Source organism: Lederbergia panacisoli, from assembly GCF_024626525.1.
Lineage (GTDB): Bacteria > Bacillota > Bacilli > Bacillales > Bacillaceae_C > Lederbergia > Lederbergia panacisoli.
Window position 1 is genome coordinate 1 of the sequence record NZ_JANJGU010000020.1, and the last position, 57,671, is coordinate 57,671.

56 protein-coding genes, 2 pseudogenes and 1 riboswitch are annotated in these 57,671 nt (G+C 36.8%); of the genes and pseudogenes, 9 read left to right on the forward strand and 49 right to left on the reverse strand.

Annotated elements, in window-relative coordinates:
- Positions 1–178: 178 nt before the first annotated feature.
- The 14 genes and pseudogenes from NQ185_RS18050 to NQ185_RS18115 form a co-directional block, all read right to left on the reverse strand.
- Complete coding sequence (locus NQ185_RS18050; protein WP_257583432.1) at positions 179–817, reverse strand: DUF1700 domain-containing protein; 639 nt, start codon at positions 815–817, stop codon at positions 179–181.
- Entirely contained in the window at positions 798–1,145 is a 348-nt protein-coding gene (locus NQ185_RS18055) for a PadR family transcriptional regulator (RefSeq protein ID WP_257583433.1), read from the reverse strand. Before NQ185_RS18055 ends, NQ185_RS18050 begins: the two co-directional genes overlap by 20 nt.
- A 144-nt stretch (positions 1,146–1,289) precedes the next feature.
- Positions 1,290–2,165 carry a pirin family protein gene (locus NQ185_RS18060; RefSeq protein WP_373370831.1) on the reverse strand — a complete coding sequence of 292 codons (876 nt, stop codon included), beginning with the start codon at positions 2,163–2,165 and terminating at the stop codon, positions 1,290–1,292.
- 75 nt (positions 2,166–2,240) lie between these two features.
- Positions 2,241–3,287 (reverse strand): ADP-ribosylglycohydrolase family protein, encoded by a 1,047-nt coding sequence (locus tag NQ185_RS18065; protein ID WP_257583435.1) that lies wholly within the window; start codon positions 3,285–3,287, stop codon positions 2,241–2,243.
- Between the two features lie 42 nt (positions 3,288–3,329).
- The gene (locus NQ185_RS18070; protein ID WP_257583436.1) at positions 3,330–4,115 is read right to left on the reverse strand and encodes a metallophosphoesterase family protein; all 786 of its coding nucleotides are present in this window, start codon (positions 4,113–4,115) and stop codon (positions 3,330–3,332) included.
- Between the two features lie 7 nt (positions 4,116–4,122).
- A complete protein-coding gene (locus NQ185_RS18075; RefSeq protein WP_257583437.1) occupies positions 4,123–5,124 on the reverse strand; it encodes a LacI family DNA-binding transcriptional regulator in 1,002 nt (333 codons plus the stop codon).
- A 24-nt stretch (positions 5,125–5,148) separates the two neighbouring features.
- The gene (locus tag NQ185_RS18080; RefSeq protein ID WP_257583440.1) at positions 5,149–6,192 is read right to left on the reverse strand and encodes a Gfo/Idh/MocA family protein; all 1,044 of its coding nucleotides are present in this window, start codon (positions 6,190–6,192) and stop codon (positions 5,149–5,151) included.
- 6 nt (positions 6,193–6,198) lie between these two features.
- Positions 6,199–7,095, reverse strand: a complete 897-nt coding sequence (iolE, locus tag NQ185_RS18085) for a myo-inosose-2 dehydratase (protein WP_257583441.1) — start codon at positions 7,093–7,095, stop codon at positions 6,199–6,201.
- Positions 7,096–7,110: 15 nt separating this feature from the next.
- On the reverse strand, positions 7,111–9,039 hold the full coding sequence (iolD, locus tag NQ185_RS18090) for a 3D-(3,5/4)-trihydroxycyclohexane-1,2-dione acylhydrolase (decyclizing) (protein WP_257583442.1): 1,929 nt from the start codon (positions 9,037–9,039) through the stop codon (positions 7,111–7,113).
- Positions 9,040–9,779: 740 nt separating this feature from the next.
- Positions 9,780–11,240, reverse strand: a complete 1,461-nt coding sequence (locus tag NQ185_RS18095) for a CoA-acylating methylmalonate-semialdehyde dehydrogenase (protein ID WP_373370830.1) — start codon at positions 11,238–11,240, stop codon at positions 9,780–9,782.
- A gap of 6 nt (positions 11,241–11,246) precedes the next feature.
- Positions 11,247–12,245 carry a 5-dehydro-2-deoxygluconokinase gene (gene iolC, locus NQ185_RS18100; protein WP_257583444.1) on the reverse strand — a complete coding sequence of 333 codons (999 nt, stop codon included), beginning with the start codon at positions 12,243–12,245 and terminating at the stop codon, positions 11,247–11,249.
- A gap of 15 nt (positions 12,246–12,260) precedes the next feature.
- The gene (gene iolB, locus NQ185_RS18105; protein WP_257583445.1) at positions 12,261–13,064 is read right to left on the reverse strand and encodes a 5-deoxy-glucuronate isomerase; all 804 of its coding nucleotides are present in this window, start codon (positions 13,062–13,064) and stop codon (positions 12,261–12,263) included.
- Positions 13,057–14,085, reverse strand: coding sequence for an inositol 2-dehydrogenase (gene iolG, locus NQ185_RS18110; RefSeq protein ID WP_257583446.1), 1,029 nt, complete (start codon positions 14,083–14,085; stop codon positions 13,057–13,059). The genes iolB and iolG overlap by 8 nt, the downstream gene beginning before the upstream one ends.
- Before the next feature lie 179 nt (positions 14,086–14,264).
- Positions 14,265–14,524 (reverse strand): annotated as a pseudogene (locus tag NQ185_RS18115) (malate dehydrogenase); the annotation flags it as partial.
- An 82-nt stretch (positions 14,525–14,606) separates the two neighbouring features.
- On the opposite strand from NQ185_RS18115, the gene NQ185_RS18120 reads away from it, so the two are divergent.
- The gene (locus NQ185_RS18120) at positions 14,607–14,759 is read left to right on the forward strand and encodes a hypothetical protein (RefSeq protein ID WP_257583447.1); all 153 of its coding nucleotides are present in this window, start codon (positions 14,607–14,609) and stop codon (positions 14,757–14,759) included.
- A gap of 36 nt (positions 14,760–14,795) precedes the next feature.
- Here NQ185_RS18120 and NQ185_RS18125 read toward each other — a convergent pair whose 3' ends face one another.
- From NQ185_RS18125 to NQ185_RS18135, 3 genes are all read right to left on the reverse strand, one after another.
- Entirely contained in the window at positions 14,796–15,476 is a 681-nt protein-coding gene (locus tag NQ185_RS18125) for an alpha/beta family hydrolase (protein WP_257583448.1), read from the reverse strand.
- Entirely contained in the window at positions 15,463–16,329 is an 867-nt protein-coding gene (locus NQ185_RS18130) for a PP2C family serine/threonine-protein phosphatase (RefSeq protein ID WP_257583449.1), read from the reverse strand. Before NQ185_RS18130 ends, NQ185_RS18125 begins: the two co-directional genes overlap by 14 nt.
- Before the next feature lie 96 nt (positions 16,330–16,425).
- Complete coding sequence (locus tag NQ185_RS18135) at positions 16,426–17,301, reverse strand: aminoglycoside phosphotransferase family protein (RefSeq protein WP_257583450.1); 876 nt, start codon at positions 17,299–17,301, stop codon at positions 16,426–16,428.
- A gap of 269 nt (positions 17,302–17,570) precedes the next feature.
- Here NQ185_RS18135 and NQ185_RS18140 point away from each other — a divergent pair, with 269 nt between their 5' ends.
- From NQ185_RS18140 to NQ185_RS18150, 3 genes are all read left to right on the forward strand, one after another.
- Complete coding sequence (locus NQ185_RS18140) at positions 17,571–18,083, forward strand: RNA polymerase sigma factor (RefSeq protein ID WP_257583451.1); 513 nt, start codon at positions 17,571–17,573, stop codon at positions 18,081–18,083.
- Positions 18,070–19,287 (forward strand): hypothetical protein, encoded by a 1,218-nt coding sequence (locus tag NQ185_RS18145; RefSeq protein ID WP_257583452.1) that lies wholly within the window; start codon positions 18,070–18,072, stop codon positions 19,285–19,287. The genes NQ185_RS18140 and NQ185_RS18145 overlap by 14 nt, the downstream gene beginning before the upstream one ends.
- Before the next feature lie 249 nt (positions 19,288–19,536).
- Positions 19,537–20,046 (forward strand): hypothetical protein, encoded by a 510-nt coding sequence (locus NQ185_RS18150; protein ID WP_257583453.1) that lies wholly within the window; start codon positions 19,537–19,539, stop codon positions 20,044–20,046.
- Between the two features lie 378 nt (positions 20,047–20,424).
- Here NQ185_RS18150 and NQ185_RS18155 read toward each other — a convergent pair whose 3' ends face one another.
- The 8 genes from NQ185_RS18155 to NQ185_RS18190 form a co-directional block, all read right to left on the reverse strand.
- Positions 20,425–20,754, reverse strand: coding sequence for a hypothetical protein (locus NQ185_RS18155; RefSeq protein WP_257583454.1), 330 nt, complete (start codon positions 20,752–20,754; stop codon positions 20,425–20,427).
- Positions 20,751–21,140, reverse strand: coding sequence for a hypothetical protein (locus NQ185_RS18160; RefSeq protein ID WP_257583455.1), 390 nt, complete (start codon positions 21,138–21,140; stop codon positions 20,751–20,753). Before NQ185_RS18160 ends, NQ185_RS18155 begins: the two co-directional genes overlap by 4 nt.
- Positions 21,141–21,314: 174 nt before the next feature.
- The gene (locus NQ185_RS18165; protein WP_257583456.1) at positions 21,315–21,536 is read right to left on the reverse strand and encodes a hypothetical protein; all 222 of its coding nucleotides are present in this window, start codon (positions 21,534–21,536) and stop codon (positions 21,315–21,317) included.
- Positions 21,537–21,729: 193 nt separating this feature from the next.
- Complete coding sequence (locus tag NQ185_RS18170) at positions 21,730–23,784, reverse strand: DUF4179 domain-containing protein (protein WP_257583457.1); 2,055 nt, start codon at positions 23,782–23,784, stop codon at positions 21,730–21,732.
- A 126-nt stretch (positions 23,785–23,910) separates the two neighbouring features.
- On the reverse strand, positions 23,911–24,507 hold the full coding sequence (locus tag NQ185_RS18175) for an ATP-binding cassette domain-containing protein (RefSeq protein WP_257583458.1): 597 nt from the start codon (positions 24,505–24,507) through the stop codon (positions 23,911–23,913).
- 57 nt (positions 24,508–24,564) lie between these two features.
- Positions 24,565–25,818: an ABC-F family ATP-binding cassette domain-containing protein gene (locus NQ185_RS18180; RefSeq protein ID WP_257583460.1), complete on the reverse strand. Its 1,254-nt coding sequence runs from the start codon at positions 25,816–25,818 to the stop codon at positions 24,565–24,567.
- A gap of 518 nt (positions 25,819–26,336) precedes the next feature.
- Positions 26,337–26,732: a VOC family protein gene (locus NQ185_RS18185; protein WP_257583461.1), complete on the reverse strand. Its 396-nt coding sequence runs from the start codon at positions 26,730–26,732 to the stop codon at positions 26,337–26,339.
- 133 nt (positions 26,733–26,865) lie between these two features.
- On the reverse strand, positions 26,866–29,094 hold the full coding sequence (locus NQ185_RS18190) for an AAA domain-containing protein (protein ID WP_257583462.1): 2,229 nt from the start codon (positions 29,092–29,094) through the stop codon (positions 26,866–26,868).
- Positions 29,095–29,427: 333 nt separating this feature from the next.
- On the opposite strand from NQ185_RS18190, the gene NQ185_RS18195 reads away from it, so the two are divergent.
- Complete coding sequence (locus tag NQ185_RS18195; RefSeq protein ID WP_257583463.1) at positions 29,428–29,646, forward strand: hypothetical protein; 219 nt, start codon at positions 29,428–29,430, stop codon at positions 29,644–29,646.
- Between the two features lie 302 nt (positions 29,647–29,948).
- Here NQ185_RS18195 and NQ185_RS20230 read toward each other — a convergent pair whose 3' ends face one another.
- From NQ185_RS20230 to NQ185_RS18300, 21 genes are all read right to left on the reverse strand, one after another.
- Positions 29,949–30,080: a hypothetical protein gene (locus NQ185_RS20230; RefSeq protein WP_307001549.1), complete on the reverse strand. Its 132-nt coding sequence runs from the start codon at positions 30,078–30,080 to the stop codon at positions 29,949–29,951.
- Between the two features lie 287 nt (positions 30,081–30,367).
- A complete protein-coding gene (locus tag NQ185_RS18205) occupies positions 30,368–31,672 on the reverse strand; it encodes a nucleobase:cation symporter-2 family protein (protein WP_257583464.1) in 1,305 nt (434 codons plus the stop codon).
- Positions 31,672–32,256: a xanthine phosphoribosyltransferase gene (locus NQ185_RS18210; RefSeq protein WP_257583465.1), complete on the reverse strand. Its 585-nt coding sequence runs from the start codon at positions 32,254–32,256 to the stop codon at positions 31,672–31,674. The genes NQ185_RS18205 and NQ185_RS18210 overlap by 1 nt, the downstream gene beginning before the upstream one ends.
- A 139-nt stretch (positions 32,257–32,395) precedes the next feature.
- Positions 32,396–32,497, reverse strand: a riboswitch (purine riboswitch).
- A gap of 130 nt (positions 32,498–32,627) precedes the next feature.
- A complete protein-coding gene (locus tag NQ185_RS18215; protein WP_257583466.1) occupies positions 32,628–33,182 on the reverse strand; it encodes a hypothetical protein in 555 nt (184 codons plus the stop codon).
- A gap of 483 nt (positions 33,183–33,665) precedes the next feature.
- Positions 33,666–34,373 carry a M48 family metallopeptidase gene (locus NQ185_RS18220; protein ID WP_257583467.1) on the reverse strand — a complete coding sequence of 236 codons (708 nt, stop codon included), beginning with the start codon at positions 34,371–34,373 and terminating at the stop codon, positions 33,666–33,668.
- Between the two features lie 20 nt (positions 34,374–34,393).
- Positions 34,394–34,891 carry a YehS family protein gene (locus NQ185_RS18225; RefSeq protein WP_257583468.1) on the reverse strand — a complete coding sequence of 166 codons (498 nt, stop codon included), beginning with the start codon at positions 34,889–34,891 and terminating at the stop codon, positions 34,394–34,396.
- Positions 34,892–35,139: 248 nt separating this feature from the next.
- Positions 35,140–35,433 carry a hypothetical protein gene (locus NQ185_RS18230; protein WP_257583469.1) on the reverse strand — a complete coding sequence of 98 codons (294 nt, stop codon included), beginning with the start codon at positions 35,431–35,433 and terminating at the stop codon, positions 35,140–35,142.
- A 36-nt stretch (positions 35,434–35,469) separates the two neighbouring features.
- A complete protein-coding gene (locus tag NQ185_RS18235; RefSeq protein ID WP_257583470.1) occupies positions 35,470–35,634 on the reverse strand; it encodes an IS200/IS605 family accessory protein TnpB-related protein in 165 nt (54 codons plus the stop codon).
- 20 nt (positions 35,635–35,654) lie between these two features.
- Positions 35,655–36,083 carry a transposase gene (locus tag NQ185_RS20235; protein WP_308784624.1) on the reverse strand — a complete coding sequence of 143 codons (429 nt, stop codon included), beginning with the start codon at positions 36,081–36,083 and terminating at the stop codon, positions 35,655–35,657.
- Positions 36,068–36,397 carry a hypothetical protein gene (locus NQ185_RS18245; RefSeq protein WP_257583471.1) on the reverse strand — a complete coding sequence of 110 codons (330 nt, stop codon included), beginning with the start codon at positions 36,395–36,397 and terminating at the stop codon, positions 36,068–36,070. Before NQ185_RS18245 ends, NQ185_RS20235 begins: the two co-directional genes overlap by 16 nt.
- 203 nt (positions 36,398–36,600) lie before the next feature.
- Entirely contained in the window at positions 36,601–37,245 is a 645-nt protein-coding gene (locus tag NQ185_RS18250; RefSeq protein ID WP_257583492.1) for an HAD family hydrolase, read from the reverse strand.
- 164 nt (positions 37,246–37,409) lie between these two features.
- Positions 37,410–37,895, reverse strand: a complete 486-nt coding sequence (locus tag NQ185_RS18255) for a glutathione peroxidase (protein WP_257583472.1) — start codon at positions 37,893–37,895, stop codon at positions 37,410–37,412.
- A gap of 421 nt (positions 37,896–38,316) precedes the next feature.
- Complete coding sequence (locus NQ185_RS18260) at positions 38,317–38,865, reverse strand: GNAT family N-acetyltransferase (RefSeq protein ID WP_257583473.1); 549 nt, start codon at positions 38,863–38,865, stop codon at positions 38,317–38,319.
- A 136-nt stretch (positions 38,866–39,001) separates the two neighbouring features.
- Positions 39,002–41,056: a DUF4179 domain-containing protein gene (locus NQ185_RS18265; protein WP_257583475.1), complete on the reverse strand. Its 2,055-nt coding sequence runs from the start codon at positions 41,054–41,056 to the stop codon at positions 39,002–39,004.
- Positions 41,057–41,175: 119 nt separating this feature from the next.
- The gene (locus NQ185_RS18270; RefSeq protein WP_257583476.1) at positions 41,176–41,565 is read right to left on the reverse strand and encodes a hypothetical protein; all 390 of its coding nucleotides are present in this window, start codon (positions 41,563–41,565) and stop codon (positions 41,176–41,178) included.
- A gap of 289 nt (positions 41,566–41,854) precedes the next feature.
- The gene (locus NQ185_RS18275; protein WP_257583477.1) at positions 41,855–42,070 is read right to left on the reverse strand and encodes a YdbC family protein; all 216 of its coding nucleotides are present in this window, start codon (positions 42,068–42,070) and stop codon (positions 41,855–41,857) included.
- Between the two features lie 110 nt (positions 42,071–42,180).
- Positions 42,181–42,744 carry a DUF4256 domain-containing protein gene (locus NQ185_RS18280; protein WP_257583478.1) on the reverse strand — a complete coding sequence of 188 codons (564 nt, stop codon included), beginning with the start codon at positions 42,742–42,744 and terminating at the stop codon, positions 42,181–42,183.
- A gap of 425 nt (positions 42,745–43,169) precedes the next feature.
- Positions 43,170–44,603 (reverse strand): coiled-coil domain-containing protein, encoded by a 1,434-nt coding sequence (locus NQ185_RS18285; RefSeq protein WP_257583479.1) that lies wholly within the window; start codon positions 44,601–44,603, stop codon positions 43,170–43,172.
- Between the two features lie 6 nt (positions 44,604–44,609).
- Positions 44,610–46,109: a hypothetical protein gene (locus NQ185_RS18290; RefSeq protein WP_257583480.1), complete on the reverse strand. Its 1,500-nt coding sequence runs from the start codon at positions 46,107–46,109 to the stop codon at positions 44,610–44,612.
- Positions 46,110–46,482: 373 nt separating this feature from the next.
- Positions 46,483–47,436, reverse strand: coding sequence for a tRNA dihydrouridine synthase (locus NQ185_RS18295; protein ID WP_257583482.1), 954 nt, complete (start codon positions 47,434–47,436; stop codon positions 46,483–46,485).
- Between the two features lie 277 nt (positions 47,437–47,713).
- Positions 47,714–49,891, reverse strand: coding sequence for a DUF4832 domain-containing protein (locus tag NQ185_RS18300; protein WP_257583483.1), 2,178 nt, complete (start codon positions 49,889–49,891; stop codon positions 47,714–47,716).
- Between the two features lie 1,088 nt (positions 49,892–50,979).
- Between NQ185_RS18300 and NQ185_RS18305 the strand changes: the two genes are divergently transcribed.
- Positions 50,980–52,533: an ABC-F family ATP-binding cassette domain-containing protein gene (locus NQ185_RS18305; RefSeq protein ID WP_257583484.1), complete on the forward strand. Its 1,554-nt coding sequence runs from the start codon at positions 50,980–50,982 to the stop codon at positions 52,531–52,533.
- Positions 52,534–52,716: 183 nt separating this feature from the next.
- Here NQ185_RS18305 and NQ185_RS18310 read toward each other — a convergent pair whose 3' ends face one another.
- Positions 52,717–52,953, reverse strand: coding sequence for a hypothetical protein (locus NQ185_RS18310; RefSeq protein WP_257583485.1), 237 nt, complete (start codon positions 52,951–52,953; stop codon positions 52,717–52,719).
- Positions 52,954–53,213: 260 nt separating this feature from the next.
- A complete protein-coding gene (locus NQ185_RS18315; protein ID WP_257583487.1) occupies positions 53,214–53,357 on the reverse strand; it encodes a hypothetical protein in 144 nt (47 codons plus the stop codon).
- A gap of 485 nt (positions 53,358–53,842) precedes the next feature.
- Here NQ185_RS18315 and NQ185_RS18320 point away from each other — a divergent pair, with 485 nt between their 5' ends.
- Positions 53,843–55,540: a M3 family oligoendopeptidase gene (locus NQ185_RS18320; RefSeq protein ID WP_257583488.1), complete on the forward strand. Its 1,698-nt coding sequence runs from the start codon at positions 53,843–53,845 to the stop codon at positions 55,538–55,540.
- A 130-nt stretch (positions 55,541–55,670) separates the two neighbouring features.
- On the opposite strand, the gene NQ185_RS18325 is transcribed toward NQ185_RS18320, so the two are convergent.
- Entirely contained in the window at positions 55,671–56,045 is a 375-nt protein-coding gene (locus tag NQ185_RS18325) for a hypothetical protein (RefSeq protein WP_257583489.1), read from the reverse strand.
- Positions 56,046–56,200: 155 nt separating this feature from the next.
- Here NQ185_RS18325 and NQ185_RS18330 point away from each other — a divergent pair, with 155 nt between their 5' ends.
- On the forward strand, positions 56,201–56,617 hold the full coding sequence (locus NQ185_RS18330; protein ID WP_257583490.1) for a MerR family transcriptional regulator: 417 nt from the start codon (positions 56,201–56,203) through the stop codon (positions 56,615–56,617).
- Positions 56,614–57,550: pseudogene (locus NQ185_RS18335) on the forward strand (DMT family transporter). Before NQ185_RS18330 ends, NQ185_RS18335 begins: the two are co-directional and overlap by 4 nt.
- The last annotated feature ends 121 nt before the right edge of the window (positions 57,551–57,671 follow it).

The following is a 57,671-nucleotide window of genomic DNA, read 5'->3' on the forward strand; positions in this document are numbered from 1 at the left end:
TTCGCCCTTGTTACCCTGAATTCAAACCATTGGCGTGTTTGTCAAGGGCGATTGCGGAGTCATTCCACTAATAACTGGAAAGGGAACTGAGTATCTATTGAGTTTTCATAGAACTTTTGACACTACCTATCGTTATACTGCATACATAGAATATCTATGTATGTGGTTAAAAAAAAGCTTAAATAGAAGCTTTTTTCCCCCATTTAAAGCTTATTAGACATACTGGGTATAAAAGAAGCGTGAACAGAATGCAAAGACCGATAAAAGTTTCAGTCAACAATGGGTAAAACCATTTATGAGGAATGATTTTAAAAACAGTTAAAACCATGAGTGTAAGATTCGGAATCAATGCCAGGAAGAAAGTACCTTTTAACAATTTCTTCCCTCTATGTCCAAAGCCCCTGCCTATTTCATAACCAAGCAGCGCCCAAAAAAATAAGTATATAAATGCAATTGCTATTGGAAAGCTAGTCAACCGATTCCATATCCTTGTCAACCAGATCCAATCAAATAAATTATGTGCTAGAGTGAGGACTGCCCCTCCACCAAAGAAAAAAATATTCACAGCAATAAACAGCCATTTCATATTGCTCGGTGTGACAGAGAGCTCCTCCTTCCACATAGCGGCAATTTCTTTAGGTGTACCTAATCTTGAATACATTTGATCCCGCAGCTCGGTTTCATCAACTATATGTGAGTGGCAAACTAGGAAGTCATCAAGATGAGCATCATATTCTGTTAATATCGATTTTATTTCCTCATGATTTGCGAGGTTTTCCGCAAGTTCTGATAAAAACTCATTCTTCAGCCGTTCCACGTTTTTTTCTCCCTACCACCCTGTTCATCACCGAAACAAAGTCATGCCATTCATGGGTTTTTTCCAGAAGCATTTCTTTACCTTCTGAAGTAAGATGATAGTACTTCCTTGCCGGCCCCTTCTCTTGTTCCTGCCAATAACATTCGATGTATCCTTGCTTTTCAAGTTTATGAAGTGCAGGATAAAGAGTGCCCTCCTTGAAGGAAATACCATTACTGCTGCGATTCTCCAGTTCCTTCACAAGCTCGTATCCGTACATATCTCGTTCATCCAATAATTGAAGCAGCAAAAGAGATGTACTTCCCTTAACTAATTCACGATTAAACATTTTATCACCTACCTAGTTATTTTAGGTATATAGAAATTCTATATTACATGGAATGAAATGTAAAGAGTTTTTCCATTTTCTTCTGAAATATATTTAAATGACACTCCTCTTTACTCTCGAAACAAAATAGAATCGTGCATCGATCTATTTTGCAGGTGGGCCAAATTTCCCTTCATTAAAATCACGAAATGCCTGTTGGATTTCTTCCATTGAGTTCATGACAAAAGGACCGTATTGAACTACATCTTCATTTAATGGAACTCCCGAATAAATAAGTAACTTTGCACGTTCGTTTGCCTTGATAGCCAATTCACTGACCAGATCAGTGCCATCTTCCTTAAAAGTAAGTGTTGCCACACCGGTTTTAGTTAATTTAGTTTTCGACTCTCCTATTTCTACTTCACCAGAGCGAACAATTAAAAAGGCGTTGTGATTTCCAGGAAGGATATGTGTAAAATTCCCGGCTTTGCTGAAAGATATTTCCGTCATTGTAATAGGTACTAGGCTGTTCATCGGGCCGGTAACGCCTGCAATATCCCCAGAATAAACCTTCAGATTTCCAGATTCAAAAGGAACAATTGGAACATCTTCCAGATGTATATTCTGATACGATGTTTTCGTATTTTTTAAGTGTTTAGGAAGATTTAACCATAGTTGAAGTGTATGGATTAAATCATCATCCACAGCTTCTTCTGCATGCCTCGCCGCCCATCCGGCATTCATATATTGTACATCTCCTGCTTCCAGGATTGAATGTCCTCCGTGATTGTCAATATGCTCGAGTCTTCCATCAATAACATATGTAATGGTTTGAAAACCGCGGTGAGGATGGTCCGAAAAAGTACCCCGCTTAAACCAATCATCCGCCATTAAGATAAATGGATCAAATTCCTCTTTGCGTTCTGGCGGCAAAACCCAGCCTTGCTGGACATGAGGATAGCCATTTTCATTGTATTTTATGTACCAATAATCTTTCACATCTCTTTGGAAAATCGATTTATCTAGATTTTTCATTATCATAACTCCTCGTTGTTGTTGAAAGTAAAAAGCTGTACAAAGGGGTTCAATCGACAGTTGCTCCGTCATTAACCACCTTTAATACCCTGGATAACGGTCCCAGTTTATATTATCCTCGTTATATTCAATTAGCAAATCATCCGCCACTTGCATAAGAACCTCTTTCAACTCAACATTTTCAATCCAATTTTTTGGAATTTTATGTATTCCCAAATATGCACCAAGAATATTCCCTGTAATGGCCCCCGTACTATCACTATCTCCATTATGATTCACTGCTACAATTAAGGCTTTTTTAAAATCTTCCCGGAACTTCAATGCACAATACACCGATATAGCCAACGCCTCTTCTCCGACCCATCCTTCTCCAAGTTCTGTTATTGCATCTATATCCGTCACGTCATTTTTTGAAAGCTTTACTGCCTTTCTTAAAATTTGGCTGCACTCATGATGATGCTCGTGATTTTCAAGCTCCAAAATCGTATTTGTTACAGCTGTTTCAATATCTTGCCCTTCAATAATAGCTGCAATTAAGTAAGCTAACGCACCCGCTGAAAGATATCCTGATGGATGTCCATGGGTAATGGCGGCAAATTCCGCAGCCATATTAAACGCCCTTTCTTTTCGATAAAACAATCCTGCTGGTGCAACACGCATCACGCCTCCGCAACCTTTACTATTGTTAATCGGTTCCTCAATTGACCCTTGTTCCCTGTTATTTAGCGCGGATAAACAAGTATTTCCTGGTGCTCGCCGTTCAAAAAGTTCTTTAATATTAAGAAGCCAGCCATCATAAATCCATTCATATTCTACTACTTTCGGATATCCTTGAGTGAGCATCCATCTCTGGTAAGCATAAAAGACAACTGAAGGCGGATGACATATTCCTTTTAGAACACCTCTCGCTTCTGCCCTTAACATTCCTTCTGCTGTAAAAAGAGTCATTTGCGTATCATCTGTAATCTCCGCTTTTCCAGATGAAGAAATATGTAATTCCTGAATCCCCTCTGGTCCATAGCGGCGATGAATGTCATTCAATTTCATAAATTCAACTGGCCACCCTAAAGCATCTCCTATTGCCCCTCCAACAAGACATCCCCTAAAGGAATCATGGTTTCGCTTCATAAAAATATCACCTCAACTAATTTTGAAAAGTAAACTAAGATCTTATGACTGGAACAACTTAGGACGATGGAATTCCGGCAATTTCTCATAAAGTATTTTTCTACTATCCTCAAGTTCTTTATTTATAATATCCATTCTTCTTACGTTCACATTACTCCCATCCAATTCGACCAATAGAATATCCGGGTCGCAAATAGCAGCACCTGCTTGTATGAAATGGAAGTTATTTTTTTGAACGTAAGATCGCACATGGGTATGTCCATTAAAATATATTACACATCCATCTCTCTTTTTCAATAAAGGGCGAATATCCTGCAATGGTTCTTTTAAGCCCTCACTCTTAGGCGAAATAGTGGTTGTCTCTGGAACAGGATGATGTGCAAATACTAATAAATGTTTCTCTTTTGAGTGTTCCATTTGTTTTTCAAGCCATCGCCATTGCTCCTGATCTAATCCCCAGCCGTGAAGTTCAAATTCTTTCGTCGTATCCAAAAATAATAGAAAATATTCCTCTGTTTCAAGCGAATGATATGTAGGCAGTTGTATGAGCGAACTGATTTTTTCTTTTGGAAGCGATAGTACATCGTGATTTCCAAGGACAGTCTGAAAGTTTCTGTTGAATTTATTAATAATTTTATAAACGCTTAAGAATTCACTTTCTAAACCTAGATGTGTCAAATCCCCAATGGAAATATGAAAATCGGCTTCAATACTTAAAAATTCATGTAAATAGTCTTCAAAAAAATGGTCTACTGCAGCTGATAATTGTTTATTGCTAGAGTCAATAACGGGATAATGCAAATCTCCTAATAATGCTATACGCAACATAATCACCTCATCTATTATTCATTGCTGTCGTCCCCCGAATAATCAGTTGCGGCTTAAATAAGATCCGCTCCTTCGTTTGATTTTTATTTTTGATTTCGCTAATGATGACGTCGACAACCTTCTTGCCCATTTCAGTGATGGGCTGCGCAATTGTCGTTAAACCGGGGACAGTTGTCGTAGCTAAAATTGTATTATCGAAGCCGATAATTGATAAATCTTCAGGGATTTTTAAGCCCATTGTCTTAGCCTCTTGAATCACACCAACTGCGATAAGATCGTTACATGCAAATATTCCAGTCGGAACTCTTCCTTTTTGAAAGATTTGTCTCAAGCATTCCCTGCCATTTTCTATGGAAGCAACTGTTCTAAATATATTTTCTTCACTGCTTACTAATCCATGCTCTGCATGTGCTTCTAAATAACCGTAGATTCTTAGCTTACTACTTTTAGCGTATTCAGCAATAATGACAATATTTTGATGTCCCTCTGACAAAAGATGCGATGTTGCTTCGAATCCCCCCTTAAAATCATCCACAGAAATCGATGTCACTCCAAGACCTGAATCATCTGTTGTTAACATGACAAATGGGAGCCCCCTACTTGCTACACCTTCTAAAACCTTCTTATTATGGAAGCTTGAGGCAACAATCATCCCGTCCACATGTTTTCTTTGTAATAGTTCTATGTACTTCTTTTCTTTTTCTACGTTTTCGTCGGTGCTGCAAATGATCACACTCATTCCACTTTCATGCGCCCGATCCTCTATCGTTTTAGCCATTTCCGAAAAAAATGGATTCGAAATATCAGGGACCAAAAGCCCAAGGGTTTCGGTCCCCTTTCCAGTCAATGCAGAAGCCATCAAACTTGGTTGATAATTAAGCTTCTCCATTATTTCTTTAACTCTTTCTCTTGTCGCTTCACGCATTTGCCCCGTACTATTAATGACTTTTGATACAGTGGCAATAGATACTCCTGCCGCCTTCGCAACATCGTATATTGTTGGTTTCATTTCCCGGGTGCCTCATTTCTAGTCTCACTCATAGATCATATTTTCGGCTTTCACTTCGATTAATTGGCGCATTTCAAACGACTTTTTACATGAATATCCTAGAATAGTTGACTGTACCCCATCTTCAACAGTTACCCCAGGTTTGCGATTTTGTAAAATACAGTTGATAAATTCCTCCGCTTCACTTAAATAAGCTTGTTCAAAGCGTTCAAGAAATCCATCAACACATTCTTGAATTACGCCCTCATCTTTCATAATGACAACTTGATTTCGTTCCGGAACTGTCCCAATTCGGAGGGTCCCTTTCGTTCCAATAATCTCTGTTTCGATGTGATATCCGTGAGCACAATTGCGGCCAGCTACAAAAATTCCAATCGAATTATTTTCAAAACGAACCATTGCTGCTCCCGTTTCTGCATCTTCAATTTCATCAAATTCCGGACGAGCGTAACTACCGCCGATCGCCCAAACTTCCTTTGCTTCTGTTCCAAGGTACCAACGCGCCAAATCAAAATCATGGATGGACATATCTAGGAAAAGCCCGCCACTATAATTCGCACGGGCAAATTTTAAGAAACTATCCATTTTATTGGCTGGGTCTAAACCGTAACAACGAATTAGAAATGGTTCACCGATTACTCCCGCTTCAATTTTTTCCTTTGCCGCCATATAAGAACGGTCATATCTGCGCATAAACCCAAGCATGAAGACTTGATTCGGATGGGCTTTTACCGCTTGATGAACATCATATGCCTCTTTGATATAAAGTCCTAATGGCTTTTCGCTAAAAACATGAAGACCAAGACTGAGAGCTTGTTTAATTTGCTCGCAATGGAAATTGGAAGGAGAAGCGATGAAGATAGCATCCAATTCTTTATTCTCAAGCATCTCTTCATATTTTGTATATCCGTAAGGAATATTCCACGCTTCCATTACTTCTTGAACTTCCTCTTCAATAACACTGCATACAGCCGTTAATTCACAACGTGGAATTCTAAATGCCAAATTTTCCGCATGTTTCCTGCCAAGCCGACCAAGACCTACAATTCCAACTTTAATTTTTTTCATTTCGCCTCACACCCCAGCTGTTTCCTTTATAAAATTCCGCGCCTTTAAAGCATATTCAAAGGGGTTTGCTAGTGCTGGATCTTGCTCAGCTTCAACAATCATCCAACCTTTATAGTCTGACTTCGCCAATACGTGAAAGAGCGGATCGAAGTTGATGGCTCCATCACCTGGTACGGTAAAGACCCCTTTTTTCACAGCTGCTAAAAAACTGAGATGGTCCTGTTCTACATGTTTAGCAATCTCTTGTCGAACATCTTTTAAATGAACATGTTTAATTCTGGGCAAATGTTTTTCTAATACAGCAAGTGTGTCCTCCCCTGAAAAATAAAGATGGCCAGTGTCATATAAAAGAAAAACGAGATTCGGGTCTGTCATATCCATCAAGCGATTAATTTCTTCTGTTGTTTGCACACCCGTCCCCATATGGTGATGGTAAACGAGTTTCATATTTTTCTCTTTTGCGAGTTCTCCTAATCTATCTAATCCTTTTGCCAGTTTGACCCATTCTTCTTCTGTAAAAATAGGCTTTTCCGCAAACAAGGGGGTTTGTATGTTTCCTTGAATGCTGCGACCTTGTTCAGAAACGACAACCACCTCTGCACCCATTTCATATAAAAAATCTCGGTGGGCAATATACGCTTTTTCCGTTTCCTCAAAGGGCTTTGTCGTTAAAAAGGCACTGAACCAAGCACTTGCAATTTCTAAATTTCTTAAATGTAAAGCTTTCTTTAACACTGGAATCTCCCGAGGATATTTATTGCCGACCTCGGTTCCTGAAAAACCAGCAAGCGCCATTTCGCTTATGCATTGTTCAAACGTGTTTTCTCCTCCGAGTTCCGGCAAATCGTCGTTCGTCCACCCGATAGGGGCAATCCCAAGCTTGACCGCTGTTACATCAAACATTCCAACTTCCTCCTATCAATACTGTCGCGCTTTTTTCAGCTGTTCTTCTTTTTCTGTAAATGCTGCTTGAATGGACTCTTTTTTCGATACTTCAGCAATGCCGACATGCCACCATGCCCCGTATCCATCTGTCATTGTTTTCGGAAGCACTTTAATATCAATCAAAGTGGAAACAGTTTGTTTTTTTGCATCTTCTAACGCATTGAGCAATTGTTCCATTGTTCTTGCTGTATATGTTTTAACACCGTAACCAGCAGCACTTTGCGCATAGTCAATATGCATGATGGGTCCAGTAAGTTGGTTCGTTTCATGATCACGCATTCGGAATTCCGTACCGAAGCTGCCCATTCCATTTCCCATTTGCAGATTATTAATACAGCCGAAGCCGGCATTATCGAATAGAAGAACATTAATTTTCTTCTTCTCTTGAATACTCGTAATCAACTCGGAATGAAGCATTAAATAGCTGCCATCTCCGACAAATGCATATACTTCTTGGTCAGGGGCCGCCATTTTAGCTCCAAGTGCACCGGAAATTTCGTAGCCCATGCATGAATAACCATATTCCATATGGTACGTATTCGGAGTTTTACTTACCCACATTCTTTGGAGGTCTCCGGGCAAACTACCTGAAGAACCGACGACAATCGCATCATCGTCAATGGTGTTATTGATAAGGCCGATCACCTCTGTCTGCGTAAGACTAGACCCAAACACTTCCTCATATTCAGCTAGGGTATCGTCCATATGTCCAGCCACTTCAGGTTTAAAATTTGCTGCTTTATAATTTGTTTCTGATAGCCTTATTAATTCAGATTGCCAAGCTTCTTTCGCTTCTTTTATTTCATCTTCATATGAGCTTTTGTAATCTTTTAGTTCCTCTGCAAGTGCCTCCAATGCTGTTTTGGCATCAGCTATAACTTGAATGGCATCCATTTTTCCTGCATGGAACTCGGATTTATTTATTGTGATAAAATCTACATCTTCCGATTGAAAAAGGTGTTTTGAAGCAGTTGTAAAATCCGTAAATCTTGTACCTATGCCAATGACTAAATCGGCGGTTTTTGCAATTGTATTTGCTGCGGCATTTCCTGTTACACCGATTCCCCCTAAATTAAGCGGGTGTGTGCTTTCGATCGCACTTTTTCCAGCCTGTGTTTCAGCAAATGGTATATGGAAGGTTTCGGAAAATTCGCGCAGGATGCTTGCTGCCTCTGAATAACGGACACCTCCTCCGCAAATGATGAGAGGTTTTTTCTTTATCTTGAATAATTCAATCGCTTCGTTTAGGGCTTGATCAGTTGGCTTTATTCGATTGATTGTGTAAACACGCTTTTTAAAAAATGAATCCGGAAAATCATATGCCTCTCCTTGAACATCTTGAGGAAGGGCAATCGTGACGGCACCTGCATCCCCTTGATTTGTCAGAACTCGAATCGCATTAATCATGGCGGACATTAATTGCTCTGGACGATTAATTCGATCCCAATATTTGCTGACAGCCTTAAAGGCATCATTCGTAGAGATTCCAAGATTATAAGGCTGTTCGATTTGTTGAAGAACCGGGTCCGGTTGTCTAGTTGCAAACGTATCACCTGTAAGAAGAAGCAATGGTATATTATTAGCGGTTGCCGTCGCCGCTGCCGTCACCATATTTGCCGAACCTGGACCAACCGAAGTCGTACAAGCGATTAACTGTCCATGGTGTTTTTGTTTCGCAAAAGCGGTAGCCGCATGGGCCATTCCTTGCTCGTTCCGACCTTGATATACTTCAAGATCACCACTATCCTCCTCCAACGCTTGCCCCATACCAAGTACATTTCCATGTCCAAAAACCGTAAAAATCCCTTTGAAAAGCTTTTGTTCCCTTCCATCTCTTTCCATGTATTGCTGATTTAGAAACTTAATCAATGCTTGAGCAGTTGTTAGTTTCATAGAACTCACCTCATTTTTTGTTAATAGGGGGTTGAATGGTTTGTCATTCGGACATTATTAGATTATTGAACATCCTTCATCGTGAATAAGCTGGCGATTTGAGATGAAATCTTTTTTCAGATCAATTAACCCCGAATTCCAGATTAAATCTTTTTTCAGACCAACTTAATCGAAAATTAACTCGGAATTCTCGACTAAATCTTCTTTCAGACCAACTTATTCGAGAATTATCACCGAATTCTCGACTAAATCTTCTTTCAGACCAACTTATTCGAGAATTATCACCGAATTCTCGACTAAATCTTCTTTCAGACCAACTTATTCGAGAATTAGCACCGAATTCTCGATTAAATCTTTTTTCAGATCAACTTATTCGAGAATTAGCACCGAATTCTCGATTATATCTTTTTTCAGATCAACTTATTCGAGAATTATCACCGAATTCTCGATTAAATCTTCTTTCAGACCAACTTATTCGAGAATTAGCACCGAATTCTCGATTATATCTTTTTTCAGATCAACTTATTCGAGAATTAGCACCGAATTCTCGATTAAATCTTTTTTCAGATCAACTTATTCGAGAATTATCACCGAATTCTCGATTAAACTTTCGTTCACAGCAATTTAATCGAGAATTAGCACTCAATTCTCGACTAAATCTACTTTCAACTCATTTTCATCGTGAATTAGTAATGCATTAATGAGAAAATCTTCTTTCTCATTAAATTTCATCTCGAAAACGGTCTATACTACACCCAACGCTCCGTAACTACTTTTTTCCTCGTATAAAATTCTACTCCATCCGTTCCATTTGCATGTAAATCTCCATAGAAGGAGTCTTTATATCCAGAGAATGGGAAGAATGCCATTGGTGCCGGTACTCCAATATTGACTCCGATCATTCCCGCATCAATTGTTTCACGAAACTCGCGAACGTTTCCTCCATCCTTTGTAAAAATGCATGCACCATTCGCAAATCGTGATTGATTGGCAAGTTCAACGGCTTCACCAAGATTTCCCACACGTGCGATCGACAATACTGGAGCAAATATTTCATCTTGCCAAATTTTCATTTCACTCGTCACTTCGTCAAAAATAGTTGCGCCAACAAAGTAGCCGCCACCGTTCACTCGATCATCTTTACGTCCGTCACGAACGAGACGGGCACCTTCTTCTACACCTTTTTCAATATATTGTAATGTTCTTTCTTTATGCTGCTCGCGAATGACAGGCCCAAGGAAAACGCCTTCATCCAATCCATCACCGATTTTAATCTCATTTGTTTTTTGTAATAAAATCTCAATAAACTCATCGGCAACAGCCTCTTCAACTGCTACAACAGAAGCTGCCATGCAACGCTCACCCGCGGAACCAAATGCGGCATTCATGATTTGCGTTGCGGCATTATCCAAGTTGGCATCTTTTAAAACAATGGAGTGATTTTTCGCACCGGCTAGTGCTTGTACTCGTTTTAAATTTTGCGTTCCACGCTTATAAACGTATTCAGCAACCGGTTGAGAGCCGACAAATGAAATTGCTTTTACATCCGGATGATCCAACAATCCATTCACAACATCATGTGCTCCGTGGACAATATTAAGCACTCCCTTTGGAAGTCCCGCTTCTTCAAAAAGCTCCGCCAAGCGATTCGCAAGCAACGGCGTCCGTTCGGAAGGCTTAAGAACAAATGTATTTCCAGTTACAATTGCCATCGGGAACATCCAGCACGGCACCATCATTGGAAAATTAAAAGGTGTAATGCCGCAGGCGACACCGAGGGGATAACGGTACATTCCCGATTCTAGTCCTTTCGCAATAGACGGTAATTGTTTTCCCATCATTAAAGTTGGTGCTCCCGATGCAAATTCCACACACTCAATTCCTCGTAATACTTCTCCGTGGGCTTCGGTAAAATTCTTGCCGTTTTCTTTCGTAATCAGTGTTGCTAGCTCATCCCAGTGTTCTACTAGAAGTTGTTGATATTTAAAAAGAATGCGCGCACGTCTTGGAACGGGTACTTCTTTCCAGGTCTCGAAGGCTTTCGCAGCTGCTTGAACTGCTCTGTCCACATCTTCCTTCGTGGAAATCGGAACTTGGGCAAGTTCTTCCCCCGTCGCAGGATTATAGACGATTTCGGTGTTCGCCGTGTTCGCTTCCACCCATTCCCCGCCTATATAATTTTGTAAATAAGTCATATTCAAAACCTCCATGTAAAATTAATCAATCGCTACAGCCTCGGCCATAAATTCATCAATTTCATTCTTCGTTGGCATTGCATCTGAGCAACTATGTTTGGAAATAACAATCGCTGCTGAGGCACTGCCATATTCCATCGCTTTCGGAATACCCCATCCATTCATCAAGCCGAAAATAAAGGCTGACGCGTAGGCATCTCCAGCACCAAATGTTTTTAGTACCTTCGTTTTGAATGTGCCACCTTTATGAGAATACCCGTTTTTCGTATATGCAATAGATCCTTCTGAACCATGCTTAATGACAACAATTTCGGCACAATAATCAAACCATTTCTTTGCCGTTTTTTGATCATCCTGATGGAAGTCTTTTTCAAATTGCTCCATCATATCGAATTCTTCACGAGTACCGATGATGACGTCACATTTTTCAGCAGCTAAATTATAGTAAACGGCTGTTTCCTGAGCGGACTTCCATGTGTACGGTCGGTAATCCAAATCCATTATGACAACAACACCGTGCTTACGCGCGTAGTCTAACGCAAGAAAAACAGCCTCCCTTGAGGGACTTGCCGCAAGCGCCGTACCAGAAACGAGCAAAGCTTTCGATTGCTTAATATAATTTTCTGAGACCTCGGACGTCTCCAATTTTAAATCTGCAACATTATCTCGATACATTAAAATACTGCAATCTTCCGGACTTTTAATTTCAGTAAAAGCTAGTCCTGTTACGGCTCCAGTTTGATCAACTGACACAACGGAAGTGTCGATATCGTTTTTATTTAAGTATTTAACGATAAAACGTCCCATTTGATCGTCCGCTACTTTCCCAATAAACCCTGTTTTTAAGCCTAGTCTAGAAGAGCCAATCGTAATATTCGCTGGCGAACCCCCCACATATTTTGTAAAAGAAGATGTTTCTTCCATTGGACGATTGAACTGATCAGCATTTAAGTCAATACACAGTCTGCCAATTCCCACCAAATCAAGGGAACGATCTTGTTTAAAATTCAATTTATACACTGCTTATCTTCCTTTCTATTTAGGAAATAACCACTCGTGATCTGGATCATTATGAAACTTCCATGCCCGCTTTGGACCCGCCATCACATTTAAATAATAAGATTCATAACCGGGAACCGCGGAAACTGGGTGATACCCTTCTGGAACCAACACAACATTTCGATGCTCCACACTCAATGTTTCATCCAAGCTGCGGTCATCATTGTAAACCCGTTGAAAAACAAAGCCTTGAGACGGATTAATCTCGTGGTAGTACGTTTCTTCCAAGTATGATTCATAAGGCAAACGATCCTCGTCATGTTTGTGAGGGGGATAGCTCGATGTATTACCGTCTGGAGTGAACACCTCAACAACTAGCAAACTATCAGCCTCTTTTTGTTCAGGTAAAATATTATGGATCTTCCGACTCATCTTCCCAGAACCGCGGTCCTCTTGCCCAACATCTTCAGGTGCAATTAATCTTGCAGGATAATTTCCTTTTCCCGGCGCGAGACAAACTGCCAGCTCTAAATCGGTTATGGCTTTTACCTTATAGGTGTCATCATTCGGAACATACACAGAATATGGAGGGATTTTTTCAAAAACACTCATTCTTTCTCCAATAGAGGTAAACGTTTCTTTTTCTGTATGTACATCCGCCTTTCCGCTTAATAAAACAAGGCATACTTCATTTTTTTCTGTAGGTTTCGTTAATTCCTCTCCTTCTTTCAAGGAATACACTTCAAATCCAACATACTCCCAATTTACAGATTCCGGTGAGACGTGTAAGATTTTCCCTTCACCGTTGCGCTTCTGGGGCTTCATTAGTAAATTAGACACGTAAATCCTCCTTTTCCAATTCTGCCAACATTACTGAACGCTTTTCTTTTACCGACTTTTGCGCGGCAAGTGCGATTAATTCAGCCATATACCCATCTTCCCCACTACAAGAAACCGCCTTATTTTCTATAATCGCATTCGCAAACTCATGAATTTCAGACATAAATGCTGCTTTATAACGATCGAGGAAGAAAAACTTCGGATGGTCTAATAGAATGGAATCTTTCGTTGCAATTTGAACATTCGTGTATCTTTCATTTTCGGCAAAAGCAACACCTAAATCGCCGAAAACTTCTATTCGTTGGTCATAGCCATACAGCGCTTGTCGGCTATTATCAATGACTCCAAGCGATCCATCTTCAAATGTAAGAGTCGTAATCGCAGTGTCAACATCATTATATTTTTCAAAAATGGGATTAACTAAATTTGCAGCTTTTACTGATACTTCCACTACTTTTTTTCCTGATAAGTAGCGAATCATATCAAAATCGTGAATCGTCATGTCCATGAACATGCCGCCGGAACGTTTAATGTATTCCTCATGTGGTGGTTGTGGGTCTCGTGATGTAATTTTAATAATATGGGGATTTCCAATTTTTCCTTCTCTAACGGTTTCATAGACTTTCCGAAAATGTTGGTCGAAGCGGCGGTTAAAACCAACTTGAAGCTTCACACCTGCTTCTTGAACAGCTTTCAATGCTTCCATCGTCTCTTCAATATTAAAACTTACTGGTTTTTCACAAAAAATATGTTTTCCTGCCTTCGCCGCAGCTTTAATGAACTTGACATGTGTATCTGTGGAAGAACAAATGAAGACGGCATCAATGGCAGGATCCTCAAATATTTTTTCAGGGTCAGTCGTAATTAACGGGATTTGTTGGTAAAAATGCGTGTCATTCAAATGCTCAATATGTAAATCTGCGATTACTTTTAAATTAATCACATTTAATCGCAACATATTATCCGCATGAAGCTGACCAATCCTCCCAGCTCCGATTATTCCAACATTTAATTTTCTCATCTAATTCACCCCATGTTTTTAGTTAAGCGCTTACCTTTTGCGACAAAAATATAAACACTTTAGAAAAGCGTTTTCTATTTTCGGTAAAATCATACAAATGTAAGCGTTTAATTTACATATAATATATAACAGTTATTCTTCTTTAATCAATAGATTGCTAGAATTTTAAAAACTTTTCATCAAATTATTGTTTCAAGAACTTTTTTTACCGATAGAACGGATCGGTCTAAAGCTTTTGTTTCATCTTCTGTCAATGGCAATTCACTAATACTCTCAATTCCATTTCCACCTAAAATAGTAGAAACACCAAAGTATAAATTATCATAATCGTATTCCCTTTCTAAATAAGCAACGGAAGGAAGGATTTTTCTTTTATCCTAATTGCTTCTGACATTACTACTAAAGAGGCCGCGGGTGCATAATAGGCACTTCCGTTTCCAGAAGGTATAAGAATTCCTTTGGAATACCAGGTGCTTTTTTGTAAATAATAAGATTGAAATAATAAAATGAGGAGGGTTTAAATGCAACAGAAAGCTAATCAGAATTTGGGTTCTATTAATAAACCAAAATTTGCCGGAACTGATGCACAAAAAGTAAAACAAGAAATTCAAACAGATGTAAAAAACGGACAAGGTGCAATGACTTCCAGAGAGGCGGGAGCAATGCGCGATTAAAAAAACCACTTGAGTGGTTTTTTTATTGGATGCAATTCAATCTCTCCCCTTATATTCTTTTATGAATTTCTCAATAGTGTTCATCACTTCTTTAACAATATTTATCGTCGTTTTAACATCTCCTTTTACCTCTAACCCATGGTTAGCATTAGGAATAACAAGCCCTTTAACGTTAGAATTTTTATTAATGTCGGCAATGAGATTTTCTTTATAATGAGGATCATCCGTGCCTATTACGTACAGAGAAGGAATCACTATTTTTGAAAGAGCATTACACACAGTCTCATCTTTTATAAGCGGCGTTAACCATATTCCATATGTACGATTTACATCAATAAAGTTTTTCCGATTCCATTCGTATGCCATAGGAATAGTTCCGATCGACTTACTTAAAATAAAATACATTCCATATTCGGTATCCTTAAGAACTGTTTCAACGACAGATACCACATCTTCATATATCCATTGATCCTGTGCGTGATGCTCCAATTTTTTAAAAGCTTCATTTTCTAAATAGTTATAATTGACGTGGAGCAGATCGACATTTTCATTCATGCAAATACCTGTCGCATAATGAAAAAGTGGTCTCTGCGTTGTATAGCCAAGCCCCGGCAGCATTATGCAAATACCATTATTTTTCTCTTTTCCATGAATCCATGTATAATTGATCGTTGAATCATCATTTCTAACTACTTTTCCTTCATTAAACTCGTACATTTGATTCACCCCGATTTGGTAGATCACTTGGATACTGGGCAGAAAATAAGTTGATGTACTCCCAGCATATGATAGTCGCACTATCACTGCCTAGATTATCGTGAACATGTTGTAATATGCGCCTGATTCCCGTTTCTAATTTCGTCACATCCGAAAATTCCTTATATATATTCAGCCCATCTTGATAATGCTCTTTTCCACATTCTAATATACCATCAGTAAGCATTAGAATGGTGTTTCTTCCTGGTCTCAGCTCTCTAATGCCAGAAGAATAACAAGGAACAGGAAGAGAAAAAGTATTGACAAAGCCAATCCATTCATAAAATTGCCGTTGATTCACCTTATATTGCCCTAGCTTGTGAAGCTCCTCATGCAATAGGTATACTAAACAATCTCCAACTGAAAACCACCAAAGGTACTTTTCCTTTCTGACACAGATAAGGCAGGCGGTTTCTCCCTTTACTTTTTCACATTCTTCAATAAATTCTGCGGATTGGAAGACTGAAAGTAAATGACTTTCTAATATCGTAAATACATTTTCAACAGGTTTATCCAAAATCTTCGAGATACTTTTCCCTTCATCTTGGATCGTCCGAATCACAAGGTCCACACTTTCTGAACTATCATGACCATCCAAAATCATGGACAGTTCCCAATCCGCACCCGTCCATACTAAAGCACCATCTTCATTTTTATTGGCACCTGCTTTTGAATTGCCACCGTATCTGCCAATTTGAACATGATTGCATGAATCTATTTTTATCTCATCAACAAATTGAATTTCACTTCCACTCCACTCAAATGTATGAAAGTAAGTTTTGTCTTTATTTCTATTAAACATAGAATCACCCATTTCAAATATTCCTTATTATTTCTGCAAGGTCTGGGAATGTTTCGTACAAGCTGTTATCAATTTCTTTTTTTTATTCAAAGTAAACTCCTATTCTTATTATTGCTTTCCATTCACAACGTCTACCTCCAGTAAGAATGGATTTTTTCTAATCAGACTTTTTACTTTCTCAATCGTTTTTGGCCCAATGGGGACACTATTGCTTCTACTAAGCAAGATCCATTTTAAGTAGGCCAATGCTTCAAATATATCTAGTTCATTGCTGGGAACTTTATTTTTCGATAAATAAGCGGAACGAAACACTTGTGCAAGACGATCTGATATGTATATTTTTTTCAAAATCAATGACCAGGAAAAATCATATCTAGGGTCACCCAATTGTCCATTTGTCCAATCTATAACTGTATATCGATTATTTTCTTCCAAAATATTGTTTAGATGAAAATCACCGTGAATAATACGATCTTGCCTTATCTGGATAAGATTAACTAAAGAAATTACTGCTTTATTTAAATCATGATGTTTGCTAAGTTCAGGAAAAAAATAGCTTACGAAATCATATTTTGGAAGTTGAATTGTTTCTATATCTTCATTATTCATTTGATGTAAAGTAGATAATATATTGGCAATTTCAATCAAAATCTTGTTATTTACCTTTTGAACAGGAACTCCATCAAAAGTTGTCAATAAAACCTTATGTGTGTTTCGATCTATCCCCCAACCAACTGGTTTAGATACTGACAAGCCCTTTTCTATAAGCGCATTCAATAAATGAAATTGAAAATGAATATCAGGTTTCGAACTCTTATTCCATACTTTCAATACAAAACTCTTATTATCTAATTCTATTTTGATGACTTCTGCTTCATTTCCTTGATTCATTGGATATATGGATAAAGTATCTTCCTGATTAATTAAATCAGCTACAGTTTCACTTTTCTCAATCCAATCCACGGCACTTATAGGGCTGCTCAATGACCATCTTCCTTCCTCTAGTTTTTTTCGAGCGATTACATTTACATGTATTCCCATTTAAACATAGGATATCACGACAGACCGACTAACGGGAAAAGAATATTTAATATATATCTGATATCCATTCATACTGAATATTGGATAACCTTACCATTGCTCATGATTTTAAGATCATTCAAAAGTCTATTTTAAATTGAATATTTTTTTAGTGTCATAAGAGGAAATTCTATACGTCTAAATAAGTGAAATCAAATACGGGGGAAAGCGACATGTCAAAAAGTGACTCAATAATATCCGAATGGTTTCATCAATACAGCAACGATGTTTACGATTATTTAGTCTATTATACCGGGTCAATTGATGTGGACGATTTGGTGCAAGAAGTTTTTATTAAAGTGATAAAGGGGTTGAAGTCTTACAAAGGACAATCTAGTCCAAAAACATGGATATTTAGCATTGCCCGTAATGTAGCAATTGACGAGGCACGAAAAAGAAATAGGAAAAAGAATATATCCTTCGACGAACAAATGATCATTGAAGATGGAGTATCACCTGAAAAAATCCTCTTACAAAATGAAGAGAAACAAGCATTATACAATTCCATTCAAAAGTTAAAAAGTAATTATCGTGATGTGATTTTACTAAGAGGAATAAAAGAAATGACGGTAGCGGAGACGGCTGAAATTCTGAATTGGAAAGAAGAAAAAGTAAGGACAAATTATCACCGGGCATTGAAGTCACTAAGAAAGTTACAAGGTGGGGATTTAAATGATGGACTCTAATCAAAAAGACATTGAACAAAAACTCCGTGACTTACCGTCCTTTAAGTTAAACGAATCAAGCAAAGAGAAAATTCACACTCAGTTAATGAAAACTGTTACTCAGTATGAAAATAGCGAAAGGAGGGCAAATAGGATGAGAAAAATACTGGCAGGGATCGCCGGTGCCGTTGCATTTTCATTACTTCTATTTTTCACTTTTATTTTTATTGATGGCAACCACTTTTTAAACAATGAAAATAGTAAACCGGGTGATGTACAGAATCCACCCGTAAAAGAAAATCCTCAAAAACAGAATACGAATGAATTTAATGCTAAAAAAGCAAAGGAAATCATGATCCAATACAAGCAATCATTTGCTTCATTAGTAAACGAAGCAGATGAAAATAATGGTCAAATTACTTCATTCAATACAAAAGAGGAGATTCAAAAACATTTTTCTTCGATCATGACGGACGAATTTGCTGCGTCTTTAGTTGATTCTTACTTTAATGAAATTGACGGGAAAGTATTTATTATTGCAATTGAAGGCCCAGCTTGGTTATCTGTAGAAGAAGATTTTTCCGTTCAAAAAATGGAGATTGACCATTTCACAATAACCCAAGAACAAAATAATATCTTGCTTGGGCATGTATTATTAACTTATCACTTTCAATTGATAGATGGGAATTGGTTAATCAGCAAAGTGGAGAAAAAGAACCTTGATGAAAAGGTTACTCTACAGGAAACCGCACAAACCATTATAGAAGGAATAGATGCAAAGGATTTAGCGAAACTATCAGATTACGTCCATTCAGAAAAAGGTCTTTTATTTTCACCTTATGTTTTCATAAACGAAAATTCTGCCGTTTTTCAAAAGAATGAAATTGGCGAATTATTAAATGACAATAACGAATATTTGTGGGGATATTACGCAGGCAGCGGGATGCCAATCGAGCTTACAACAAGTGAATATTTAGCCGAATTTCTAGCTGTTGAAAAGTTTATAAAAGATGGATTAGTGTTGGTTGATGATTTAAAAGAACGTGGTAGTATGAAGAACAATATTAAGGATGTTTTCCCTCAATCCAAAACAGTTGAATACTATCTCGAAGGTTCCCCAGAAAATGGCGGAATGGATTGGGAAAGCATAATATTCGTATTTGAACAAGACCTGAATGGTGATTGGAAGTTAGTTGCAATTGTGAATGACGGTTGGACGATTTAACATTGCGCGGAGTGACGAGTAGTTAATCTTGACGACTAATTTCATTTAAAAAGACGCTTCTACAAAAGGATATCTAAATAGTTGGATGAGGGCATCGCCCTTGTCCCATTTTTGGATCATTAAATTCTATAATCATGAAAAGAAATGCCCCTAAAAAAGAATTGCTGATTACCTGGTGTTGATGTACTCTGAATAAAAGGTAAATAATAATAATCTATATATTATACTTTGATAGGAACAGTGAAACCTTTGAAAAATCTACTACTATTAAATATTGTTTTTGTATTGGCCGCTTCCTTATTAACAGGTTGTTATGATAATGTAATGAACCTCGTCGATGGAGACCAACAAGTTTCCGAGGAGATGAATCAGGTGATTTCTGACTACATTGTTGAACAATACGCCCCTTCTTATTATCATACTGAAAAGCAGTTCGAAGTTCATAAAGTATATGGAACAAGTGAGTCAAATGGAGTCATCACGGTCTATATGTGGTCTTACTTTGGCGGTTTTAACAAATCATCCGGCATAGAATCCCGGGCAGGACACTCTTTGCCAGCCGTCATTCGAATAAAAAAAGACGGAGAAAATTATAAAGTGAGCAAATATAAAGAACCTCAAGATGGCAGTTCATATTCGTCTTCTTTAAAAAAGATGTTTCCGGAAAAATATTTAAAGTTAGCACAACAAGATGCAGGAAATTTAGGAGAATTGCAAATTAAGATGGATCAAAAAGTGATGGAATGGCTCGGACAATAGCCTTATTTTTTAAAGCAAAAGGGTCAGAACATGGTGAAGTTTAACCTATTTCATCAATGTTCTGACCCTTATTCTATTTTTATAGTGATTTGATTGATGAACATTATTTATCGCTTATTAATACAATCTCCGCTCCAACTATACCCGTTCGAGAACAGGTATTGATGGAGATTTTTAGGGCTGTAAAAATGACTCAAATCAAGTATAAAACAACTGCCATACATGTAGGCAACAAATTAATAACATAGTATAGCCAATAACAAAATGAGTGATAATACCGCCTAAAGAAAATTCGAATATTTAAGGCAATATTGAAAGTCCATATATTTAATTAATTTGAAAAAGAATTTGGAACAATCCCATTTCAAATTAAATTATCTAAATTACTTTTCCACGCACGTAGGAGGTAACTCCGAATGGAAGGTTTTCATCAGCAATTTGGTCAAGATGCCACCACCACTCTTCACGAGGCTTTGCAGATGTAGAGAAATCGAAAACATTACCTATGTGTCTAACCATCTTTTTTGCGTTTTGGATTAATTGCAAATCGTGTCTAGCCAATTCTAATTTTTCTTGAAAAGTTAATTCATCATAAATTTTTTGAAGTTCACTTCTATCATGCAACATTCTTACACTCTCAAAAGGACTTACTTCAAAATCATTAACATCTTGACCATAGTTTTCAATTTCCTGTTTATATGTGCTCATTCAAATACCTCCCTTACTCTTCCTAAATAAGTGTACCCATTTTCTCTTCTTAGATAACTACTGGTACTTTTTCTAAACATACAAGTTTCCATTATTTTGTTTTCTCCAACAATAACCATCCATTTTCCATCATCAAATACAAAGTATTCTTGGAAAAAATCATTCATAACATAAATATGAATATCATTTTCCCTGTCATTCATTACTTTTAATATAAGATTATTATAATCCTTTAGCGTCCAATCATTTGGTATCTCTTTTCTTCTTTTGCGTTTTTCCAAATGAATATGACCATAATGGAAAGAAGCACTACTTTTCCATATAGGCCCGGTCTTATTAAAGTAGTCTATGATATTCCTAATTTCTCTCTTTTTTACAGAATCCAATTTTCCTCCTCCTAGTATATCTGTTATTGAAGAAGTTTCATTTTTCTACTAATATCATTGTATTCTTTCAAAAACGAAAGACACCCAAATAATAAATCAAGGTGTCTCCCATAATAGAAGTTTTTGGCACTTATTATCGATATGAATTTAACACATGCGAGACGTATGATTTCACTAAATTTTAAAAACTTCATCTTTTGAATGCTCTATTTGCATTCGTTCCAATTCCAGCTTCATTTTTTCCGTCTCCAGCAAATAATTCTTATGTTTCATTTTTTCTAATTCTAATTGGTCTTGAATGAATTGACCTTTAATTTTTGCACTTGATTGCAAATGGGTTGTTATGATTCCAAGTATAGGAATTGAACAAAACATTACACCAATAATCCACCACATAGAACTCACCTCTTTTTATACGTTTTCTTTAGTTTAATACTTTATTGATAAGTTATATATAGAAAATATACAACCTTTTAATATTTTTCCTTGAACAAAGGAACGCTATGGGAAACCCTTTACCTGTCTAATTCCTCTTAATATAGAATTTTTTCTAATGTGAAACAAGGGAGAAATAACATAGGCAAAAATGTTATTCTAACAATATCTTCACAACATCATCCAAATATGTTGTTGTACTATATTCATAAATCTCCAGCCTTTTAGGAATTACTTTTTCCTCAGTGTTGTTATTGTACAACTCCATACTTTGAACTGTGAAGAAATAACGGGGCTGTTCGATTTCTTCATATACAAAAGGGTTCTTATTCATATCGTATTCAATCCAGTTTTTATCAACAAGCACCCCTTCTGAATTCATCCCCATCGAACCAATTTCTTCACCTTCTTCACCCACAACATGGAATTGAATCCATTCATATGCTCGATTTTCAATTTCATGATTACTTATGACAACCTTAGTAGGCTGTCCAATTTCCACTTTGTCGATGGAGATTGTACTGCCTGCATATTCAAAGGTTTGAGGATATGCCTTAGAAGCATCCAACTCGATAGTTTTTTTGTCTTCAATCATTAAATGAACAGATTCGAACTGAATGATAACCTCTTTTGGCTTTTCGCCAAATAGTGGTTCAAAATGTGTTTGTAAAGAAATCCAGTCATCTTTGTCAAAAAAAGCTTGGTTCCCGTACGTGTCAGCTTTCACTATTTTATCGTTCACTTTTAGATTATCAAAATTAAGAACACTTATCCGCTTTCCTGGCAGTTCATAGTAAAATGCACTATGAAGAATTGTCGTCGTTGGAGCAATCGTTAGTTTATCAAATCGAACAGGGAATCCCTCTACTTCTATTTTTTCATCCAGCACATATTCTCTGGAGGGCAGTTTTTTTACTGGAATCTCAAAGTTCCATTCCCCTTCTTCATAATCAATGTTTACGTAATCCATATTCCGTTCGGAGGAATCGCGAATCAATTTCTGAAGCTTTGTGATCTTAAGATTAATTGTATCGCTATCATTTATAAGCGGCGGTAGATTAACGATTCCATGGTACACGTTCTCTTCTTTATTATTTAGGTCGGATTTAAGATCAGGAGGATAGTACCTGAGATCTGCAACATGCCCCATTTTTTGATATTCTTTCTCGACAGAAACACCCTCATAGTAATCAATCATATACTGACTCTTTTTTACTGTATCCTCTACTTCATAAAAAACAAGTGTTTGAATATCATCAGCAATCACACTTTTGAGCTTAATTTTTATCCCATTGCTTTCCGCTTCCAGGTTCATTCGTTCACCTATTCCGTTTTGTAAAAAGGCACGCAATTGCTCATCTTCTTCCGTCCACGTATAGTAGAAGTGCGGAAAAGCCCCTGGGAAAAATCCAATACTAATTATTATCGCGAAAACACTTGCAAAAATAAACCATATTCTGTTACGTTTCTTGTTCTTCTGTTGTCTGTGCTTTTCCTTTTCAGCCAGTCTATCTTTGACATTCTCCATGAAACCAGATGGGACATATAAATCTTCCATTCTATCATTAAGATATATCATAACATCCTGAAAAGTGCCCAAATCCTCCCGGCAGTTTTGGCAATGATAAATATGCATCTCGAAATTAATCTTTTTCGAACGATCCAGGTTTCTTTCAAAGTAATCAATGTAATTCTTATGGTTCTCCTTACAACCTATAAAGGACGACCCGTATCCCAATTCTTTTTTAAGCGACTGGATTCCTGAAAACAATAGCTCTTTCAACTTTTCCGCTGAAACTTGGAGCAGATGTGCTGCTTCCTTCCGAGTAATTCCTATTATATAGGTAAGAACCACCGCTTCTTTCTCATCCTCTTTTAGCCGATTAAATGTACTAAATAAATCTTGATTTGCTTTATCTGCCTTAGAGACTTGTAAACTTTTATCATCGGAAAGTTCCCGGCAGATATGTAGAAAAATAGAAGTTGCCCACATTTCAAATGAGGTATTTCTATTAAACCGATGCAATTCTTTTTTTACGTTTAAAATGGACTGGTAAAAAGCTTCTTCTACTTGCTGTTGATTCCTAAGATAGGACAATGCAATCGTATATAACGATTGTTTATGCTGCTCGAACCATTCAACGATAGATTCATCGCCTTTTTCTCTTATTGGTGTGATTGACATGTGTTCTATTTTTGCCGGGAACATAAATGTGTATCCCCCTTTTAACTTACTTTTTATACCTGAATTCTCTATTATTCTATTGATTTTTAAAAGGGTGTGTAATCGTCTAAATGACAGATTTGAAGTTAATGTTGAGTTTGATAAATCCATTCAATTATTTTCTAGACTTAACCACACTTCCATTACTAAATCTAGTTCTTTATTTAACTCAATTTTCCTGCCATACAGCTTATTAAGCTTTTCATAATTGTTATGATTTTCAGCCATAGCCATATCTATTTCGTTTATTTCATTTTCAAGATTCTCAATTCTTGCCAGCGCTTTAGCTTTTGCCGCTTCCTTCTTTGAATCCTCAGAAGAATATCTTTCAGTTTTCACTTTTTCAGATTTTATTACTGGTTCCTTCCTCTCCTGCAGGATTACTTTCTCTTTTTTACTTTTATAATAATCGTAATTGCCAAGATAGCTTTTCAAGGAATGGTCCTCGACAACGACCACTCTTTCGCCTATTTTATTGATAAAATATCGATCGTGAGAGATAAAGAATATTGTACCTTTAAAGTCATCCAGAGCTTCCTCAAGCGTTTCAATGGAATCAATATCAAGATGATTTGTAGGCTCATCGAGTATCAATAAATTGATATCTTGAAATAACAGTATTGCCAGCTTTAACCTGATCCTCTCTCCACCTGATAAATGCTTTACTTTTTTGAAGACACTACTTTTATTCCCTTGCTTTACCCTCAACTAGCAAAATATCATCTCTAAATGCTTCCAGCACCGTGTGTTCTTCATTATTGAACGTTATTTTTTGGGTAAATATGCAGACTTTACATTGGCGCCAAATTCGACCACACCATTATCAGGTTGCTCTTCACCTAAAAGCATCTTAAGAAAAGTGGTTTTTCCGCTTCCATTTGGACCGAGCTGTCCCACTCTTTCACCGAAAGAAATCAATACATTTGTTTCCTTAAAAATTATTTTATCCTCATAGCTTTTTGAAAGGCCGATCGCCTTAATCGTTTCATTGCCGCTCCTAACTGCAGCCTTCACATCCAGTTTCATATTCTTTCTTTCAAAAATTGGTTTATCGATCCGCTCCATTTTATCAAGCTTTTTTTGTATACTGGCGGCTCTTCTAAAAAACTTGTTATTATCAGCCCTCATCGCCCAGTCTCTCAGACTCATTACAGTCTTTTCCATGCTATTAATCTTTTTTTGCTGCTCCCTATAATGCTCATATTGAATTCGCATATTTTCTTCCTTTTGATGAACAAAAGAGGAGTAGTTGCCTTTGTAGGACTTCGATTCCATATCCTCAATTTCTACAATTTTTGTCACGACATTGTCTAAAAAATATCTGTCATGGGAAACAATCAGGACAATTCCCTTATAGTTTTTTAGAAAGCCTTCGAGCCACTCAATTGATTCCATGTCTAAATGATTCGTCGGTTCATCCAGCAGCAATATATCCGGAGTATGAATCAAGAGCTTCCCAAGTACGACTGTCGTTTTTTCCCCACCACTTAATAAATCAAAATTTCTACTTAAAAAGCTCTCGTCAAAACGAAGTCCTGCACAAACCTTGCTTAGCTTTTCTGCTCTTTCGTATCCGCCTTTTACTTCGAATAATTGAACGAGATCACTATACTTTTTTAAAGCTTTATTAAGAGCATGGTCTGCCAATAACCTCATTTCCTCTTCTAATTCACGCATTTGTTTTTCGATGCTATCAATCTCTTCAAAGGCAAGGGTTAACACATCCATTACTTTTAAGTGTTCGGGATATACTGGCGATTGTTCGAGGTAAGCCTTAGTCGCTCCTCTTGACACGTTAATTAGTCCTTCATCATATCCATGGCTAGAGGTTTGCGGATAACCAGGATAATAATTCATCAGCTCTATTCCTACAATTAGTTTAAGAATCGTACTCTTTCCACTTCCGTTTGCACCAATGATTCCAACCTTCTCTCCTTCATATGCTTCAAAGGAAATATTTTTAACCACAAGTGTAGCATCCATATATTTTTTTATGCCATTTAATTTCAATTCCTTCATGCCATACCCTACTTTCATCCATAATATCGTTACGCCTTTTATGGAAAGGGTTAAGAAGACAATCTTTACTATTTGTTGAAATAAAAAAGACCACAAGAAGATGGTTTCTTCTTACAGTCTATAATCAGCGAAAATAATTTATTAAAAGGAGTCTTTGCAAAAATGTGCATGCTAAAAAGCACAATCATGCTTCTATTCGCACCAGTAGTAAAAAATCTGCGTAATAAATTATCATTTCGATATTAGTAAAGTAAGTTACCTTCTAAATTGCCTTATTCATAAAGAGCATAACAAATAAACCTACTATTGATAGGTACATTGTCTCTTCATAAAAATTCATATTAATTTTCAAAATCAATTAATATTTAGCAATTAGTTGGTTCCATAAACTTACTTTCCCCCTCCGAAATTTCCCTTATTATCTCACCATTTCATTTTTTGTAAATAACTAATTGGGAAATTTTTGTATCAGGGATGCAGCTAATCCGATCGATCATTCTAAATGACTATCATCTATTTTATTTTGCATTTTCATCTGGTTGATGAATACCGATTATATTGCCTTCAGTATCAATATAGTATCCTTGCCATGCCATACCAGGAAGAGCATGTTTAGGCTTCGCGACCTTGCCGCCATTTTCAATAATTTTAGCTTTAGTTATATCGTAATTTCCCACTCCCATAGTACAAGCAAATCCATTTAAAGGTTGGTTTGTTTCCGGCGGAGCACTTTGTCGTTGCATTAATGCACCATTAATTCCAAGTTCATTTTCATCTCCTGTTACAGCTCCATAGTAAGGCATTCCTGCATAATCACTCCAATCTTGAAATGACCATCCAAATACCTCTCCATAAAACTTCTTTGCCCGTTCCATATCATCTACATGAATTTCGAAATGAATTAATCTTCCCATATTGTCCTCCTAATATCGTTTTATGTATTCGCTTACAATAAGCTTGAGTGATAGATGTGAATTCAATAACAGCCAACATCAGCATTCTCTTAAAACCGCCGTAGAGGGCTTAACTCAGGGCGGTTATCTCAAACTAAATCTGTTTTAACAAGTATTCACACATCTTACTCGAAATAAGCCTAGCTGCTACATAAGGGGGCTGGACTCCTCTAGCGCCTTCGAGCGGAAGTCCCAGCCACAAAACTTTCTCGTCAATGATCACAAAAGGAAATGGAAAGCTTTCATCCAGCCAGTCATCGCACTCGCTCCACTTTTGATTCGAAATAATGGTCAACTTTATTCGCTTTTCTCTATTTAGTAACTGTTCAGTCCATTCATCAGATAACTTGCTTCCTTCCGGTAAGGAGATGGTAATCGATGACTTTGCCGATCTCAGATCTTGAAAAACAGCTTCCACTTTTCGAGCATGAATCCACCTTAATTTTCGGTGTTGGTTTTGAATCCACGAGCCAATTTCTTTTGTTGTGACTGTTTGTTGGTTACTAACCTGGTGGTCAACAAGTTGACGTAGGGTTTTTCCCGGATAAATATGCTTTTCGATAAAATTTCTGTTGCTTACGTGAAGAAATTTCCCTTTAGTTCTTGTAATGGCTACGTTAATCAATCGCTCACTTTCCTTGCCAGTTAGTAGCATACCAGCACGATTTTGCGGAGCACTATCGACTGTATCAAATATCATCACATCCCGTTCACTTCCCTGGAATCGGTGGACAGTCGCCGCAATAATATCCGCTTGTACTCGCTCTTTCTCATATATCTCTTCAAGAAGCAGCTCCATTAGATTCGCCTGCGCACGGTATGGTGTTATATATCCAATCGATTTTGCCCCACTTAATGTTGATTCATGGATCAATTGAAAAGACAGCACTAGCTGCCATATATTGAACCTGGAATTGGTTGTTTTGTCACTTATACAATGTAGACCTGTGAAACTAGTATCCAAGAGTACAGAAGCTCTCTCTTTAAAAGGAGCAAGGCTTGTGATGCTATTCCTGCTTTTATAGACACTTTCGTGATTTCCAACGAGTGAATGATAGATATACTGATTAGTAAAAGCTGATATATCGGGGTGCATCCTCCGCTGTTCTTTTAATAAAAATAGTTGGGGGTGAAGCTTCTCTTCTTTCAACCCTTGCACCACTCCAGCCTTATGGAACACATCCTCCTTCAGCCATTTGGCTACAAGCGGGTCACGGCTCGAAGCAATCGGAGGCAATTGTTTGAAGTCGCCGCAAATAATTACTCGCTTTCCCAAAGCTGCGGAAAAAGCTGCCTGCGGTGCATAGGCCATACTTGCTTCATCGAGGATTACGAGGTCATAACCCTGTTCATAAATTGCACTATCGCTAGCCGCCTTTGCAAGAGTTGTCCCAACTATATATGCATCTTTTATTAATTGGACTTCTTTCTTCCGAACCTTTTCTAGTATTCTGGCAATCTTAGTTTCTAGTTCCAATAGAAGATCGGAGTCTCGTCTACTGAAAGATATAGCCAAGTCTTGCTTTAAATGGCGCCTTTCTTCAACTAGCCTCTCTCTATCTTGTGCAAGGAGCGGCTCCTGCTTTTCAATCATCAGATTTGTAGTAATTTCTTGATGAGCTGCTAGAGTTTCCCCGTTGATCCCTCCGTAGCGGAGCACATCCCCTTCTCGAAATATTTTTTTCTTTTTAATAAACTCAGTCAGTTCTCCCATCAATACATCAACAGCTTGATTGCTATGCGACAAAATCAACACTTTTTTCTTCTGAAAATATTTATTAGCTGCTGTTCTGGCCAAGATATATGTTTTCCCCGTACCGGGCGGCCCCCATACGAAAGTAGCTGGATTGTATTTAGACCGTAAAACCAATTCATGGACATTACTCTTAATCTTTTCCGCAGGATGCTTCGTTTCCACAGAAGGATTCATCAATCTCTTCACTCTCAAACGCTTTTGTTTGCTCTTTTTAATTTCATCCAAGCGCTCTATTAATTGTTCAAGTAATTCCCAAGGGTCATGCAGCAGATGCGCATCTGGGATGAGGTCTCCAAAGTTTTGTTCTAATGCAAGAATAATTCCCCTTCCTTCAGAAGAAAGCACCTTGCCCCTACTTTTCATCCTTCCCCATTCCAATTTTATGGAGGAACCAACTGGTATCCTTAATGAGATGGCTGTATCAAAATAATAGCTATAAGAGCCGGCGTTTGATAACAGCCTTCCGTTTTTTATAGAATAGCGGCTTCCGCCATATTTTTTTAAGTGATTAATCTCTTGTTGCAGAGCTTGCTGCCATTCCCTGATATATGTTTTCGTTGTTGTCATTTACTTCCCCTTGTCGTTTACTTCAAGCTTTTTGCTAAGACCATATATTAACCTTATTAACATTCCCCATTGCAAAAAAACATGAATAGCATAGGGAAAGTTAAAAGGCAACGCCCAAAGGGGTAGTTGCCTTTATACATATTTATTTTACCACGCACTCTCATTTTGAATCAGTAAATTACTAGCTAGAATTCTATGGAAATTATTCCTCTCTTTTTTAAAAGTTTTATACTATTCTTTGGTCTAAATCTAACTGCAATCATATATTTTATTAGAAGGATACAATCTGTGCCTTTATGTAACTCCTATCAAATGAAAAGAGGTGTGGTCTAAATGTTTGCTGTTTATTTTTTCGAAAACAAAAATGTTTTATTAAATCAGTTGCTTAAACGTGTTCCATCCGTCGGTGAGGATATAATTATTAAAGGTCGTAAAGGAAAAGTTTTAAGTGTTGATAGTATTGATGAAAGAAAAGTTCATGTGCAAGTTGCTTTAGAAAACGTTAGTAAAAAGAAACTTATTGATGATCTTTCAAAAAAGAAAAAAAAGTAAGTAACATTTTATTAACCCTTCATTTATTATTTTATCCACTTTCACAAAAGCAGAGATATTTTCAACAGGAGTTTAATATAGATGTAAGGAGTTTTTTTGCTCCAAAATTAAAATATGTAGAAGGCCTCTCTTATTCCGGAGAGGCCATTCTGAGTTATAAATTTGCATTATAAATATTTCGCAGAATCAGTAAGTTATTTTCACTATACTTTATAGACATCTTCTTTTGGTTGCTCTAATTGCATATGTTCCAATTCTAACTTCAATTTCTCAGTCTCCAGCAAATAATTCTTATGTTTCATTTATTCCAATTCCAACTGGTCTTGAATGATTTCACCTTTAATTTTTGAATTAGCACGCATATGATCGGTTATGATTGCAGTGATTGCAATGACTGTAATTGAACCAAACATGATACCAATAGTCCACCACAAAAAAATCACCTCGTTTTTTTCTGTTTTCAATAGTTTAGTATATTTATTAATAAGATATATATAGTTTGTATACATTATTAAAGCAATTTAAGTTTCAAATGTGAATAATATGAACTTCTTCATAATATGGAGCTTGTACGAATGGATTTTTCTAGTTTTAATCCTAGTTGAATTAATTACCGAACTTTTGCATCGTCTTAAACACCAGTCTACTCCATGAGGAATAAAAAGCCCTATTCAGCATGGGTAGTTGCCTGCCAGCTAAATAGGACTGATGTTTTTATCTTTTAAGCACTTTGCTTCGAAACAACAACGGTTTCCTGCCTTTTCCGATTTGGCAACATATTAAAGATAATATTAAGCGCAATCGCTGTTATACTGCCTGCAACAATACCATTACTTGTCAATATTTGCATTCCTGATGGAAGTGCTGAAAATAAGTTAGGCGCAACCGTAACACCGAGACCTAGGCCGACAGAACAAGCAATAATCATCGAGTTTTCTTGGGAATCAGAAATAGTTTTACTTAGCATTTTAATCCCTTGAGAAACGACCATACCAAACATCGCCATCATTGCTCCCCCTAAAACAGATGTTGGAATAATGGTTGTGAATGCCGCAATCTTTGGAAAAAACCCAAGGGCGATTAGCATGGCACCCGTTATGAAAATCACTTTACGAGACCGAACACCTGACATTTGAATCAGACCGACATTTTGTGAAAATGTTGTGTATGGGAAAGCATTAAAGAGACCGCCAATGACGGAGGCCAGCCCTTCTGCACGATAGCCTTTTGCCAAGTCTTCTTTCTTCAACTTCTTATCACAAATATCACTCAAGGCGAAATAAACGCCGGTAGACTCTACTAATGAAACCATCCCAACTATAGTCATTGTAAGGATGGCTGACCATTCAAATGTTGGATATCCAAAATAAAAGGGCCTTACTATTTGTGCAGCGGCTGCATCCTGCACAGGCATAAAATCAACTTTCCCCATAATACCGGCCGCAATTGTTCCAACACCTAGACCAAGTAATATAGAGATGGCGCGAATAAAGCCTGTGGAAAAACGGAAGATTAAGATAATCGTTAGTAAGGTTCCAAAAGCTAATAGAATATTTGACAATGACCCAAAATCTGCCGCACCTTGGCCACCGCCCATATTATTGACCGCTACTGGAATAAGCGTAATCCCAATAATGGTCACAACAGAACCTGTTACAACCGGTGGAAAGAACTTGATCAATTTGCCAAAAAAACCAGCAATCAACATGATGATTAAGCCAGAAGCTATAATGGAACCATAAATAGCGGAAATACCAAATTCCTCACCAATTTTCATAATCGGACCTACCGCCGTAAATGTACAACCAAGCACAACGGGGAGACCGATCCCGACAAACCGGTTATTTATGATTTGTAATAGCGTTGCAACTCCACACATCAAAATATCAATCGACACAAGATACGTTAATTGTTTATGATCAAATCCCAACGAATTTCCGATAATTAATGGCACGAGAATAGCGCCGGCATACATAGCTAAAAGATGCTGGATTCCCAATGTGGTGGACTTCAGTGCATTTTTCATTAGATATAACTCTCCTCCATAAATTCGACTTTTCCATTTTGCAATGAGGCAATATTGGCAAGTGATTCAACCCGAATTCCGCGATTACGGATCAATTGCCCACCTGATTGGAAACCTTTTTCAATGACAATTCCAACTCCCGCAAGCTTAGCTCCTGCCTGCTCAATCATTTCCAGTAAACCCAAAACGGCTTGTCCATTTGCTAAAAAGTCGTCGATAATCAACACGACATCATGTTGTTGAATAAAATCACCTGAAATGGAAATTTCGTTTGTTTCCTTTTTTGTAAAAGAGTGAACTTTAGCAGTATAAAGATTTTCTGATAGTGTTAATGACTTTCTTTTCCTAGCAAATACAACTGGGACGTTCAGCAAGAGTCCTGTCATTGTTGCTGGAGCAATACCAGAAGACTCTATTGTTATAATTTTTGTGACACCGGCATTCTGAAAACGTACGGCAAATTCCTTGCCAATATCCTTCATTAAATTTGGATCTATTTGATGATTTAAAAACGAATCCACTTTTAAAACAGTATCTGACAAGACTCTTCCTTCTGAAACAATTTTTTCCTGTAATGCCTTCACAATGTTGTCCCCTTTCAACTATCTTACTTAAAATGAAAAAAACTCGGAGACAATGCACCTTTTAAATACAGGCAGCAAAGTCTTCGAGTTCACGTCTTAAAGAAATAGGAAAAAACAAGATTATTAAATAACCTTATTTTCCCATTCATTTGCCACCCATAGTCGATTTGTTTACGGCAAATCGGTAGAAACTTGCAGGCCCTATCCCTGCGATTATATGAGTGATTACTATAGAATTGTAGAATATTGTTATTATAGCACTTCTAATCGGATTTTCAATCATTACTTTTTGGCAATAAAATGCAAGTAGCAACAATAAAATTTAGTAAGTTTAGTTTATAATCCATTGAATATTATAAGAATCTATGTATTTAGAACTCTCCAATGTTGATAGATATTATATACATGTTTCCAATAGAATCCCATTCCTTAGCCAATCCTTCTAATATAGTACCAATTGGTGTTAAGTGTTCCATCGAATGATAAACCAAGTATTTTCCATCTATTGAAAACCCAATTGGTTGGTACCCAGTGAATGTTCCATATATACCATAGAACTTCTTTATCATTTTTTCATTTCCATTTTCCAATAAATAAAGTGAACCTTTCATTGAGGAAGCGGATACATTTTCAAATTGATCCTGTATGTAATCTCTATTCATTTCTATTACTTTTTTCTGAAGCAAAATTGGTTTTTCCTCCCCTTCTTTTAAGGAAAACAAACTCCAGATACCGTCATTCATAGCAATAAAAGAAATAGTTTTATTGGTTTTATCATAATAAAAATCTAAAATATTATCATTATAATCCCCGTGACGAGTATTTCCTTTCCCTTTATGGCTATATATTAAGGTTTTATTTTGTAAAGTTGCATCCGATTTAAATAAAGTAAGTGCACCATCAACTCTTTCAGTATAATAAATCATTCCTTTTATATCCGAAAGTAAATGTGTATTATTAGTATTTGAAAAGTGCTTAAAAATATTGAATGACGGAGCAATTATTAATAGTAACAATAAAACTACTATGGTTACTTTTCTTCATAAACTTTCCTCTTGTAATCAAATTTTACACTAAAACACCAACACCAATCTGAGCCCTTGTCTTTAGGCAATCAGTTTTCTTTTTACTTTGGCTATTATTTATTATTTTTATTTATCTCCTCATATATCTTATCTAGCGTTTCTATAAGTACCTCATTTTGGTCTATAATTGTCTTATTTTGATTATATTGAGATTTTAAGAGGTTAATAATAATGAATAACCCAATAATTATTATGATTGTTAAGATAAACATTTGAAACCCTCCCTCAATAATACTATTAATATTAGAATTCACCTTGTTTAGGCTAACGATACTCATTATTTCCACAAATTGCAAATACATTTATTTGAATTTTTTGAACATACTAAATAGTCATTTTCCAGCTTGATAAAGTTAGCCAGTTTTCCTTTTCTTTATAATCAGGCATAATTTTTCCTACAAGGCGCCAGAAGGATCGGTCGTGATTCAGATGAACCATATGGCACATTTCATGAACGACCACATAGTCAATAACCTCTGGCGGCGCCATTGCAAGTCGCCAATTAAATGTTAGCTGCAGCTTTGAATCACAGGTTCCCCAAGTCGATTTACTATCCGAGATACGAATAGATCGTGGTTTTGTTTTGAAGTTGCGTTGATAGGAGGAAATGCTCTTTTCCACTAATGCTTTACATTGCTTATAATAAAATCGTTTCAAAGCTTGTTTTATTTTTTCAGCGTCGTGCTGCTTAACATATATATATAGCTTACCATCTTCAAACACTATATGTTCTTGCGTTATATTTATATCTAGGAGAATCTCAATGGGATAACTTTTTCCTAAATAAAGAAATCTTTCACCATACTCATAGACCTTTTTCTGCGGCCCTAGCTGCCTATCCTTCATTTCTTTTAATTTTTGCTGTATAAGTTCCCATTTTTCTTCCAATAATTGAATCACTCTACCATCGGATGTTCCTTTTGGAACTTGAACTTCAACATTTCCATAACTATCAATAGTAATTCCTATAGATGTACGATTTTTATACTTAATTTCAAATCGTATCGTTTCACCTAAGTACGTATGTAACATATCATCACCTGAATTAAGGCTTATCCCCTGTATTTGATCGCCAATCCTTTTAAGAAATTCCTAGCATATTTATCTCCACACTCTTTATAATTCTTGTGTCCTTCTTTTCTTAATAAAGCGCCCAGCTCACCTTTTGTAACCGTGATTCCTGCATTTTCAAATATTTCCAGCATATCTTCAGTCGTCAATGTTAATGCAATTTTCACCTTTTTTAAGAGGAGATTATTAACATTTGAACTTTTCTTTATAGACGAATCTGGTGCATTAGTTTGCCCCTGTTTAGGCTCTTGTTTTCCTCTTTTATAAATGATAAACCCATTTAAAAATGAATCCAACATACTGTTATTACATTTTATTTGCTCGTCACTCTCCTCATCATATTCGTCTGATTTTGTGAGAATCTTTATAACTTCTGGCACCGTTACATCCACTCCCCCAAGTTTAAAGATCTCTGCCATTACTTTATTTTTAATTTCCAGAGCATATCTCAATCGAATTAATATATCGTTATTATCCATAATAGACCTCCGTCAAAAAATAATGTCAATCCTCTGTCCAAACAAAAGTACTGACCAATTGATTAATCTAATACTACCTTATAGGAAATTGGATATCAAAAAAGTAAATAGGCAACTCCCTATGGGTTGGTTGCCTACTTTTAAAAACAATAGTTTTCGCGACAGTTTCAACGTACCTAGAAGAGTGACAAACATTTGAACTACTCGTCACTATAGTAACGAGATTCTGTGAGTTTCAATCGGCAATATCATGCTAATTTAATTCTCACTGGGACTGCCAAAAGCCCCCTAGCCACCTTGCCTGCAAGTGCAGATGTATGGGTACATTTCCGTAATGTATTGGCCGCTCCATTGAGATCTGCATTTACCAGAATGGAACGGGACGTACGATACAAACCACGAAAGACCCGTTTTCCCGAAAAAGTTCGTTTTTCCTTTACCTTTTTATCATATTCCGGGATGGGATCCTCATCGAGAAAACTGGATTGTGATGTATAGCTTTCCTCCTGTCGGAAAAATTCAATTCCATATCGATCGCACATACTCTCCAGTTTAGACAGTAGTAAACTATGTGGGATCTAAACAAATCTTTGGTTGGATTTCCTTCCCATGTCACATCTGTCTTTCCATCCTTTGTTGTGTCCGACCACCATTTTACCGATTCCATGATCAAGGCAATGCTTGACTATGTAGTGGGTTGTCTTATTTAGATAATCGCGTAAAATATTGTTTCGTCTTCGCAACAGGCAAACCTGGCGTTTGGTCAGGTGTGCGACCTTTGCTGATCTTTAATGGACTGAAGGCGCGCATTTTCCTTGTTATACCACTGGTTAACAGCTTTGATTCTCTTTCCATCAATGATGAAGGAATTGCCTATCGTACCTATACAGGAGACGAAGTTGTCGATTCCTAAATCAATGGAAAGTGCCTGATTAATATCTAATGCAACTTTCTTTACTTCTTCAATGGCGTATACATATTCAATCTCGAAATAATGTGCATGGTATTTAGGGATGATGCGGATTTCTCTGATGTTTTTAGCATGGAGATTCGTGGGGAAGGTGATGTTGATGCGGCCATGCTCCCTTTTAAATGCGTGCGAGGTGGGGAGATTGAATGTGCCATCATCCTGTAACTTGAATTGGGGATAGCTCAGTTCAAAAAATTCCTCTTTGCCTAAGTATCCAGGTATACGGGCTTGCTATTTACTTTCAGAAATCCAAAAAAACTTTTGAAGTTCTCTTCTAATTTCTTTAGGGTTTGCTGGGCTGCAGCCGTTACCATATATTGATAGTTTTCATTACTTTTACATTCATGATAGTTTTGATTATATCCTAGGTATTTTCCCGTTTCAAAAAAGTGTTGGCGAACACTGTAAAGGCCCACATTGTACATGTTTTTACTTAGCCTGCATAGGTTACGCAAGGCAAGATATTCATCCTTTGTAAGCTTCAGTATTTCTTTTTGGACTCCATACTTTTCCCCCGCCTTTTTCCTTTTTTTCACTATATCTCACCTCCGTTTCTATATTTCAATTATACAATATGGAACATACGTTCGCAATACCTTTACATGGATATCTAAGTAGCGAACGTCCATTCATCCCACGATTTAAATCACGGGTGTTCTGGACGTTGTTATAAAATGCATGTGCGTTTAAACCAATTTTCCTGCCTTATATAGTTAACTTAAACACCTTTTCGGCTCTTCTACTTCCAATTTGCTAGTGATTGTATAAACTCATTTACGTTACAAAACAATTGATCTGGCTGAACACTAAACTCCAATGTCTGATAATTTGGCAACCACTGTATTCCGATTGTATGTACGTTAGCTTGTTTACCTGCCAGAATGTCGGCGTCGCTATCTCCTAGAAAAACCGCTTCGGTGTTTCGTAAGTTAAGATGTGCCAATGCCTTATTTATTCCTTCTGGATGTGGTTTTGGCTTCTCAACATCATCACCAGTAATGATTACGTCAAATAAATCATTCATATTAAGGCATTCTAAAGAAATAAGCAGACTTCTGCTCGCTTTTCCTGTTACTATCCCTAACTTGTAGCCTTCTCTTTTTAAAAGTAGAAGTAAATTGTTAATTTCCTCATTATCTGGAACGAGTTCTCGGTGCTTTTCTATATATTTTTCATAATATATTTCAATTGCTTTATCATAATTTGAATCTTTAAGATTTTCCCTGATAATCCCGGTCTCAGATGGACCGAACATAGCCTTAATTTCTTCAGAAGTAACCTCAATATTGTCAAATTCCTTAAACACAGCTTGAAACGCATAAAAACAAACTGGCAAAGTATCGGCAAGAGTACCATCAAAATCGAATATTATTGCTTTAATAATTAAACACCTCTCTAACATGATGATATATTGCATTTTCTATCTAAGGAGTAGTTTATATAAATATATGTATTCATCATTTGAATGCATATCAGATTTAGTAAATCCTTTATACCTACCCCATGCAAATGTTCAACAACATAAATATTCATTTTGACACTTTGGATTTAAAAATCCCCTAAATATTTCACTATATCCTCTTCCATTTGATCTGGCTTCGTTGTAGGAGAATATCGTTCAACAACTAGTCCATTTTTATCAACAAGGAATTTAGTGAAATTCCATTTTATCGCATTCGAAAAAACACCTTTTTGTTGTTCTTTTAAATACGTATACAAGGGATGTTCATTCTCTCCATTTACATCAATTTTAGCGAACATTGGAAAGCTTACCCCATAGTTAATTTGACAAAACTGAATGGTTTCTTCTATATTATCAAACTCTTGTTGTTTAAATTGGTCGCAGGGAAAACCTAGAATAACAAAACCTCGGTCCTTATATTTTTCATAAAGTGTTTGAAGCCCTTCAAATTGCGGAGTAAAACCACATTTACTAGCCGTATTTACAATGAGCAAAGTTTTTCCAACATAATCCCTCAATGATTTTTCCTTACCGTCCGACATTTTTACCGTATAGTCATATATGGTTCTCATAAATTTTCCTCCTAAAGAATCATAATTTCACACTTTCCTCCATTTAATACTTACCCCACAAAAACCCATACTTCTAAAATCTGCCTTATACTATTCTGTACCAGCTGCCTTAAATGGCTTGGGCAACGAACAATTTGTATCTTGCCCGCATTATCTGTTCAGTACTTTTATCTAATCCCCATTCAGGAAACTTAGACAGTCATAATGAAGAGAATAAACCCCAATGAGGTAGAACTGTAAAATTTATAGTTGTCATCACGGCGTTATATTGATTTGTAAAATCATTCATAGCTTCCGGTCAATAAAGAATAGAATTTCAATACGCGCATCGTGGTTGCCTGTTAATTGGAATTACGTATTAGTAAAGATCCAACAATTACTTCGACCAGCTATTGAATTAAAAAAATCAAATTTAAGTCTGCTATAATATTTTTCGATTTAATGTCTTTTCCATCAAGTTCCAACCTTCATAGCAGCTTGGAGCTGTTATAAAAGGTTCAAATCCAAAGTTTAAATACATATTGATAGCTTGGTAGCTCGTAGTTTGAGTTGTTAGATAGGCTTGTGTATGGTGATAAGCCAAAATATTCATCGCTTCACTAAGTAATGGCTTTGCCAGTTTCTTTCCCTGATATTCAGGAACAACACTTACCCAGTGTATTCTACCCGATATTTGACCATCACCATTTAAGTTTCCATACCAAGCAGTTGTAGTTGCGATGGCATCTCCATCTTTGTTCTCAATGAATAGACAACGCTTTGACATTTCAGCAGTGTGCGACCCAAATTCTTTTGTAAAATGTTCTAGTGCAGTTTTTTCATTTTTGAATTCGTCCACGCTTGCTTCAATTCTTGCCCAATTATATTCGTCACCTCGTTGAAATAATCTAATTTGAAAGCCATCTACAAGCGAATATTTAGGAATGTTCAACAAATCTTTTCTCACCATTTTTAATGGAATGCTTTTCATTAAAACCAACTCCTTACTATTCCACATTATCCTATTTACACCTTGAGAGATTGCCGGAAAAATAAAGAGGTTCAAAAAGGCTGCTTATCTTATTTTTCTTCAGCAATTTTCTTACGAAAACAAAGCAATTAATATATTATTTTAAATTAATCTTCACAATAGCATCCAAAAATCTTGTAGTATTATATTCATAAATCTTCAGCCATTTAGGAATTACATTCTCTTCAGCGTTATTACTATGTAACTTAATACTTTGTTCTGTTAAAAAGTAACGGGGCTGCTCGATTTCTTCATATATAAAAGGTGTTTCATTCATATCATATTCGATTCCATTTTTATCAACTATTACCCCTTTAGAATCCATATCCGTCGAAATAATTTCATATTCATCATCACTTACAACATTGAAGTGAATCCACTCATATCCTCGATTTTTAATTTCGTAATTACTTATGACAACATTTGTAGGCTGTCCAACTTCCACATTGTCGATGGAGATTGTACTGCCTGCGTATTCAAAGGTTTGAGGGTATCCCTGAGAAATATCCAGCTCAACGGTTTTTTGTTCATCGACCGTTACATTAACAGATTCAAATTGAACGTTAACCTCTTTCGGATTTTCTACAAAGAGTGGGTCAAATTGTGTTTGAAAAGTTACCCAATTATTGCTTCCATATGTATATGAGTGACCATAAGGATCAGCTTTCGCTTTTCTATTATTCACTTGTATATTATCAAAGTTTACACCATTTATCCGCTTCTCCGGCAGTTCAAAAGTAAAAGCACAATGCAGAATTGTCGCCGTCGGAGCAAAAATTAGTTTATCAAATCGAACGGGGATTCCTTCTACTTCTGTTTCTTCATCCAATTCATATTCGATAGAAGGGTGTTTTGTTACAGGAATCTGGAAGTTCCATTCTCCTGCTTCATAAGCCATGCTCTTGTATGCCATATCCCCTACAGAGGATTTACGGATCAATTTCTGCAGCTTTGTGATCTTAAGTTTGATGGTTCCGTCATTCTTTTTAATGGGCAACAAACTAAGCATTCCATGATATACATTCTTTTCTTTATTATTTTGATCAGATTTTAAATCAGGAGGATAGTACATCGGAGATATTTCACGACTCATAATTTCATTTTTGTTCTCCGCATAAACCCCATCATTATAATTCAACATATATTGGTTGTCTTTTTCTGTATCTTCTATTTCATAAAATACTAGAGTTTGTAAATCATCAGCAATAACACTTTTGATAGTAATTTTTATACCATTACCTTCCGCTTCTAGGTTCAGTCTGTCACCCAATCCTTGCTGTAGAAAGGCCCGCAATTGCTGATTCTCTTCTGTCCAAGCATAGTAGAGGTTCGTAAAAAAACCTGTAAAAACTCCTATACTTATTAATATTGCGAAAGCACTTACAAAAGCATACCCCATTTTTTTTCGGATATTGTTCTTCCTTTGTCTCTGCTTTTCCTTTTCTGCCAGGCATTCTATAACTTTCTCCATAAAACCAGATGGCATACGGAAATCCCTAAAACCTTCAGCAAGGCTTAACATGACTTCTTGAAAAGTGCCAAAATCCTCCTGACAGTGCTGGCAATGATAAATATGCATCTCAAAATCAATCTTTTTTGATCGTTCCAAGGTTCTTTCTAAGTAATCAATATAATAATTATAATACCCTTTACAGTCATTAAAGGATGAGTTGTACCCCCATTCCCTTCGAAGTGACTGAATTCCTGAAAACAAAAGCTCTTTCATCTTTTCCTCTGAAATTTGAAGAAGAAGTGCCGCTTCCTCCAGTGAGATTCCTTTTGAATATGTAAGAACTACGGCCTCTCTTTCATTTTCTATCAACTGATCAAGAACATTAAATAACTCCTGACGTGATACACCTTTCTCGGAATCTTGTAATCTTTTATCATCTGAAAGCTCCCTACACGTATGTATAAAAATAGAAGTTACCCACATTTTGAATGATATATCCTGTTTATATCGAGGCAGTTCCTTGTGCACTTTTATTATCGATCGGTAAAAAAGTTCTTCCATTTGCTGTTGATTCCTAAGATAAGACCAACCTAGTATATAGAACGATTGTATATGCTGATCGAACCACTCAACGATTGATTCCACGTCTATTTCTCTTATCGAAGTTATTGACATGGGATCTATTTTTTCTGGGTTCATAAATATCCCTCCTTTTAGCTCTCTTTTTTGCCAAAGTTTTGTACATGAAACTTCTATTATATTCAGCATTATTTATTATGTATCTATTTCTAAATACAATAAAATTTAAGTTTCCTTCTTCATCTATTAATAAAAATTTCATACTGCTCTCGAACAAAATTCCTTAATAGTTCAAGCTTTTCTTTATTTTGAATTACTTCAAACGGAATATAAACCTCATGTTTTTTTAAAGTAAAACTTCTTATTTCTTTGATATCAAAATGTAAGAGCGCCTGAATTTCTTTTTGAATCATTTTCCCCTTAAGGGACCCCTGATTACCCGGGTCAACATGAAGTATCAAACAGTTGTAGCGTTTTTCTCCATATAAAGTAGCGAATTTTGGCATTCCCCCACCAAAAAGGAAAGGCTTATATCCTAATGTTAAACTCTTTGGGGCAAGGGTATAATTCATACTACCTAGGCCATTTAAAAACTTATGAAGCTCACTAAATACCTGTAATTCATTCATTTATTTTTCTCCTAGCATCTTTATTTTGATATTTGTATTTAGCCTATTTAACTTGGGAAAGTCTTCAGACTTCTTCCACTTCTTCCTATATCTTCGAAATCGGACCATTTTCTTTATAATCATTATATTTGAAATAGAAGGAGATTTCATAGATATCCATTGTAGTTTCTATTTCTACTTAATTTAACTCTGATTTCACATTCTCTATTTGCAGTGGCTATTAACCACGTTTCAATATGTAGAAAAAGAGCAAGGAATTGTTCCTCGCCCTTCTACATTTTTAATATTTTCAAATATCATTTAATAACTGTTTTAACATATCAACTTCTGTTTTGGATAAGGTGATTCCTTTCCCCATCTTTTCTTTATTCGGAGACCAGTCCCGCAAATCATATTTCGGTTCATTGCCATTCCAGCTGATTAAATTCAACTCTTTCTTCCATCCCTTAGATGATTCCGAAATGACACCAATATGTTCAACAACTTCGAATTTTATATCTGCCATAATAATTCTCCTTAATTAAGAAAACAGTCACGTATAATGTAACTTCTGTATCAATCGTTAAAAGTGCCTTTCACCTTCAATTGGACTTCCTTGGCAGCAATTTACAAAGTTCAGACCCTAAGCGAGCCACGGAAACCCCTTGCGCCATAATAGGAGTCAGCTCCATTGTGGTACACAAAGACAGTGTCGTAGCGATAATCACAAAAGATCGCCCCTCCGAGTTTTCTAATATTAGCAGGTGTTTTCACCCAGCTCGATGTTTTAGTATCAAAATTTCCAAGCTCCTGCAGCTCCCGGTATTGTTCTTCCGTTAAAATCTCAACGCCCATATCATAAGCCATATCAATAGCACTGTTTTCTGGTTTGTGTTTTTTTCTTGAATCTAGTGCTTTACGGTCATAACAAACATTTCTCCGACCTTTAGGGCTTTCCGCTGAACAATCATAAAAAATGTATTCATCCGCTTCTTTATCGTGAACAATAACATCGGGTTCACCACCGGTTCTTTCCATTTCATAAAGCGACCACAGTTTTTCGGTATTAGTTTCTAGCTTTGCTTCTACTTTAGCCCATTCAAGTCCTTTATGACGATTCATGTTTTTATCAAAACGAGCTTTCAAGATTCTGAGTATTTCTTCATGCTGTTCTGGGGATAGCTTTCTTTTTTCGTTCATAATAAAACCTCCTCGTATAATATGATCCAGTTAATTGATTGTATTAGCACAGAAACGCACATGCTAAACTGATTTAAATGCTTGATGTTTTAAATTAAACCATTACTAAACCTTTATACTTTTTGTCTATCAAGACTTTATTAAAAGCTCTTTTATTAATAATTGTTGATTTTCGTGTAGGTATGAGAATTCATAGGCGGAGAATTTCCCGCTAATGTATGTAGAGGATGCTATAAAAGCAGATATAAGCGGAGATATTCCGATTAACTGCCCTAAATAAGACAAGATCCAAAGATTTGGATACTATTAGCGGAAAAACTGCCTTTATTTTTAAGGTAATATGTGAATTTCCCAATTTAAACGGAATTTATCCGTTTATTTTTCAAATACTGTAAAATCAACATTCGGTTATAACAACAGCCTTATTAAAAAAAGAAATGACTTACCGATAGTGCAAAAGCAAGAATGGTGATGGATAAAATAATTTTTGACAATGTATTATTTGCTTTAGAGTCTAACATATCTTTTAAAGAAGTCATTTCATCTTCAAGCTTATTTATCCTTATTGCCTGTTCCTCAATTGTTGTCAAATTACTCATTATTTGTTCTTTTAATTCATCATTCTTCTCTTGTAAAGCAGTTAATTGTTCAACATGCTTTTTTATATTTTCAGAGTGTGTTATTAACTGTTCTCCTTGCATGTTAACAATAACGGCTTGAGCCTGTAACTGTCCATTATGGAGCCTGTCGATTTCGGCTCTGATTTCTAATTGTTTTTCGAGTCTTATACCTGTCTCTGCATGAATACTCAGCTGTTTATCGTGCAGCTTATCAATCTCTATTTGTGCTTGCAATTTCTCTTCAAGTTTTTCGTCGGTCTCAGCTTGAATTTTTAGTTGCTCCTCGTGCAACTTAACAATCCCTGCTTGGGTATGTAATTTTTCACTATGGTACTTGATGAGCTCGGCTTGAGAGTTCAATTCTTCTTCGAGTCTCTTACCTGTCTCTGCATGAATACTCAACTGTTTATCATGGAGCTTATCAATCTCTATTTGTGCTTGCAATTTCTCTTCAAGTTTTTCGTCGGTCTCAGCTTGAATTTTTAGTTGCTCCTCGTGCAACTTAACAATCCCTGCTTGGGTATGTAATTTTTCACTATGGTACCTGCTAAACTCGGCTTGGGAGTTCAATTCTTCTACGAGTCTTTTACTAGTCTTTTCATGGTTTTTCAACTGCTCATTATGTAGTTTATCAATTTCCGCCTGCGCTTGTAACCGTTCATCAATTTGTTTGACTTTTTGGGATTGAACTTGTAGTTTTTCATCGTGAATTTTTATAGTTTTTGAAAAATTATCTTGTTTTCTAAGTATATCTTCTTGTTCCTTTAATTGCTTTACAACCATAATCAATTCTTGTCTAGCTAATTCAGATAATTCTTCTTTAGAAGCACCCTTTAACCTCATTTCGAGTTCACGAACAACGAACCGATTGCTAGCAATATTACTAACACCCAACCCAAATAAATATTTCGCAATTTCAGCTAATTTTGTTTGAAATTCAAAAGAGATTTTTTGTGCTTCAGCTCCTGATTGAACTGCCTCGGCTAAATCTATTCCTGCTGATTGCAATTCTTCAATAGCAACTTTTTTCTTTCCAAATCCAGCTGATTTATCTTTTGCACTTTTTGCGGAATCTTTTGCTACAGCAGCGGCTTTCATTGCTTTTTTGACACTCTTGTCAAGGTCGTTGAGCTTTCTAATTTGCCCGTGAATCATTACAGGTAGATCTTTATCGTTAAAACCTGATAAACCCGACTCTATTATTTGATTTGGATCCAAAACAACAAGTGCATTGCCCATGTTTAATTACCCCCACTTCAAAATATCGTTTATATCTTCAATCAACCCGGCATTATGATTTTCAATACCAAGTTTGTATTTTCCAATGCTATCCATTGACTGCCTATTTGCTTTCCAAGCTTCGATGGAAATCTTTGTAGTCTCTTCCATCATTTTAACTGCCTCATTAATCGTTTTTTCAGCCGTTTTTGCTGCCACCCATGCATCAGCCTGCAAATAGTAAACTTTTGCATTCATCAAGTGCAATTGTTCACTAAAAATAGACATTCTCTCATTACGAATTTTATCTCGTTTCATTCCCATTGTAGCGTCAGTAGTTACAGCAATTGCAAATCTTCCGACCCCAACAAAGTTTACTCTCAAGATGAATTCTTTAGCAAACATCGCTGGATTTCCGCCTGATTTAATGCCTCCCCGTATGGCTGCATCACCTAAATCTATAAGTGTGAATGTACCAGTAGAGATTGTAAGCATACGAACTATGGTACGGTTTTTCCAAGGCAAAGTTCTCTTCCAATCTATTTTTTTAAAACTTTGTTTTTCCTTTATTTCCATAACTAAACGTCTGATAAAGTAAAATGCACGTACAATAACCTCATTAAGAATGACTGGCATAGCTTGTCTACTTAATTCGTAACCGACAGCTAACTCGCTTCGCAAATCAAATTTTTCTCTTACAAAAATTTCTTTCATTTTTTTCGGTAACTCTGTTTTATTTAATCCCGGTATCATTGACAATTCTTTTAATAGCGATACAATTGGTCCTGGAATTCCCATTCCAGCACCGGCAGTTTTGTAGCTGCCAGAAATATCGCTTACTAAATGAAAAAACCAATTTACAGTACCTGCAAAAATTTTACTAGGAATATTTTGACCAATCAAACCCTCGCCATTTTCATCGATAGTAATTGGTAAAAATTGTCCTTCACTATTTTGAAAATATCCTTTCTTCGTAAATTGCGTAAGTATTGAAAAAAATAAGCCAATTGGTGTTGGATGATGGGCTAAATCATCAAGGTGATGGCTTCTTGCAGAAATACCTATATCTTTACCTTTCCATATATTGTCGCTAGGAATGTGGAACTTGTTCTCTAAAAATCTTATTGCATCGTCAAGCCTCTCCCCTTCAAAGCCATTCATCTTGGCGACTTTCATAACAAAATCATTAACAGTCTTATTGCTCCATGCTTTTCCTCGCTCCATTTTGAATTCACCAACCCAGAGCGAATCAATGATTCCAGCAAGAATCCCACTTCCAACAGCAACCATATAATCAATACCATCTGAATGATTAGTAAGTCCATCAATCTCCTTATTTAATTCTTCTAATCTTTTATTATTAGATGATAAGATTCCGTTGACTTCATCAATTCCATCTTGAATGCCTCTTTCTTTTGAATCAATATAATCTGCTTTATTTCTTATAACTTCTACCCCAAAGTCAACCTCAAAGTCGTTATCAACTATTTTCATTTCTGGGAATTTAATAACTTTTCCTTCTTTCATACTCAACGATGCCTCTTTTCCAATTAAAAACTTCTTAATTTCATCGAAACTCCTAATATTTTATTAATATCACCGTATGTAAACTCATTACAGTCGGAGCCATATATGTATTATTTTTATCGGGATCAGACATTACCAATACGATCATTAAGAAAAAAACCACCCAAGAAATACTATAGCAAATATTTGTTTAATTTGTTGTTTTATGACAAAAAACAGAAAAGCAGAAACCCTCAATTGGTTTCTGCTATGATTTCTTTTCCATATGAACTTGCCGCCACTTAAAACATGCTATTTTTGAAGTGGGGATATCCAAATAAATTGATATATAACCCGACATAGAATGAGGGTGACCCATTCCATTAAGATTCTTTCACTCAAAGTTATCGAGCATCGCACGCACTTCATCTGTTGACTCTGTGCTCATTAATTGATTTCTTAATTCACTCGCCCCTCGAAATCCTTTGACATATATTTTAAAAAAGCGATGAAGAGCCTTAAACGGACGTAGCTCTAACTTTGAATATTTATCATGGAGATCTAGATGCAATCTTAAAAGATCAAGCAATTCCTTACTGCTATGATCTTTCGGTTCTTTTTCAAAGGCAAATGGATTATTGAATATACCACGCCCTATCATAACTCCATCAACTTCATATTGGCGGGCGAGCTTCAAGCCAGTTTGACGGTCAGGAATATCCCCATTGATCGTCAAAAGTGTATCTGGCGCCACATGGTCACGAAGTTTTTTTATCTCGGGGATCAGCTCCCAATGGGCATCTACTTTGCTCATTTCTTTTCTTGTACGCAGATGAATCGATAGATTGGCAATGTCTTGTTTCAATATGTGTGTAAGCCATTCCTGCCATTCCTCAACTTCTGTGTAGCCAAGCCTTGTCTTTACACTTACGGGTAATCCTCCTGCTTTTGCTGCTTGAATTAAATCTGCCGCAACTTCTGGACGACAGATAAGACCGCTTCCCTTCCCATGTTGTGCCACATTAGGTACAGGACAGCCCATATTGATATCGATGCCCCGAAAGCCTAGTTCCGCCATACCGATACTCATTTGCCGAAAATATTCAGGCTTGTCCCCCCATATATGCGCTACAATTGGTTGTTCATCTTCTGTAAAAGTCAAACGCCCGCGCACACTTTGAATCCCCTGTGGGTGGCAATAACTATCTGAATTTGTAAACTCAGTAAAAAACACATCAGGTCTTGCTGCCGCGCTTACTACATGTCGAAAAACAACATCTGTCACATCTTCCATTGGTGCCAGTATAAAAAACGGCCTTGGTAAATCACGCCAAAAATTATCTGTCATTTTCAAATCTCCTCATTTATGGAGTTTTGGGCAAGCCCTTGTCCCCAAAAATAAAAAGCAAGGATTTCCCTGCTCTTATTACACTTATAACGTGCATTAGCACTTTTTATCAAAATATAGTTAATTTAAATCTTTATACATTTTAATATTAACAAATAAAAAGTGCAAAGAAAATTGGATAAGAAGCGGTGGTTTGAGGTAGTTTTGTGGGTTTAAGTCCGAAAAACTACAAAGACTTGTTCGAGAACCCAAAAGGGTTCCCGAACAAGTCTATTGTTTACTTAACTGTCGTCGAACCAATTAAGTTTGCACCAAGGGAAGTATTCCAAATATCATGATTCGCAAACTGTATACTACGTCTATTAGAGCTAGTTTCTTTAGGATCATTGATCCTCAAGTAAATATCATAGTCGCCAGCAGGCACAGAACCAAAATCGCTCATCTTAATTGAGAAGTTCAAATCACGGTATGCAGCAGTATTGCTTGCCCTGCTGTCCAAATCTGGCCGCCAATCCCTAGCGTCAAGGTTCGTAAGTGCCGTGTAAGTGCTAGAACCATCTTTGGCTTTTAAAATTACCGAAACATTTTTCTTGTTTACTATATTTCCAAAGCCTACGTTCTGGATCTTCCCCTCGAACCTCAGGGTACCATTCCGCACTACCCATTTACTTGCATTAGCCTCACGCAACACTAACCGGTAGCCCAATCTGTCACGCATATATTCCATTCCACTTCTGCCGTCATACACTGGGTCAAAGATTGCAGTTCGAGTCACTCCATCGTGTGGAGGCGTAAACGGTGCGGTGACATTCTCTTCATTATAAACAAAATTACCCCAAAGTTTATATGTGTTTCTGGACCAACTCGTATTCAAATGAGTGGTTTGGGTATAAGCAGCTTCATAAAGAGCGCTAGGAAGTCTTGGATAGATATTATCTTCATAACCTTCATCATCTTCACTGAGCGTATTTGTTTCACCGCCATAGAAGTTATTTTGATTTCTTATCCATGTTAAAACAGAGTTACGATCATAATCGTCATAATCTCCAGTTCCAATTAATGCATATCCTTCGGAAAGCGAGCCCCAGTCATCATAAGCACCGTCTTCCCCACCATGCGCATAACTATCGTTGAACATACCAAAACGTTGCGCTGGTGTTCCGCTTGCAGGGGCAGGCATTAAATTAGTAAAGCTATAATCGGTGCCGTACTCAGCGTTATGCCATGCCATAACACCGCCTGCATGTACTAAAATTGAACGTGAATCGGGAACATAGTTCAGCAACGCATTCAGAAGCCAATGGTATCCCTCCCGAGTTCGAGCATATGATGACGAGTGCATTTCGCCCCATGGTCCAAAGATACCCCCTTTAACAGTCATTATGCTATCTTCGAATTCACTGAAAACATTACCAAGCTGCCAAAGATGATATTGTACCCAATTTTTATCCTCATGACCTGGTATACCACTCAAATCAGATTCCTCAGGAATTCCTGTTTCATACCAAACCCGACCATGTGGCGCCCCTGGTTCGCTATCGTGAATGACCTGGTCATAAATTCCACTATCAATATAAGTATAGCCCTGTCCGTCATAACTAAATTTCACAATAGCAACAGCATCGCTATCTCTTACCCTTTGCAGTGCTTGCCTTACATAATCAAGCGCAGCAGGTGTGATAGGTTGAGTTGTTCCATATTGTGGCGGAGTAGCATTGGGAGCACTCCAGGGTCCAATAGGTCTTCCATTGAGTGGGGCATTCGACGAAAAGTTTCTCAGGTCAAATTCCATATAAACGATGCGAGCATCGACCTCAACCGTTGTACCTGTTATGGTGGCCTTTAAGTTAGGAAAACTCGGAGTTCCACCGTTGACCGGAATTACATATGATTGGGGTCTGTAAAAGCCCCTGTCTGGATTCGGAATATCAACAGGGTTCTCCGTATAGTTTAGCTCCTGAGACACAAGCGATTTTTGTTTGAACTCACTCATAAATACCATATTGATGTTTTTGCCTTCCTTTACCTTTGGAATAAAGAACACAAAGCAATCATCTTCTGTCATTTCCTGACCAGGCTTGATTGCGATTTCGAAATCCCAGTATGAATTGGCTGTCTTCGCGGTCAGTATGAAGCTATCAAACTTATCGAATACCGAAGAATGAACCTTTAAGTAGCCATTGTCCGATTGTTTAGAATCCCAGATAAAGTAGATGCCGGGAAATTCCGCACTTTGGGCATTGGATGTTATTTTAGGGCCAGAGGCATTTTTGCGCGTATCGTTTTGAACGGCATTAGTAACCGCTGCTACTTCCCTATCATCCGCACCATTCCATACAATGTCGTTTCCGGAAGCCTTCACCGATCTGAACTCCGATCCTGCGACATCCAACGAGCTTGACAACACCAGGCAAACTATTAATAGGATCGCAAGCATTCCGTATCCTTTTTTCATAACCTAACCTCCCCAAGTAAATGTAGTTAATAGAAACTCTTCGGGTATTATTAAATAGCTGCCATGGTACTTCCTATCGACAGTAATTATTGAGAGCACCCGCAAATGGCAATGTTATGCAACCGCCATTATTCCCGAAGCGAATTTCTATATGCCGCGTCTAAAAGATCACCTTCCTTCTTTACATGCAAATCAGCATATATCCGTCATATTCCAATAGAAATTCACCCTATCGCACTGTAAAATGTACTTTTACATTTCGCCAAGGTTCCTTTGAATGGACAAAAAAAATTTCTTACAACTGTTATCACGTGATATGGTCTCAAAGAAGTAGCTATGAATAATACTTTTTAATAATCTTTCCATTTATGCTCGATAGCGTTCACGATCGAGTCTTTCTCATTCATCAAAATGATTACTATCATTAATTATCTCACCCATAATTTTACATCATTACTCAATATTTATATTATTCTGTAAAGTGTCCCTAACTCCTTCTTACTTCCCCAAATCACATCCAAAGTACTAGTCTCCTTGTAAAATGAAAATCATCATGATCATAAGTGAACTTATAGAGAATCTGACACTAAAGATAAAAGTTCATTTTGCTTTCCCTTACACCTATAAGAAAGATATCCAAAGATAAACCGATAATAGGAAAAGACCCGGAAATCGGAAAAGTATTTTCACGAAATCAGGGCCGGAATCAGAAATGCTTATTTTAACTGAGAAATGTTAATTTTGGTTAGATAATTACAATGTACCACACATCCAATATGTGTAGGGTTTATGTGGCAACAGATGAGGGGTTGATGAATTTACACTTATTTTTTTAAAATTTTAGTTTAGAGCTCACCCAATTCTTTCATTTTTTCTACATTTATTTCCACTAGGGAATATCTCGTGTCCTACCTACAGGATAGGTTGTATAATGGACTTATTCCCAATTGTTATAATCAAATATAATTCAATAATCTCATTTTTTTATAATGAGTAGACATAAATTTTCTTAAAAATAACTTTAAGATAGAAAAAGCAGCCAAAATCTAGTAAAATCCACATGTTACAATAAATAAGGGGTTAAAAAAATGAGCGTATTAAACGTACAAAATTTAAGTCACGGTTTTGGTGATCGTGCGATTTTTAATAATGTGTCTTTTCGACTTTTAAAAGGAGAGCACGTTGGACTAGTCGGAGCAAATGGTGAGGGTAAGTCTACTTTCATGAATATTGTTACTGGCAAGTTGCAACCTGACGAGGGGAAAGTTGAGTGGTCACGAAAAGTTCGTGTTGGTTATTTAGATCAGCATGCAGCACTACAAAAAGATACTACGATGCGTGACGCTTTGAGTACTGCTTTTCAATATCTTTTTGATGCTGAATCAGAGATTAATGAACTTTATGCAAAAATGGGTGATGAAGGTGCTGATATCGATGCATTACTTGCAGAAGTTGGCGAGCTTCAAGAAACTTTAGATAGTAATGATTTCTATCGAATTAATTCAAAAGTTGAGGAAGTTGCACGTGGTCTAGGATTAGACGATGTTGGGCTCGATCGAGATGTAGATGATCTTAGCGGTGGGCAGCGTACGAAAGTTTTGCTAGCTAAGCTTTTGCTAGAAAAGCCTGAAATCCTATTACTAGACGAGCCAACGAACTATTTAGATGAACAGCATATCGAATGGTTGAAGCGCTATTTACAGGAATATGAGAATGCATTTATCTTGATTTCGCATGATATTCCATTTTTAAACAATGTTGTTAATCTGATCTATCACATGGAAAACCAAGAGTTGAATCGCTATGTTGGTGACTATGATAACTTCTTAAAAATACATGAAATGAAGAAACAACAGCTAGAGTCTGCTTATAAACGTCAACAACAAGAAATAGCTGATTTGAAAGATTTCGTTGCTCGTAACAAGGCAAGTGTTGCGACTCGTAATATGGCGATGTCTCGTCAGAAAAAGCTCGACAAAATGGAAGTTATTGAATTGGGGAAAGAGAAGCCGAAACCAGAATTTATTTTCAAAGAAGCCCGTGCAGCTAGTCGTTTTATTTTCACAACTGAAGATCTTGTGATTGGTTACAATGAACCACTTTCTCGCCCTCTGAATTTGAAAATGGAACGCGGACAGAAAATTGCATTTGTGGGTGCAAACGGCATTGGTAAGTCTACTCTTTTAAAAAGTATTCTTGGGTTTATTAATCCCATTTCGGGTAAAGTGGAACGTGGTGAGTATCAATCCGTCGGTTACTTCGAGCAGGAAGTGAAACAGTCCAACTACAACACTTGTATTGAAGAGATTTGGAGCGAGTTCCCAAGTATGAATCAGGCTGAAGTCCGTGCTGCTCTTGCAAAATGTGGATTAACGACGAAACATATTGAAAGTAAAATCGAAGTCCTTTCTGGCGGCGAAAAGGCCAAAGTCCGATTGTGTAAAATATTAAACACAGAAACGAATGTATTAATTCTAGACGAACCTACCAATCACTTGGATGTGGATGCAAAAGAAGAATTGAAGCGTGCTTTAAAGGAATATCGTGGAAGTATTTTAATGGTATCCCACGAACCTGATTTCTATCGTGAAATTGCGACCGATATTTGGAATTGTGAGGATTGGACTACGAAAGTGTTTTAAATATAGGTAAAGGGGTACCCGGTTAAAAACTCGGGTACCCCTTTTTATAAACCATTCAAAGTTTTTAAAGATTTCTTAAAAAGGCTCATCCAATCTATAGTTAGAATGGGCTTCTATCTATTACAATATTAATTTTTCAACAGCTTGGCAGGCACATATACATGTAGGAGTGTTTATCTTAAACTAGTTTTTTCTGACTTCCATATTTTCGAAGTCGATGATTAATTTATTGTAAAGAAAAAAGTCACTACCAATGATCCCATCAAATCCGTGCATTTCTCTAACATCGCCGAGTTGTATAGTGAAATTATTAAGTTGGAATTCGTCAATATTTATGCCGCTCACATTTTGTTCAATGTAAATTTCCGTACCGCCAATACCGTACATCTTTCGTGTAATGGCATTTTCTAAATCGAGCATTAGCCCAACTTCTTCGCAAAGGTCCGTATCTAAAATGGTTGATGATCATCCGGTATCAAGCAGTACGTTAGTAAAAGTGTTTTTCATACCTTTGTATTCAATCTGAAAAGCAACTAGAGGCAAATGATCATCAATATGAAATTTCATACTTTTCTACGCACCCCTATATACGGCTGCTCAATTACCTTTATTTCTTCGTTATTCGTGTGAAAGATATATAATTCGCGATTTGTATTTTCCGCATGTAATCTTTTATACATTTACCATGCAGCATTGCCATTCTCAAAGTCATCTATTACTGACATTTCTTCGATGATTCTTTCATTTCCTCTTGTTTCTGATTTTAATGCTTCTACTAAGACACAACGTTCCGGGAAATGCTGGCGTACCTCAGACCATTTCATTTACATGCGCCTCCGATTCACTTCTTATTTAGATTTATATTAATTATATCATTTTATTTGGTTATAAACGTTATGTTCTTACCATGACTAAAACAACGAGTACTTTCACGAAATCGGTCATATTCCTTTTTCCATTCCCCACGCCTTCAATCTATACATCAACCCTATTTGTTCAGTTATCTCATAGTTTTATCCGTATAATCCCTTGGCATAATCCATCTAACCGGGGTGTTAATTAGTTACGAAACATTATTTCAAAGATTATTAATTTTTCTTTCCATTCAGTGACATTTGCGAGGATTGGACTACGAAAGTGGTTTGAATATAGCCAAAGGGGTACCCAATGAAAAAAAATCACCTAGCTCCCCCTGTAAATACCATCCAAAAATTTTTAATAAAACAATACTCTAGATTTCTTAAAAAAGAAAACTATATTATAATTATTAAGATAATTAAAGAAATTTAAAGGGGATGGAGAGTTATCCATGACACAAGATAAAGGTCAAAATTATTATCAAGAATTAATTGATTTACAAGATGTAGAAGGGGTCGAAGCTCAATTTCGAGGATTACTTGAGGTTTCAATCGAATCCGTTTCTGACCTAGAAAAGTGGTTAAAAGATGAAAAGGATTTAATGATTAAAATCACAGAAGCCATGACAGGTCACCAAGTCGACTTCTACCGCAACACAGAAGATGCAGAAATCAAGTCGACTTATCTTCACGATCAGCAAGCAATTCAACCACTTTTAATGAAATATAAAGCCAAACTTAATGAGAAATACTGTGAGTCTCCTTATTTAAATCAATTAGATGAAAAACGGTACGGCTTAATGCGACAAGTTCGCGAGTCCGAAATTAAACTATTCAGAGAAGAAAACATTCCTTTAATGGTAAAAGAACAAGAGCTCTGTACGAAGTATAGTGAAATTATGGGAGGGTTAACAGTTGAATGGGAGGGGGAGGAAAAGCCTTTTCCATTTATCCAAGCCCAACTTGATCATCTAGACAGAGAGGTGCGAGAAAAAGCTTATCATAAGATGGGTTCCGCCTTTCGTGAAATTAAGCCCGATATGGATGCTATCATGGATGAACTCGTTCAACTGCGCCATCAAATCGCTGTAAATGCAGGCTTTGAAAATTATCGAGATTATATGTTTGTGGCCAAAAATCGTGAATATAGTGTCCAAGATTGTTATGACTTTCATGAAAATGTAGAAAAACATATTATTCCAGCTTGGAACAGGCTAGCAGATGTTTTTAAGTCCAAGCTTGGTGTTGATACATATCGTCCATGGGATAACACAGCTAAATTGATGAAAAACCCACCATACTCCGAAGTGTCCGATCTTATGGATGGCGTTTCTGAAATTTTAGGGAAGACCGACCCATATTTTGCAGACCGCTTCGATTACATGAGAGACCATGGGTTACTAGATCTTGGGGATCGGAAAGGAAAAAGCCCGGGTGGTTTCTGTACCGCCTTGCCTGTTTCAGGGGATACCTTTGTCTTTGCGAATTTTAGTCCATCCTTTTTCTCTCTGATCGCATTAATTCATGAAATGGGCCATGCAGTGAATGGGTATCTCGAGTTTTCAGAACACGGTCCTACTGAAGACTACCAGCACCGAATGGAAATTGCTGAACTTTATTCTCATGGGATGGAATTACTCTTATTGGATAAGTTGGATCGTTTTTATCCAGAAGAAGAAGATTTTAAAAGCGCTCAGCGTGAGGAGCTAAGACGAGCATTTACAATGTTATACGGCCCATTGTCTGGGGATCTCTTCCAGCATTGGATGTATACAAATCCTAAACACACTGCCAAAGAGCGTGATGAAAAATATTTTGAAATCTCAAAACGCTATGGATTAAACCCTGTTGATACTTCTGGATTTGAGGAGGAAATTGGGATGAGCTGGGCAGGCACCCTTCATTATTTTGAAGTTCCTTTCTATAATATTGAATACTCTATCTCAATGCTTGGTGCTCTACAATTACTTGAGAATTATCAGAACAACCCAGAGCAAGCTATCGAATCCTTCAAAAAAGGTGCAAGTGCTGACTACAATCAGTCCATCGCAGCTGTTTATGAAGAAACTGGCGTCAGTTTTGATTTTTCAGAGCCTGCTGTTAAGCGAATGGGTGAATTCCTAGAAAAAGTCATTCAAGAAATTCATTAATGAAGTGAGAGCACAGGACGGCTCTTATTATAGGCAAATCGGAAGTTTTCCGTGCAAAAAGGTACAACTAGTGAGTTTTTCTAGTTGTACCTTTTGTTTTCTCTGAAGTGCTCAAAGTTGTTTCTGTTGATTATCCAAATTCATTCTTACGATCTTTGAAAAAGTCATAGAAAAATCTTATATTTTCAAGTTCAGTCCATTTAAATGTTCTTAAAAAGGGAGCGTCCAGATTATATATTCTAGCATCTAGTGTTCCCAACATAAATGGAGAATGTGTTGCGATAAGAACTTGACAGTTAAAATATCTTGCCAGCTTATTGATTTCTTCCGCCAACTGAATTTGGTTGGCAGGTGAAAGAGATGTTTCAGATACATCGAGTAGGTATAATCCATTTGGCGCAAGATATTCGTCAAATAACTGCATGGATGTCTCTCCGTTTGAATACTTTTCATTGGCAAACTTCATAATCTCGATTTGTTTGTACATCTGTGAAGAATGCTTCAACTCCTCCAACTGCTCTTTCGTATACCCCAATTTAGAGTGTTGATATAGGTAACCTTCCTTAGATTTTTTAAACTATGATCGGCAAAGTTTTATTATTTGCTTGACTTAGAGTCAGCTCTAAGTTGTAAACTAAATTCAATCTAAAGAGAGGGATGATGTTATTGTATTCCATTAGTAAAGCTGCTGAGAAGTCTGGCGTTAGCTCGTATACATTAAGGTATTACGAAAAAATAGGGTTACTTCCCCCACCAAAACGAAAAAACGGTGGAAGGCGATTTTATACGGAAACTGATATTCAGTTCATGACATTTCTGAAAAGTTTAAAGGAAACAGGTATGTCTTTGGAGGATATTAATGAGTTTGTCAAAGATGGCTGTATTTTGGAAAAAATTAATTCGGATGTGAAACCGTCACAACTCACTCCGTCAATAAATAAACGTATTGAGGTCTTAACCAAGCACTTAGAGAAAATGGAAATTAAAAAGAAGGAGCTGGAAGAAGTGACTTCAACAACAAAGCTAAAACTAGATACCTATTATTCAATTTTAAAAGAGGATGCGGAACACAAATGAAACATTTGAATATATATATACCTAAAGTTACTCGGCTTCTCCATTTTTACAGGAGCTACCTTTAACCTTGCAAAATATACAGTTGGATATTTTTCTCCATCATCTGCTGCTGCATGGCGTTTCGGCTTAGCAGCTGCGGTTATGCTCATTATTTTAATTTTTACTGAAGGTATAAAGAAAAGTCAATTAAAGAAAAATGCAGTTTCATATATTATTCTTGGGATTGTGGGAATCTTTGGATTTAATGCTTTTTTTTTTGTAGGTTTAAAATATACATCACCCGTTAATGGGGCATTAATAATGGGTCTGAATCCTTTATTAACAACGATTTTCGCTCGAATTATATTAAAGGACAATATTACAAAAAAACAAGTATTCGGCATATGTTTTGCTTTCATCGGTGTATTGTTAGTCATTACACAAGGTTCTATTGTAACCATTAAAACCCTATCAATTTCAGTTGGAGACGTAATTATTTTTTCAGGCAACGTTTGTTGGGCACTTTATGGTGTACTTGGACGTCGATTGGTAAAGGATGGAACTCCGTTATCTACAACCACTTATACGATGGCTATTGGTACTGTTAGTTTAATAGTAATTTCCTTATTTACATCCAACCCAATTTCTTTACCGAATGTTCCGATTGGAGCTTGGATTGCAATAGCCTTTATGTCTTTCTTTACAAGTGTTTTGGGTTACCTATGGTGGAATCAGGGTATGAAAGAGATTGGTGCAAGTAAAACATCTATATTTTTTAATCTTGTTCCCGTTGTAACGATGATTATTTCATTTGCCATTGGAACAGAGATAAAGGTATTTCAAATTATTGGGGCAGTGTTAGTTATATTAGGCGTTTTAACTGCTTCGGGGGTAATAAGTAATCCTAAGCCCAATACTGAAAAGCGATTGGTAGTACAATCCTATCAAAAATAAACAATCATTCATTGAAATAACCGCAATTTTCGACAGCCACCTGCTTATGAATTGGTCTATGGAGAGGAGCTATGGTGCTGAACTTCCACACGATATCCAATAAATTTTTCCTTCATTCGCA

Bases quoted from the DNA above. Each gene is read 5' to 3' on its own strand.
- NQ185_RS18055 (WP_257583433.1), bottom strand. From the start codon at position 1,145: ATGTTTAATCGTGAATTAGTTAAGGGAAGTACATCTCTTTTGCTGCTT.
- NQ185_RS18060 (WP_373370831.1), bottom strand. From the start codon at position 2,165: ATGATAATGAAAAATCTAGATAAATCGATTTTCCAAAGAGATGTGAAA.
- NQ185_RS18065 (WP_257583435.1), bottom strand. From the start codon at position 3,287: ATGAAGCGAAACCATGATTCCTTTAGGGGATGTCTTGTTGGAGGGGCA.
- NQ185_RS18070 (WP_257583436.1), bottom strand. From the start codon at position 4,115: ATGTTGCGTATAGCATTATTAGGAGATTTGCATTATCCCGTTATTGAC.
- NQ185_RS18075 (WP_257583437.1), bottom strand. From the start codon at position 5,124: ATGAAACCAACAATATACGATGTTGCGAAGGCGGCAGGAGTATCTATT.
- NQ185_RS18080 (WP_257583440.1), bottom strand. From the start codon at position 6,192: ATGAAAAAAATTAAAGTTGGAATTGTAGGTCTTGGTCGGCTTGGCAGG.
- iolE (WP_257583441.1), bottom strand. From the start codon at position 7,095: ATGTTTGATGTAACAGCGGTCAAGCTTGGGATTGCCCCTATCGGGTGG.
- NQ185_RS18095 (WP_373370830.1), bottom strand. From the start codon at position 11,240: ATGGAGGTTTTGAATATGACTTATTTACAAAATTATATAGGCGGGGAA.
- iolG (WP_257583446.1), bottom strand. From the start codon at position 14,085: ATGAGAAAATTAAATGTTGGAATAATCGGAGCTGGGAGGATTGGTCAG.
- NQ185_RS18120 (WP_257583447.1), top strand. From the start codon at position 14,607: ATGCAACAGAAAGCTAATCAGAATTTGGGTTCTATTAATAAACCAAAA.
- NQ185_RS18125 (WP_257583448.1), bottom strand. From the start codon at position 15,476: ATGTACGAGTTTAATGAAGGAAAAGTAGTTAGAAATGATGATTCAACG.
- NQ185_RS18130 (WP_257583449.1), bottom strand. From the start codon at position 16,329: ATGGGTGATTCTATGTTTAATAGAAATAAAGACAAAACTTACTTTCAT.
- NQ185_RS18140 (WP_257583451.1), top strand. From the start codon at position 17,571: ATGTCAAAAAGTGACTCAATAATATCCGAATGGTTTCATCAATACAGC.
- NQ185_RS18145 (WP_257583452.1), top strand. From the start codon at position 18,070: ATGATGGACTCTAATCAAAAAGACATTGAACAAAAACTCCGTGACTTA.
- NQ185_RS18155 (WP_257583454.1), bottom strand. From the start codon at position 20,754: ATGAGCACATATAAACAGGAAATTGAAAACTATGGTCAAGATGTTAAT.
- NQ185_RS18165 (WP_257583456.1), bottom strand. From the start codon at position 21,536: ATGTGGTGGATTATTGGTGTAATGTTTTGTTCAATTCCTATACTTGGA.
- NQ185_RS18170 (WP_257583457.1), bottom strand. From the start codon at position 23,784: ATGTTCCCGGCAAAAATAGAACACATGTCAATCACACCAATAAGAGAA.
- NQ185_RS18180 (WP_257583460.1), bottom strand. From the start codon at position 25,818: ATGAAGGAATTGAAATTAAATGGCATAAAAAAATATATGGATGCTACA.
- NQ185_RS18185 (WP_257583461.1), bottom strand. From the start codon at position 26,732: ATGGGAAGATTAATTCATTTCGAAATTCATGTAGATGATATGGAACGG.
- NQ185_RS18190 (WP_257583462.1), bottom strand. From the start codon at position 29,094: ATGACAACAACGAAAACATATATCAGGGAATGGCAGCAAGCTCTGCAA.
- NQ185_RS18195 (WP_257583463.1), top strand. From the start codon at position 29,428: ATGTTTGCTGTTTATTTTTTCGAAAACAAAAATGTTTTATTAAATCAG.
- NQ185_RS18205 (WP_257583464.1), bottom strand. From the start codon at position 31,672: ATGAAAAATGCACTGAAGTCCACCACATTGGGAATCCAGCATCTTTTA.
- NQ185_RS18215 (WP_257583466.1), bottom strand. From the start codon at position 33,182: ATGATTTATTATACTGAAAGAGTTGATGGTGCACTTACTTTATTTAAA.
- NQ185_RS18220 (WP_257583467.1), bottom strand. From the start codon at position 34,373: ATGTTACATACGTACTTAGGTGAAACGATACGATTTGAAATTAAGTAT.
- NQ185_RS18225 (WP_257583468.1), bottom strand. From the start codon at position 34,891: ATGGATAATAACGATATATTAATTCGATTGAGATATGCTCTGGAAATT.
- NQ185_RS18230 (WP_257583469.1), bottom strand. From the start codon at position 35,433: ATGTGCGATCGATATGGAATTGAATTTTTCCGACAGGAGGAAAGCTAT.
- NQ185_RS18255 (WP_257583472.1), bottom strand. From the start codon at position 37,895: ATGAGAACCATATATGACTATACGGTAAAAATGTCGGACGGTAAGGAA.
- NQ185_RS18260 (WP_257583473.1), bottom strand. From the start codon at position 38,865: ATGAAAAGCATTCCATTAAAAATGGTGAGAAAAGATTTGTTGAACATT.
- NQ185_RS18265 (WP_257583475.1), bottom strand. From the start codon at position 41,056: ATGAACCCAGAAAAAATAGATCCCATGTCAATAACTTCGATAAGAGAA.
- NQ185_RS18270 (WP_257583476.1), bottom strand. From the start codon at position 41,565: ATGAATGAATTACAGGTATTTAGTGAGCTTCATAAGTTTTTAAATGGC.
- NQ185_RS18275 (WP_257583477.1), bottom strand. From the start codon at position 42,070: ATGGCAGATATAAAATTCGAAGTTGTTGAACATATTGGTGTCATTTCG.
- NQ185_RS18280 (WP_257583478.1), bottom strand. From the start codon at position 42,744: ATGAACGAAAAAAGAAAGCTATCCCCAGAACAGCATGAAGAAATACTC.
- NQ185_RS18285 (WP_257583479.1), bottom strand. From the start codon at position 44,603: ATGGGCAATGCACTTGTTGTTTTGGATCCAAATCAAATAATAGAGTCG.
- NQ185_RS18290 (WP_257583480.1), bottom strand. From the start codon at position 46,109: ATGAAAGAAGGAAAAGTTATTAAATTCCCAGAAATGAAAATAGTTGAT.
- NQ185_RS18295 (WP_257583482.1), bottom strand. From the start codon at position 47,436: ATGACAGATAATTTTTGGCGTGATTTACCAAGGCCGTTTTTTATACTG.
- NQ185_RS18300 (WP_257583483.1), bottom strand. From the start codon at position 49,891: ATGAAAAAAGGATACGGAATGCTTGCGATCCTATTAATAGTTTGCCTG.
- NQ185_RS18305 (WP_257583484.1), top strand. From the start codon at position 50,980: ATGAGCGTATTAAACGTACAAAATTTAAGTCACGGTTTTGGTGATCGT.
- NQ185_RS18310 (WP_257583485.1), bottom strand. From the start codon at position 52,953: ATGCTCGATTTAGAAAATGCCATTACACGAAAGATGTACGGTATTGGC.
- NQ185_RS18315 (WP_257583487.1), bottom strand. From the start codon at position 53,357: ATGAAATGGTCTGAGGTACGCCAGCATTTCCCGGAACGTTGTGTCTTA.
- NQ185_RS18320 (WP_257583488.1), top strand. From the start codon at position 53,843: ATGACACAAGATAAAGGTCAAAATTATTATCAAGAATTAATTGATTTA.
- NQ185_RS18330 (WP_257583490.1), top strand. From the start codon at position 56,201: ATGTTATTGTATTCCATTAGTAAAGCTGCTGAGAAGTCTGGCGTTAGC.